Genomic DNA, 56,405 nt, shown 5'->3' with positions numbered 1-56,405 from the left:
GCGCGCCAAGCGCGATCGGTGCGCCGCCGTCCTTGGCGAGCGTCAACTTGGCCCCAGTGAGTTCGACGGCTTCACTGAGCTCGATCGTGATCTTCTCGGGCGAGCCCACGAGCACCGTATCGGCGGCCGGGAATGAGCGCACCAGCTTGAGATGACGCATCACCGCACCCGAGGCGAGTACGGGAGCGCTGAGCGCGAGCGCGGCAAACAGGACGGTCGATCGAACGAGTGCGCGAGACATCACGATGGCGGCTCCGGAGGCAGGAAGGGCGGGAAGGGCGGGAAGGGCGGAATGGATAAATCTGCTACACCACAGCACGCGAAGAAATGCCCTTGGCATGCCATCGACTGCGGCGTCCATGTCGGCTACGTCAGCGCCGCGATTCGCGACTCGAGATCGTCGAGTGACATACCCACGCCGATGAATAGCGCGGTCGCCTCGGCGTCGGCGTGCGGCGACGACTCATCGAGCTGCACCTTCTTCCGCCCCGGCACCCGGTTCCAGACGAACATGTCTGCGGGTTGATCGGCGAAGCGCACGAGCCCCTTGGCCCGCACGACCGCTGCCGGCAGGGCCTGCACGAAGGCCAGAAAGCGCGCCCGCTCCACCAATCGGGGAAGCGGCAAGGCGACACTGCCAAAGGGATGCGTGTGCCCTTGGCGATGGCGGTGCGCCGTGGCGACACCCTGCGGATCACGTCGCACCGTCCCACGCACCGACTCCGCCAGCGACTGCAGCGTGGCGGCGAACTCCTGCGGCGTGGTGAACGCGGCGCGGGCATTCACGGCGGCCACGCCCGCGTGGACTGCGTCGCGTCGCGTCGTCGAGAGTTTGTCGGTCCAGTTGAGATGCACGTGCGTGGCGGTCGTCGTCTGCGCCGCTTCGAGGCCGTTGTTCCACCACCGCTTCTGCCAGCGCGCCGCATCGATCACGGTGAGCTGCAACGGCAGCGTGAAGTGCGTGAGCGTGGTGTCGGTGGTGAGATAGCCCAGCAGCTCGTCGGTTTCGGTGGCACCGTTGGCCTCGATCAGCATCACACTGCCGGGATCGTGCGGCACCGCCTGCAGCGTATCGAGCAACTCACGCAGCGATCCACAGCACACGCATTCGCCATTCAACGGCGTGACCAGCGCCTCGAGCGCTCCGAGCCGCGCGGCGTCGATCGTTGCATTCTCGAAATCGTTCAGCACGATACGCACACGCACGCCGCGCTCGAGCAGCTGTGGAATGAGCGTGGTGAGAAAGCGCGTCTTGCCGGCGCCGAGGAAGCCGGCCATCAGCACGAGTGGAATCATGCGTGCGCCATGCGCAGCTCGCCCAGGAATCCGCGCGCGCCGCGTCGCAGCACCGACGCAGCGTAGAGCGCGGCGAGGGCGAGCACCGAGAACAGCTCGAGTGACGTGGTCGTTTCCAGCGAGGCCTGAGACAGTGTTGGCAGCGAAGCGGCGGGCAGCACGACGTTCACCAGCAAACCGATCGCGACGGCGGCGACAATCATTGCGGCGGCAAACACGTAGGCAAACCGCTGGCCATGCAGACGAGAGAGAATCCCGACCGTGGCCATGTTGGTGGCCGGTCCGGTGATCAACAGCGCGAGTCCGGCACCAGGTGAGACGCCGGCTGCGACGAGCACCGCCACCAGTGGCGTCGAGGCCGATGCGCACACGTACAACGGCAACCCGATCGCCGCGAAGAGCAACACATCGACACCGCTCGGCAGTCGCGTCATCCACGAGCCCTGCATCAGCGGCCCGAGCAACGCCGCAATGATGAGACCCACGAGAATCCACGGCGCCGTGTGATCGACCATATCGGAGAAGCCCGTGCGCATCGCCGTCTGCACGCGGCGGCGCATCGAGGGCGACACGACTGCCTCGACCAGCGGCAGCGAGCGTACCGCTGCGCGAGGCGCCGCGAGGCGCGCCATCACGAGCGCGACCACCAACGCCACGGTTGCGGCGGCGGCCACACGAACGACGGTGAACGGCGCCCCCAACAGTGGTACCGACATCAGTACTGCGTCGATGCCGAGTTCCGGCGTGGCGATGAGAAACGCCACGGCAGCCGCGGTGGAGACACCCTGCTTTACCAGCCCTTCATACAGGGGCACCACGCCACAGGAGCAGATCGGCAACGGTAAGCCCAGGGCCATGCCGGACAGCCCCTGTCGCAGCGTCGAGCCGCGATTCAGCCACGCGAGTTTCCCCGGTGCGACGAAGGCGTGCACGAGTCCAGCCATCAGGTACGCCACCAGCAACGCCGGCGCGCTTTCCATCGCCAGCCCTTGAAAGGTCGTCCACACCGTGCGCAACGACGCATCACCGTGACCATTCTGGCTGATGTGCAGCACCACCAACAGAGCGACACCGAGCAACGCGCCGATACCGTTGGGCACGCGCGTCTGAGCGTCGAGTTGGATCTCGTCGTGCGCCGCATCCACCGGGTCCGGGGTGCGGTGCGCGTGACGGTGATCGTGGTCGTGATGGTGCTCGTGATCGTGATCGTGGTCGTGACCATGATCGTGCGCCGGCGCAGTCGCCGGCGCATGGGCGTGGCCATGTTCGTCATCGTGCGCGTGCGAATGCGCCGGGTGCGCGATCACGTGCAGCAACGAACCACCGACGACCGCCTCAAACCACACGCCGGCCCGATCGGGCAGCACCGCGAAGATCGTGGGCTCGGCGAAGTAGCCCAGCACCGTAGTGAGCGCCATCAGCGAGAGCACGAACCAGGTGACCGACCGCGGGCGGTCGCTGAGCACCCACCACACCATGAGACTTACAGGGAGCTGGTGCAGCACGACGCCGTAGCCGATCAGGCTGGACGGATTGGCGTCCGACTGGGCCAGCGCACTGCCGTCGAGTGCTGAATGAATCGCCACGCCGACCAGCGCCAGCAGCAGCACGGCGGTATGCGTTTGCTGCACACCGAAGCGGAACAACCGCTCGGCCAGATTCGGCAGCGTGAAGCCAACCAGCATGAACAGCCCGGCCCACAGATCGCGGTGCTCAAGCGCATGCGGGATCACATCGAGCAGCACCAAGCCACCGATGGTGACCAGCACGAAGCCGTCGATGAAGGCCAGCATCTGCGGGCGGGCCTTGGCGGCCCGGGCCACGAGCGGTCCGGTGGCCAGCCCCGCCATACTGGCGAACAGTAGGGCGTGATTCATGACGGGTGCGCGTAGCACGAGTGCGCGTAGCGGCCGTGCGACCCGACCATCGACCGTGAAAGCGACATCCCGAATGATAGCCTTATTGCGAAGCCACTATCAAGTGGAAGGGACGGATGCCGTGGGGAGCGCCCGATTCGCCCTGCCCCAGACCCACCCACCAACCCCGACGCCCAAAATCGCGGCAGCCACCGTATCGCTCAGAAAGTGCCCCATCGCCAGCACACGAGTCGCGGCACATCCCACGGCTAACGAATACCACAGCCATCGGGCGCGCGGATACAGATGCGACAGCACCGCCGCACCCGTGAACGCCACCAGCACATGACTGCTCGGCATGCCCATCCCGCGATTTGACAGCGGCCCCTCGGCGAACGGGCGGAACACGTACTCGAAGATGTCAGGGTTGGGGCGCAACCGGCGTATCGAAAGCTTCAGGAGTTCCGCGATCCCACCGCCGAGTGCCGGACCGAGAATCAGTGCCCATGCGTACGCGGCGCGACGCGGATGGTCACGCTGCTGCAACCAGAATCCCAGCGCGATCGCGCCCCATGTGGGGAGATATCCCATCGATCGGAGCAGTCGCCCCCAGTCCTTGTCGTTCACCGTCAGCAATCGGGCGGATCGCCACGCCGAGGCGTCGAGAGCATGGGCCACGGCGATGGCGACCACGGCAAGGATCAGCAGCCGAATCCATCGGGATCGTTCGGAAGTGGCGGACGTCATGAACGCGAAATCAACGCGGCGCCAGCCCTACACGCCACTCGGTCGCCAGGCATATTTGACAGATGGAACGCAACACAAAACAGCGCGATGCGATCCGGCAGGTTTTCGAGGTGACGCCCCGACCGCTGGGACCCACCGAGGTGCTCGAAGCCGGTCGGGAGCAGATGGCGACCCTTGGCATCGCCACCGTGTATCGCACGATCAACGCGCTGGTGGGCAGCGGATGGCTAGTGCCGGTGGAACTCCCCGGCGAGGCGCCGCGCTACGAGCGCGCGGGCATCGAACATCATCACCACTTCCGTTGCCGCACTTGCTCGCGCGTCTTCGAGATTCACGGCTGCCCGGGCGATTTGCGCGAGTTGACACCGGCGGGATTCCGGCTGGAATCGCACGACGTCACGTTGTACGGCCAGTGTGCGCGATGCGCCGTCGCGTGAGTCTTGCGACCGTGCGTCTCACGGGCGTGGTGCGTCAACGCGTGCTGCTGGCGAGCACCGTGCTGTTCACCGCGTGCGATCTTGCCGGCGGCTTCAAGGGCATGGCCGTCGATCCACCGCGCGACATGCCCTCGTTCGCGTTTACGCGCGCCGATGGCACGCGCTTCACCACGTCGCCGGAACCAGGCCGGCCGTTGGTGCTGTTCTTCGGGTACACGCACTGTCCCGACGTGTGCCCCACCACGCTCGCCGACTGGAAGCGCGTGCGCGCCAAGCTGGGCGACGAGGCAAAGGCGGTGCGCTTCGTGTTTGTCACGGTCGATCCCGAGCGGGACACGCCGGCGGTCGCCGAGCGTTACGCACGGATGTATGACAGCGCGTTCGAGGGAGTCTCCGGCGACGCGATCACGACCTCTCGCATGATGGAGGCGTTCGGCGTCGCGGCGGCGCGCGAGGCCGGCACCGACGCCACCGGCTATCTGGTCAGTCATTCGTCACAGGTCTTTCTCGTGGATTCGCACGGCAAGCTGGTGGCGCTGTACCCTTTCGGAACGGGGTGGGACGCCTTGGCGGCCGACCTCGCGCGGTTGCTCTGATGTCGCCTGCTGTCCCCATGCGGCACTCCCTGCTCGTTGCCGTCGCCAGCCTGGCGGCTGCGGTGCTGAGCGCTTGCACGACCCGCTCCTTGCCACCAGTCCCGCGCGTGGAGGTGCGACAGAGCTGGGCGCGCATCGCCGACTCCGGCGCGACGAGCGGCGCGTACATGGAGATCGGCAACAACGACACGGTGTCGATTACCTTGGTCGGCGCCTCAACGCCTGACGCCGAGGCCGCCGAGGTGCACGAAACGATGCAGCAGGACGGCACGGCGCACATGATGCCGCGTCCCGAGCTCCGTATTCCGGCCGGCGATGTCGTAAAAATGGCGCCGGGGGGCTTGCATGTGATGTTGGTCGACGTGCGCCGCGCGCTGGCGGTGGGCGACAGCGTGCGGCTCACCCTGCGTTTCAGCGACAGCACCGATGTAGTGGTGGCCGTGCCGGTCAGAACGCCATGACGGGGACGTTCACCGCCCCGCGCCTCGCGATGCTGCTCGCCGTTGTCACGCTGAGCGTCGTGCTGGCATGGTTCAGCTGGCCGCGTCCGGATACAGTCATCCGGGTGACGCGTGGCGGCGTGGCGATGGTCACCGACGCATATGGTCGGTCGGCGCCGCTGGGCGACACGGTCTATGTGGGCGGCGGTGGCTCGCGCCGTACGATTCGTGTGGTCAATGAAGACACGGTCAAACATCAGCTGGCGATGTTCAACATCCCAGCTGGTGAGCAGACCGAATACACCGTGCCACCCGGTACTTTTGGTGGCGCCTGCTCGGCGCATCCCAGCGGCAAGCACCTCACGTTCGTTATCCGGTGAGCAGCCTCATGGTCGACCCCACGGCATCGTTTGACGCGGCCGAAACGCGCGGGATTGATGCTGCACTCGATGAGGAGCTGCAGGCGCTGCAGAGCGCCGGCCTGCGCCGTACGCTGCGCCAGGTGCACCAGCGCCGTGCCGGCACCGTGCTCCTCAACGGCGAGCGCATCGCCGACTTCGCGTCGAATGACTATCTCGGACTCGCCGCCGATGCGCGCCTCGCGCGCGCAGCAACTGCCGTGTTGCAGGCGGAAGGCGTGGGCGCCGGCGCGGCGCGGCTGATCTCGGGGAATCATCCGATTCACGAGGCGCTCGAGCGTTCGCTCGCACGCTTCAAGGGCTGTGAGCACGCGCTGCTGTTTCCGTCGGGCTATATGGCGAACATCGGTGCCATCCCGGCGCTCGTCGGCGCAGGTGACGTGATCTATTCCGACGCGTTGAGTCACGCCTCGCTGATCGACGGATGCCGGTTGTCGAAGGCGACCATCCGCGTGTTTCCGCACGCCGACGTCGACGCACTGGCCGCGATGCTGGAGGCCGATCGTCATGAGTTCCGGCGGGCATTGATCGTGGTGGAAGGGATCTTCTCGATGGACGGCGATCTCTTTCCGCTCGATCAGCTTGTGCCGTTGGCGCGACGATACGATGCGTGGACGTACGTGGACGATGCGCACGGCACCGGCGTGCTGGGCGCGACCGGGGCGGGGTCGGTTGAGCATTTTGGCGTGACCGGACAGATCGACGTGGTGGTGGGCACACTCGGCAAGGCCATGGGCACGTCGGGTGCGTACGTGGCCGGCTCGCAGGTGCTGGTGGATTACCTCACGAGTCGCGCGCGGTCATTCATCTTTACCACGGGAGCTCCGGCGGCGATCTCCGCGGCAACGTTGGAATCGCTGCGGATCGTGCAGGTGGAGTCGTGGCGCCGTGACGCGGTGCGCCAGCGGGCCACACACCTGCGCGGCCGACTGCGCGCGGCCGGCCGCGAGGCTCCCGGCATGCCCGACGGCCACATCGTTCCCATCATGATCGGTGATCCCATGCTCACGATGCGCTTCGTGGCCGACCTGCGTCGTCGTGGATTTCTGGTCGGTGGCGTGCGTCCGCCCACGGTGCCGGCCGGCACGTCGCGCTTGCGCATCTCGGTCTCGGCCGTGCACCCGATGGAACTCGTGGACAACCTGGCCGCCAACCTGATCGACGCCATGCGCGGGATGCCCGTATGAGTTCGCAGTATGACGACGACGGTTTCGACCTCGAGGAGAATTCGGTCGACGATCTCGAAGGGTTCAGCGACGGCATCGATCGCGATGACGACGAGGCGACCGTACAGACGGCGGCCGATCTCGTGCTGTTGCACGATGCGGCGCATGTGTGGCATCCGTACACGCAGCATCATCAGGCGCCGCTGCCGGTCGCGATCGTGCGCGCCAAGGGAGCCTGGCTGTACGACGCCACTGATCGTCCGATTCTCGACGCCATTTCGTCGTGGTGGGTCACCACGCACGGGCATTGCCACGACGACATCGTCGACGCGATCACCGACCAGGCGAAGCGGCTGGATCAGGTCATCTTCGCGGGATTCACACACGAGCCGGCGGCGGCGCTCGCCGCGGAACTCGTCCAGCGGTTGCCGCGCGGGTTGTCGAAGATCTTCTTCTCCGACGATGGGTCGACAGCGGTGGAAGTTGCCATCAAGTTGTCGCTGCAGTCATTCGCCAATCGCGGCGCGCCGCGACGTCTGATCGCCGCGCTCGACAACGCGTATCACGGCGACACCTTCGGCGCGATGGCGGCAAGCGGACGCGGCGTGTTCACGCAGATGTACGAGCCACTGCTGTTCGAAGTCGCGCGCCTTCCCGATCCGTCGGTTGGCGATACCATCGCGGCACTCGACGTACTCATCGCGGAACGGGGCACGGAGTTGGCGGCGGTCATCGTGGAGCCGCTGGTGCTTGGGGCGAGCGGCATGCGCGTGTGGGATGAGCTGGTGCTGCAGGAGATCCGGGAGCGCACCGCGGCGGCCGGTGTGCATCTCATTGCCGACGAAGTCCTGACTGGCTTCGGGCGTACCGGCCCGCTGTTCGCGTGCGAACGCGCCGACGTGCGTCCCGATCTGCTGTGCATGTCGAAAGGACTGACCGGCGGTGTGCTGCCGCTTGGCGCGACCGCCTCGACCGAGGACATCTTCGACGCGTTCCGCAGTGCCGACCGAGCCAAGACGTTCTTTCACGGGCACTCGTACACGGCCAATCCCATCGCTTGCGCCGCGGCGCTGGCGTCGCTCGAGCTGTTCGACGAGGAATGCGAGGATGACCGGGTGCGCATCGAAGTCGCACACGCGCGTCATCTCGAGGCGCTGCGCGGCGCAGATGGCGTACGCGCCGTGCGACAGATCGGTACTATTGCCGCTGTGGAGCTGGACGCGCCCGCCGGCTATCTCAGCGACATCGGCCGGGAGCTCGCGGCCTACGCGCTGCAGGAAGGCGTGTTGCTGCGCCCGCTGGGCAACGTGGCGTACTGCCTGCCGCCGTATTGCATCACCGACGACGAGCTCGACCTCGTGTATGGGGTGATCCATCGCTTTCTTGGCGGCGCGCGTGCCGATGCGCTCACCACAGGCGGACCGGTCGATGACTAGGCCAATGGCGACGTCGACGTCGCGTCCGATACGGCTCGGGGTGACCGGTACCGATACCGGCATCGGCAAGACGGTCGTGTCGTGTGCGCTGGCCGCCCGCGCTCGTGTGCTTGGCCTTCGCGTGGCGGCGATGAAGCCGATTGAAAGCGGTATTGTGGAACGCCCGGTGTCGGAGAGTGGGCTCGCCTCCGACGCCGACCGTTTGCGCGCGGCGTGCGGGTCGTTGTTGCCGCTGTCGGTCGTGCGTCCGTACCTGCTCGAAGAGCCGCTGGCACCGATGATTGCGGCGGCGCGCGCCAACGTGGAGATCGACTTCGACGTACTCGACGCGGCACTGGCGCAGGTCGAGCAGCACGTCGAGATCGTGCTGGTCGAGGGCGCCGGAGGTCTGCTGGTACCGATCGACCTCCGCGTGTCATATCTCGATCTGTTCGCGCGCTGGCAGACGCCGCTGCTGCTGGTGGCGGGCAACAAGCTCGGTGTGCTGAACCATGTCCTGCTCACGGTGCGCGCGGCGGAAGTAGCGGGCGTTCCGATACGGGCCATCGTGCTCACGGCTTTGTCCGACCGTGACGCCTCGGTGGCGGAAGCCACGAATTTCGATGCGCTCGTGACGCTGCTGCCGCATTACACGATTCTGCGTTTTCCGTGGGTCGATCGTCCCGATGATCTCGATGCACTCGCGACCGCAGCCGAAGTCGGCGGTCTCGACGTGCTGCTTGCCCCTCTTTCTCCATGATCACCATGTCGTCCGGATTCTCTGACTGGCAACTTCTCGCCGACCGTGCGCTGGCCGGTGAGGTCATCACGCGTGAACAGGCCCATGCCGTGCTGTCCGCTCCTGATGATCAGCTGCTCGACCAGCTGGCGGCGGCGTACCGCGTGCGGCGCGCCACATGGGGCAATCGCGTGCGGTTGCACTTCCTGCTCAACGCGCAAAGCGGCCTCTGCCCGGAAGACTGCGGCTACTGCTCGCAGTCGAAGATCTCGACCGCCGAAATCGAGAAGTATCCGATGATGGCGCAGGAGAAGATCATGGAAGCGGCCGACCGCGCGGCGCAACTCAAGGCGGGCACGCTGTGCATGGTGATCTCGGGTCGTGCGCCCGGTGAGACCGTATTCAACAAGGTGCTCGACGCGGTGCGCGCGGTGCGCGCGAAGCACGATCTCAAGGTGTGTGCCTGTCTCGGACTGCTGAACGAGGAGCAGGTGCTGCGCCTGAAGGAAGCCGGCGTGGAAACGGTGAACCACAACCTCAACACCTCGGCCAACTTCACGCCGGAAGTGGTCGGCACGCACACGTTCGAAGACCGCGTGAACACGGTGGAAGCGGTGAAGGCCGCCGGCATGAAGACGTGCAGTGGCGGCATTCTGGGCATGGGCGAGAGCGACGACGATGTGATCGATCTCGCGCTGTCGCTCCGCGAGCTCGATGTGAAGAGCGTGCCGGTGAATTTCCTGATCCCGGTGCCCGGCACGTCGTTCGCCGGCATTCGCGAACTCGATCCGCGCCGTTGCCTGCGCATTTTGTCGCTGTATCGCTTCCTGCTGCCGACGCAGGAAATTCGCGTGTCGGGCGGCCGCGAAGTACATCTGCGCAGCATGCAGGTGATGGGCCTGTATCCCGCCAACTCGATTTTTGTGGGTGACTATCTCACCACGCAGGGGCAGACGGCGCGCGACGATCTGCGCATGATCGAAGACGCCGGCTTCGTGCTCGAGACGCCGGATGGTGCGCCGCTGGTGGGTGATCCGTTCGAGGGCGTACCGGACTCGTATCCGCGGGCGGCGCTGCCGATGGTGGAAGTCTGATATCATGACCATCGCCGATATCCGCACCGAATACCGCCGCGCGTCACTCTCGGAGGACGACGTCGCGGCCGATCCCATGGCGCAGTTCTCACGCTGGTTCGAGGAAGCGGTGAAGGCCGCCGTGATCGAGCCGAACGCGATGTGCCTCGCGACGGCGACGCCCGATGCGTATCCGTCGGCCCGTATGGTGCTCTTGAAGGGCTGTGATGCGCGGGGCTTCGTGTTCTACACCGACTACCGCAGCCGGAAGGGACAGGAGCTGGCCGACAACCCGCATGCATCACTGTGCTTTTTCTGGGCGGAACTCGAGCGGCAGGTGCGCATCAACGGCGCGGTGCAGCGGGTCAGCCGCGCCGAGTCGGATGAGTACTTCCAATCGCGACCGCTCCCCAGCCGGGTGGGCGCCTGGACGTCGCATCAGAGCATGGTGCTCGCCGATCGCTCGGTCCTCGAGCAGCAGCTCGCGACGAACGAAGAACGCTTCGCGAGCGGACAGGTGCCCTTACCGGAGCACTGGGGCGGATTCCGGATCATTCCCGAAGAGATCGAGTTCTGGCAAGGCCGCGAGAGTCGCCTGCACGATCGTATCCAGTTTCGTCGCGTGGCGGGGGCGTGGGTGAAACGCCGTCTGTCGCCGTAGCGGCGCGATCGACGCATGCGTTTCCTGCTACGCGCGGTGCTGTTCGCGGCCGTGACACTCTCCAGCGCCGCAGGGACGCGTGCGGCGATGGCCCAGGGCACGCCGCTCCATGCGGTATCGGCGATGACGTGCAGCGCTGGTCAGGTGGCCAAGGCTCCCGTGCTGCGATGGCAGGGCGATGCAGCACTCAAGTGGGCGACGTGGAACGTAGTGCTCGGCCCGCGACGCGTGTCGGCCCGCATCGTGGTGGTCGATGTCGACCCGGCGCGCGTGGCGCTGAGCCTCGACCTGGCGCGAGACGGCAGCGTCCTCGCGCCATGGAGGCTGGACGCCGCGCCCGACACGGCACTGCTGGCGATGAACGCCGGCCAATTCACCGACGAGGGCCCGTGGGGATGGGTCGTGCATCGCGGGCGAGAGTGGCAACGACCCGGGATCGGCCCGCTGTCGGGTGCATTCATGGTGGACAGCGCGGGTCGCGTACGGATCGTGGCGGCGCGCGCCATCGATAGCGTGCAGGCCGCGGGCCGTATCCGGGAGGCCCTGCAGTCGTTCCCGATGCTGCTCGAGCAGGGACGAGCGTCACGCGTGTTGTGCGACCCCACGGCGACCCTCGACCGCAACCATCGCGATATTCGACTAGCACTCGGGCTTCGGGACGACGGCCACGTGCTCGTCGCGCTCTCGCGCTACGATGGAGCGGGTCGGTTCGCCGAACGATTACCGATCGGACCGACCACGATGGAAATGGCGGAAGTCATGCGCCAGCTTGGCGCCGTCGACGCGCTCATGCTGGACGGCGGATTATCCGCGCAGCTGCTGCTCCGCGACGGTGCGGTCACGCACCGCTGGGACGGGTTGCGCAGCGTTCCGCTCGCACTGGTGGGGCACCGCATTCCGTAGCGAGGGTTCGCGCTCGACTCACTGTGGCGGACACAGCCGAGCGCCGAACTTGCGTTGGCTAGCGGAACCGATTGATTCAAGTAGTGGGACCACATTTTCATTGCATATCAGGAGTCTCTCATGCCTGCCTTTCCCGTTGGTCGTCGCCTGGTGCTGTCGCGTGTGGTGCGCGCGTCCGGGATCGCCGTGCTGCTCGCGATGCCTGCCTCGGATGCGCACGCGCAGTTTGGCAAACTCAAGAAGATGGGTGCCGATGCGATCAAGGACAAAGCGAAGGAAAAAGTCGCTGGCAAAGAGACGCCCGAGGCGGCGAAGTCCGGCACGGCGAGCGAGGGCGTCAAGTCTACTGCGGCCGACTCCAAGCCGGTGAACATGGCCATCAATTCCTCCCAGCTCGATCTCATGCTGGCGGCGCTCGCGCCGATGGCCGCCGACGCCGAGAAGGCCACGCAGGCCAGGAAGTTGAAGACGGATCACCTGGCAAAAAACAAAGCCGCCGAGAAGTGCATGCAGGACGGACAGGTGGCCATGAGCGCTGGCCGCATGCCGGCCCCCACCGCTGCCGGCCAAGCACGGTCGGTGCAACTGAGCAAGGAAGCCGAACGACTGCAACTCGTGGCGAACGCGGCGCTTGCCGACGGGAACAGGCGCACGTGGGCCTTTGCGCAGGACAGTGCCTCCGCCATGCAGATGCAGGCCGCAGTGCTCGGAATCGGTTTCAAGTGCGACTTCGCGATCACGCCGCCTGCGGTGATGGAACGGGAATACGGAACGTACGGTATGTCAGGCGACCTGCCTGTTGGACAGTCGTCGGTGCCCGCGAGCGCCCGCGCCACGTTCACGAAGTATCAGTTCTCGCTTTTGCGTGAACGTATTGCGCTTTTTGCGTTACTCAGCGTCGACCCCACGCTCAAGGCTGGTAAGCAAGGCGTCTTTGATGACGAGGAGCGCGCGGCGCTGACCGCGCGCATGGCCGACATTCAAAAGCTGCTCCCGTTTTTCAAGAACGGCACCTTGCGTTGGAAAACCGAGGAAGACCTGTCGACCTGGTAATCGTCTGTCTGCCCACCGGTTGACGGGAACTGTTCGCGTGATTCGTGGGTTCCGCGTGCATGTCACAGACATCGCACGCGGTTCTCATTTTCGGGGCAACCGGCGGCATTGGCGCCGCCCTCGCCCGTCGTCTTGCCCATACGGGCACGCCCCTGTTTCTCACCGCTCGTCGTGAGGAGCCGCTCGCTGCGCTCGCCGCCGAACTGGGGGCGGCGTACGCCACCAGCGATGCGACGGACTGGAGCGAGATCGATCGCGTGGCCGACCTCGCGCGCGAGCGCTTCGGCAGCGTCGGCGGCATGGCCAACTGCGTGGGCTCGTTGATCCTCAAGCCCGCGCATCTCACCAAGTTCGAAGAGTTTCAGCAGACAATCGCGCAGAATCTCACGAGTGCGTTCGGGGTCGTGCGCGCCGCGGTCCGCGTGATGCCTGAGGGCGGTGCCGTCGTGTTGTGCAGCACGGCCGCGTCGCGCATCGGGCTCTCGAATCACGAGGCGATCGCGGCCGCGAAAGGCGGCGTGAACGGACTCGTGCTCTCTGCGGCCGCCACCTACGCGTCGCGCGGACTCCGGGTCAACGCGGTCGCGCCAGGGCTGGTGGACACACCGCTCACGGCTCGTATCACGGGCTCGGCACCGGCGGTGCAGGCCTCGCAAGCGATGCATGCTCTTGGTCGCATCGGTCAGCCAGACGATGTGGCCAGCCTGATGGCCTGGCTACTCGGACCCGACGCCACGTGGGTGACGGGACAGCTGTACGGGGTTGACGGCGGACTCGGCACGCTGCGCTCCAAGTAGCGGAACGCGAGGACGCTCGCCGTCGGGCGCCACGTGGTTACTGCGTGGCGCCCTTCGTTGGCACTTCGCCCACGAGGAACGGTGTCATCGTGGGCGCGACCGCTCCCGCTGATGATTCTTCCGTCACGGCCAGCAGCGTGATGCCGCTGGTCGTAGTCGGCAATTCGACCGACGCCACGATGGCACGACCGTCATCGCCGGGTGTGAACAGCTTGAGCGGTACCGGCTTGCCGTCGCGGATCATCCACAGCATGTAGGCGCGATCGCTGGCCACCGGCGCGAGGCCGTACGCATTCACGACCGCCTTGCCTTCGCGCACGTTCCAGAAGACCTGCATGCCGGGACCGGCCGGCTGCGCCGGATTGAGATTCACCAGTACCACATTGCCGCGTCCTGCCAGCAACGTTTGTAGCGTCTTCTCTCGCTCGGCCAGCTTGGCCTCGGTACGGACGATCAGCGCATTGTCCTGCGACGCCCGATCCTCGAGCACCTTGGCCTGATTGCGGAAATCGACCGCGATCACGACCGACGCCGCGAGGGCCGTGCCGAGTACCCCTGCGGTCCACCATGCCGTGCGTGCGGTGCGCCGCGCCGAGAGCTCGGTGATCGCCGTTGGCGTGGGAGGCGTGACCGCACGCGTGGCCTGGCTCTTCGGCGATTGCCGAACGGCCTCAGCCCGCTTGGGAGTGGCGGGCACCGCCTCGGCACGTCGCGCCATCGCCAGTTCACGCACGTTATCGGTGACCGATTCGCGTGGCGTCTCGATGGCCGCCACCACCGGCTCGACCACCGGCTCGACCACACGCTCGATGACCGACGCGACCACCGGCACGCTCGGCTCGGACACGTTGAGCAACGCCGCCCGCTTCTCGGCAGCGATACGCTCCATCATGCGCACCTTGAGTCCCGGCGGTGGCACCACCGGTTGCGCGGTCGCCATCAATTCGGCGGCTGCACGATGCGTGACCAGATCGCGCTCGAGCGTTGCCCGATACTCGGGAAGCTGCAGCCCACGCTCGAACGCCGCGCGCTCGTCGGCATCGAGCATACCGAGCGCGAACGACGGCGCGAGGTCGCGCAACTGTTCGAGGGTGAGTGGCGTCATATCGTTCATGATACGCTCTCCGGTGCCAGTCCGGACAACGCATCGCGCAGCTTCTGCATCCCGAGTCGAATTCGAGTTTTGACCGTGCCCAGCGGTTCACTGAGACGATCCGCCACTTCGTGGTGTGTCAATCCTTCGAAGAAGGCGAGTTCGATGGCCTGCCGTTGCGGTATCGGCAGCTGGTCCAGCGCCGACTTCACCGCCACGGCCCGTTCCGTCTCCTGTACCTGTACATCAGGTGCCGCGAAGCCGCTGCCCATCGCGGCCGGCTCGTCGAGCGTGGCCGTGGCCGTGTCGGTCATCTTCGCGCGACGTCCGCGCGCCCGGATCAGATCGAGCGCCCGCGTCCGCGTGATCGTGGTGAGCCAGCCAGCCACCGAACCGCGCGACGTGTCGTAGCGGGCGGCATCGCGCCACGCCTGGGCAAACGCGTCGAGCACCACTTCCTCGGCATCCGCCGGTTCGCCAACGACGCGCAACGACAGACCGTACATCACGGCCCCGTGGCGATCGTACAGCATGGACGCCGCACGTTCATCCCCCTGCGCCATTTCGGCGATCAGTTGGACGTCCAGCGGCTCGGCAGCGTCAGCGAGAGGCACGTAAGAGTTAGAGAAACTGGTGTTGAACGAGCGCCCGTGTCGGGCGACCCGGTGATGGCCGCGGGCAACGAACCCTCGTGCAAAGTATTCGGTATCCAGATGACTGGATAGACCGGGAGAATAGGTCGAAAAGGCGAGCGTTCTCTGGACGGCGTGTGTCATGTCACCAGTACTACGCGCCTCACCTGCCGCCGGATTGCTGCGCCCGTCGTTCCGGGCGATTAGCTCTGCTCGGCCAGCTCCTCGCGTAGTTTGACGTAACTCTCGTAGCGTCCCCTGCCCACCGTGCCGTCGCGAATGGCCGCCTTGATCGCGCACTCCGGCTCGACGGTATGCGTGCAGTCGGCGAACCGGCAGTCGTGGATCAAGGGACGGAACTCCGGGAAACACTGGGCGATCTCGCGGGCGTCGATGCCCCAGAGGCCCACCTCGCGCAATCCCGGGGTATCGGCCACGAACCCGCCACCCGGCAGCGGATGCAAGACCGCGCCGACGGTGGTGTGTCGCCCCTTGTTCACGCTATCACTGATCTCGGCCGTTCGCAGATCGAGCCCCGGGAACAGCCGGTTCATCAATGACGACTTGCCGACGCCCGACGGGCCAGTCAGCGCCGAGTCCTTTCCTGCGACCTCGTCGTGCAGTTCCTCGAGCCCTTCGCCCGTAACGACGCTGACGAGGTGCAGCGGATAGCCCGCCTTCACGAACTCGTCGAACCGCTCGCGGATCGTGCTCGCATCAACCAGGTCGATCTTGTTGATGATGATCCGCGCGGCGAGTCCGTTCGCCTCGGCGATCACCAGAAAGCGATCGAGCATGCGCGGGTGCGGCTCCGGACGCGCGGCGGCGAACACCACCAGCACCTGATCGAGATTGGCGACGATGATACGTTCGCCGCGTGCGCCGGCGGGGGCGCGCCGCGCGAGCTTGCTGCGCCGCGGATGGATGCGGTCGATGGCCCACGAATCACTGTCGGCGACGCGGCCGATCGTGACACGATCCCCGACGGCGAGTTTGAGGGAGCCGTGTGCTTCGTGTTTCAGCCGTCCGCGCAGGGACACGTCAAACAAGGCCCCGTCGTCGGTGCGCACCTGCCAGATGCCGCCGGTGCCCTGCATGACCACGCCGTCGAAGGTGCCGTCGAAGGTATCGTCAGTCACGGCGTCTGCCCCCGGATCAGCCCATCGAGCGTCGCCTTCACCGTGCCGAGCGCCATGCCGCCCAGCTGATGGCGAATGACCGCCTCACTGGCCCCGGTGATCAAAAAGCCGGTCTCGAGATGTCCCTGCACTTCCGGTTCACCGAATCCCCATTTGACGAACATCAGGTACGCACCCCAGGGCGCCGAGCGGTCGCCGGTGGTATCGGTAAGGATGTCCGCGGAGTACGCGTGCCCATCCACCCCTTCGAAGGCGGCAGGACGCTTATGGACGGCCATGTAGCCGCCCAGCGTGCGCTCGTCTCCCGCGTCATGATCGGCGGGAAGGTGGTGTCCGTGATGTTCGGTCAGCGGGAGAATGACTCTTTCACGATGTTTCCCGCCATGAACGCAATGTTGGCCGGACGCTCGGCCAGACGCCGCATGAGATACGGGTACCACTGGCTACCGAACGGCACGTACACGCGCATGCGGTAGCCTTCCTTCACGATCTGTTCCTGCAAATCGCGGCGGACGCCGAAGAGCATCTGGAACTCGAAGCGCTCGGCGGCAATGCCGCGTTCCTTTGCGAAGCGCTTGGCTTCGTTGATGATCAGTTCGTCGTGCGTCGCAATTCCGGGATAGTTGCCGTGCTCCATCAGTCGATGCATGGCCTCGACGTAGTTGCGATCGACATCGGCCTTATCGGGAAACGCGACGGTGGCCGGCTCCAGGTACGCGCCCTTGCAGATGCGCACTCGGCACTTGAGTCGGTTGGCGCGTTCCACATCGTCGAGCGTGCGACGCAACGAGCTTTGCAGCACCACGCCGACATTCTCGGGATAGTCCGGGTAGAGCTTTTGCTCGAAGGTGTCGAGCGTGCGATCGGTATACGCGCTCGACTCCATGTCGAGCCGCACGAAGCTCTTGTACTGCTTCGCGCGATCGAGCACCTGGCGAACCACGTCCAGGCCAAGTTCGTCCGAGATGTCCTGTCCGAGCGCGGTCAGCTTCACTGACACATTCGCCTGCAGCTTCTTCTGTTCGATGCGATCGAGAATCTCGAGATACTGCCGTCCCGTCTCACGGGCTTCGGTTTCGCTCGAGACCGACTCGCCAAGCAAATCGAGTGAGGCGGAGATGCCCTTGGCGTTCAGCTGCTCGACGGCAGTGAGCGCGGTCGCGATGGTTTCGCCCGCGACGAATCGCGACGCCATCTTGCGCGCGAAGCCGACGTTCTTGACGAAATCGAAAATGCGCTGTTGGCGCGAGAGGTACAGCAGGGACGAACGAAGCATGCGGCGCGGAGACGCGGAGTTCAGCAGAAGGGGAATCGCGCGTCGCCAAGTCTTTAGACCGGACGGCGCGGAACGGCTACCACCAGAATATACCCACGTGCCCGACGCCAGTGTGCGGAAAGGCGGCCGTCAGGGATGGAATCGTGCGCCGGAAGCCGCCATGACGCGCAGCAGCGCGGCCGGTTCGAATCGGCCGGGAAAGCGCGCGTCGAGCTCTTCCAGTTGCCGCACCACCGTCGCCGCGCCGAGCGCGTCGAGGAAACGGAACGGACCGCCACGGAACGGCGGGAACCCAATGCCGAACACCGCGCCGATATCGCCATCTCGCGGTGATCGGATAATGCCGTCCTCCAGGCAGCGCACGGCCTCATTCAGCATGGGCAGTACCGTGCGGCGCTGCATCGCTTCGGCCGCCACCGTGATGCGTGATCCGGACGCCGGCGTCAGGGCATAGACCCCCTGGTCCACGCCCTGCCGCTTGCCCTGCTCGTCGTACCGATAGAAGCCGCGCTTCGCCTTGCGCCCGAGTCGCCCACTCTCGATCACGCGCTGCAGTGTAACCGATGGACGCATGCGATCGCCGAACGCCGCCGCCATGATGGGTCCGGACTTGCCGGCGATATCGAGGCCGACTTCATCAAGCAACGTGATCGGTCCCACCGGAAAGCCGAACGCCACCAGAGCCTCGTCGACGGCGTCGATGGAGGCGCCTTCGTCGAGCAGCTTGCCACTTTCATTGATGTACGGCGCGAGAATACGGTTCACGTAGAACCCCGGGCCGTCGCGCACCACGATCACCGTCTTGCCGATCTGTTTGCCATACGCGACCACCGTGGCCGTGGCCTGCGCGCTCGTCTCGGGCGTCACGATGACCTCGAGCAGCGGCATCTTGTGGACCGGCGAGAAGAAGTGCATGCCGACCACCTGATCCGGATGCACCGCCGCCGTCGCGATGTCGCGAATCGGGATCGTACTCGTGTTCGACGCGAAGATGGCTCTCGGTGCGACGGCCTGCACTTCGCGCAGCACGGCATGCTTCACGGCGAGATCCTCGAATACCGCTTCGATCACGAGGTCCGCGTTTGCGAAGCCGCTGTAGTCGACTGTGCCGCCCACCAGAGACAGCGTGTCATCCATTTGCAGGCGCGTGAGTTGTCGGCGCTTCACCCGCTCGCGCAGCACCTCACGCACCGCGCGCGATCCCGCGGCCACGCGATCAAGCGACGCATCCTTCATGCGGACCATCGTGCCCGCCTGCACCGCGACCGTGGCGATGCCGGCGCCCATGAATCCGGCGCCGAGCACACCGATCTTGCGCACGCGCAGGGGATCGGCGTTCTCGCCCTCGCGCAGCCCGTTGTCCTTTTTTAGCGCGGTCGTGGCAAAGAAGATCGACACCAACTCCCGACTCACCTCGCTCACGGCCAGGTCGCCGAAGCTGCGCGCTTCCTCGAGAAGCCCCGCCTCCTGTCCGTGCTGATAGCCGGCTTGGATCGCCTCGATCGCCGCCAATGGCGCAGGATACTGTCCGCGCGTCTTCTTCAGCACCGTCTCGCGCGCCTGGCGAAACACGATCTTGCGACCGATCGCGTTGTCTTCCAGCAACACGTCGCTGGCACCCTGCGCGCGCGCGCGCACCGGTGTGGCGTCACCACGCGCCAAGGCATGCACACGTTTCGCCGCCACGTCGTGCAGAATGCTCGGATGCACCAGTTCGTGCACGAGCCCCATCTGCCAGGCCTTCTTCGCGCGGATGTTCTTGCCGGTGAGAATCATGTCGAGCGCCGCCTGCAACCCGACCGTGCGCGGTAAGCGCTGCGTCCCACCGGCACCGGGAAGCAGCCCAAGCTGCACTTCGGGCAGGGCCAACACGGTTTTGGGATGATCGGTCGCGATGCGATAACGACAGGCCAACGCGATCTCGAGACCGCCGCCCAACGCCGCGCCGTGAATCGCCGCGATGAACGGCTTGGGCATGGCCGCGAGTCGATTCAACAGCTGCTGTCCACCGCGCGACAGCGCTTCGCCCTCCGTCGGCGTGGTCACCCGCCGCAGTTCGTCGATGTCGGCGCCGGCAATCCATGTGTCAACTTTCCCACTGACCAGTACGGCGCCGACAATCGTCGCATCCTGCTCGATACGCGCAAAGATCTGTTCGAACACCGGCCCCACGCGCGTGTTCAACGTGTTCACCGGCGAGTTCGGCTGGTCGTAGCGCACCGTCGCCACGCCGTCCTGCACCGACAGTGACACGCCGGTGGTGGCGTCTTCCATGAGCAGCGTGCTCTTGACCGTACTCATGCGCGCTCCACGATCATGGCGTGACCCATCCCGCCGGCGGCACACACGGTCAGCATGCCGAATTGTTGGCCACGTCGCGCCAGCTCGTTGCACAGCGTGGTGAGCACGCGGGCTCCGGTGGCCCCGAACGGATGACCGATGGACAGCGATCCGCCCATCACGTTCAGCTTTTCGAAATCGACGTCACCGACCGGCGTGCTCAGCCCGGCGCGCGCCGCCCATGTGGTCGACGCCATTCCCTGAATGTTGCTCAGCACCTGCGCGGCGAACGCCTCGTGCATTTCAATCAGATCGATATCGCCGAGCGTGAGTCCGGCTCGCGCCAGCGCGAGTGGTGCCGCCAGCACCGGCGCCTGTAACAATTGCTCGGCGGGATCCACGGCCGCATACGCGTACGACCGGATGTAGGCGAGCGGCGTGTAGCCCAGCGACTTCGCCCGTTCCTCCGACATGAGGAGTACCGCCGCTCCACCGTCGGTGAGCGGCGACGCGTTCCCCGCCGTGACCGTGCCGTACAGACGATCGAACACCGGCTTGAGCGCTGAAAGCTGCTCATACGTAGAATCGCGTCGTACGCCGTTGTCGGTGTCGATCATGCGCTCGAACGTCGGCGGCGCTGGAACCGGCACGATCTCGGCCGTGAGACGTCCGTCGTCGGTTCCGGCTGCCGCGTTCAGGTGCGATCGCAACGCAAAGCGGTCCTGCGCCTCGCGCGAAATGCCGTTCAGCTTGGCCATCTTGTCGGCCGACTGTCCCATCGACTCGCCCGTACTCGGCTCGGCGATGGCCGGCGTAATGGGGATGAAATCCTTCGGGCGGAGTTGCGCGAGGATGCCGAGGCGCTGCGGCAACGACTTGGCTTTCGACGCTGCCACCAGTACATCACTCATGCCGCGCGAGTGCAGGATCGGCACCTGCGTGAGCGACTCGGCACCGCCGGCGATCGCCACGTGCGCATGACCTAGCGTGATTTGATCGGCGGCGTCGGTGATGGCCTGATTCGCCGACGCGCAGGCGCGCGACACGGTGTAGGCCTGCAGCGTTTTCGGAAAGTGCGGCAGGAGCGACACTTCCCGGGCGATGTTCGGCGCCGTGACGGCTTGCACGACGGTGCCGAACACCAACAGGTCGACCAGCGCGCCGTCGAGGGCGGTGCGCTGCACGAGTTCGGCGACGGCCAGCTTGCCGAGGTCGATGGCGGTGTAGTCCTTGAGGAGTGTTCCCGAGCGCGCGAACGGCGTACGAACGCCGGCGACGATGGCCACACGACGGCCAGTTCCAAAGGTGGGCATACGCCGAAGGTAACGGTCGATCCCCTAGCGCGGCGAGGGTTCTCGCGGCATCTCTGGAGGAATGCATGAACCGAAGGGAACTCCCCATTCCGTACGGCCGGCCCTGAGCTCAGCCGCCGTGGCAACGCGACAGGTGGCGCTGGCGGCGCTGGCGGCTGAACCCTTCGACATGCTCATCGTAGGCGGGGGCATCACGGGGGCGGGGGTGGCGCGCGAGGCAGCGCTGGCGGGCTTTCGCACGGCGCTCCTGGAGCGCGACGACTTCGCGAGTGGCACCTCCAGCAGGTCGTCCCGCCTCGTGCACGGCGGCGTTCGCTATCTCGAGCACGGCCATATCGGCCTCGTGTTCGAGTCGAGCCGCGAACGACGCCTACTGCTGGAGCTGGCGCCGCATCTCGTGCGTCCGCTGGCGTTCACGTGGCCGGTTTATCGAGGGGCCCGTGTCCCGCTCTGGAAGATGCGCGCGGGCTTGACGCTGTACGATGCGCTGTCGTTGTTCCGGAACACGCCACACCACGCGCTGGATCGCAGCGGCGTGCTGGCCGCCGAACCGGCGCTGGCGCCCGATGGCATGGTGGGTGGCGCGCGCTACTGGGATGCCGCGACCGACGATTCCCGTCTCACCTTGGCCAGTGCGCTGGCGGCGCGCGAGGCCGGGGCGGCGGTCGCCAACCATGTGGCCGTGGTGTCCGGGCTTCATTCCAACGACACCGGGCGCAGGCTCACGGGCGTGGTGGTCGAGGATCGACTCACGGGCATGGCGTTTTCCGTTCAGGCGCGGGTGATCGTCAACGCCACCGGCCCGTGGAGCGATGCCACCGCCGCTCTCACTGGCTCGCCGCAGGGCGCTCAGGTCTTCGGGTCAGCCGGCGCGCACATCGCGGTGCCTCGCAACCGGGTGGGGAACAACGACGCGGTCACCATCGTGTCACCGCTCGACGGCCGCGTGATGTTCGTACTCCCGGCCGGTGTGCACACGATCATCGGCACGACCGAGCGCCCCGCGCACGCCGGGCCCGACGACATCCGCGCCGCGCGCGCCGAGGTCACGTACCTACTGCAATCGGTGAATCGGTGTTTTCCGTTCGCGCAGCTCACGATGGACGACGTGGTATCGGCGTGGTGCGGCATCCGTCCGCTGGCCGCTGTGCGCGCCGGTGAACAGAGCGCCAATGCCGCGTCGCGCGAACACGCCATCACCCATCGCGCTGACGGTCTCGTGAGCATCACCGGCGGCAAACTCACCACCTATCGCGCCATGGCGGCCGATGTGTTGGCGCACGCGCGCCACGAACTGCCGAAGTCAGGTGCCGCACCGGTGCTCACGCACGCACCACAGCCAAGTGAGTCTACACCGCTGCCCGGTGGCGATATCGTGTCACGAGAGGCAACGATGGCCGACGCGCGCAATACGGTGCACGACGCGGCGGTGGGCGAGCGATTGGCGTTGGCGTACGGCAGTCGATGGCGGAATGTGTGGAGCTACGTGCAGCGCGATGCCTCGCTCGGACATCGGCTCTCCGACGACTTGCCGTACTTGCTGGCCGAAGTGGCGCATGCGGTGGAACGCGAAATGGCGAGTACGTTGTCCGACGTGCTGGTGCGGCGCACACATGTCGCCTTCGAAACACGCGACAACGGCCGTGCGGCGGCTCGCCGCATCGCGCCGCTGATGGCCGCGTTGCTGCAGTGGTCGGAGCAGGACGTGGCGCAACAGCTCGATGCGTACGACCGCGATGTCGCGCGCGTGTTCACGATCGACGACGTGTGAACGGTGCTGCTTCACCCTCTACCCGTTTAGCCGATGTCTGAATTCACCGATCGAGTTGTCTTCATCACCGGCGGCGCCTCCGGTATCGGCGCGGCCTCAGCACGTGCCTTCGCCGCGCAGGGCGCGCACGTGGTGGTGGGCGATGTGCAACTCGAACGCGCCGAGCTCATAGTACGTGAGGTCGGTGGACTTGCCGTGCCCTGCGACGTGCGCGATGATGCCATGATCGCGGCCGCCATCGCGCGTACCGTCGCGAAGTTCGGTGCGCTCGACATCGCGATCAACGCCGCTGGTGTCGGCGGCGCCGAGGTGCGCACGGCCGAGTATCCGCCGGATGTGTGGGACGCCGTGATCGACATCAACCTCACGGGCGTATGGCGATCCATGCGTCACGAGATTCCCGTGATGCTCGCGGCGGGACGCGGCACCATCGTGAACGTCGCGTCGGTGGCCGGCCTGGGCGGCTTTCCTCGGCACTCGGCCTACTCGGCCAGCAAGCACGGTGTCGTTGGGCTCACGCGCACGGCCGCCCTGGAGTACGGACGCAAGGGGATTCGTATCAACGCGCTGTGCCCCGGTTTCACCCTCACGCCAATGGTGCAAAGCATGCTCGACGCCGGGCTCCCCGAAAGCGAACTCACGGCGCGTGTGCCACTCGGCCGACTTGGCACCGCCGAGGAGATGGCCGACACCGTGCTCTACCTGTGCAGCTCAGCCAGCGCGTTCATGGTCGGACACGCGTTGGCGGTCGACGGCGGATTAACGGCCGGGTAGCGCACGCGCGCGAGACAGTACCGCGGAGAGGCCGTTGGTCGGCGTTTCAAACAAACAGCCTTACCGCGGATTTCCGCGATAAGCACACGGAGTCGGCGTCGCGCAACCCACATAGTCAATATCGTCGCTATTGATCAGCGACGATTCGTGTCGATTCGCGGTCAGGCAGTTCGTTTGTGGTGGCGCCGAAACCGCGGTCGATCGCCCCGAGCCTACGGGACCAACAGAATTTTGCCGCGCCGACCGCCGCTCGCCGCAGCCGCCACGGCGTCCTTGATACGCGCCAACGGAAACGCTTCCTGAACGGTCGCAGCCAACGCTCCCGTGGCGATCAGCGTCGCGATCTCGCCGAAAAGTGCACGCTGCTGCTCGACCGTGGCATTGCGAAACCAGAAGGCGAGCCAGAAGCCGCGCAGTGTGACATCGCGAAACACGAAAGACCCCGGCGCGATCTTGCACGCCTCGCCGCTGAGCGCACCGTAGTTCACCACGGTGCCACCGATGGCCAGACTCCGCGCGATCCGATCGGTGGCGCTACCGCCCACGCAGTCGAAGCCGAGGCGGATCTTCGCATTGTCGGTGGCTTCGGCCACGCGCGTAGCGAGGTCGGGACCGTCCACCAACACCACGTCGCCACCGAGCGCCTGCAACGGAGCGATCGCATCCTGGCGCCGCACCACGTTCACCGTGCGAAAGCCGCGACGTTTGGCGAGCTGAATGACATACTCGCCCACGCCGCTGTTCGCCGCGTTCTGAATGACCCAGTCGCCGGCGGAGAGCGACACGAACTCGGAGAGCAGCAGCGACGCCGTGGGCGGATTCACCGTCATCATGGCCAGCTGCAGCGGGTCGCCGATCGGCGGCAACGGCATGAGCTTAGCCGCCGGCGCGATAAGATGCGACGCCCACGAGCCAGCACCGACGGGCAACAGCACGCGCTGTCCCACCGCGACCGAAGTGACGCCGTCGCCGAGGGCCGCCACTTGGCCAATCCCTTCGTTGCCGCCAATCGCCGGCAGCGGCGGCAGCAGCCCGTATTGGCCCGTCAGCGTGAGCACATCCGACGGATTGATCGGCGCCGCCAGCATCTCGATCAGGACTTCACCCGCCTTCGGCGTCGGCGTCTCGCGGTCGACGCATTCGATGACGTCCTGCGGCACGGAGCCGCGAGCGGTGTATTCGGCACGCTTCATCACATGGCTCCAGCGACGGGGGGAATCGGGTTCAGGCGAATCAGGCGAGTTCGTCGGCGCTGCGATCGTGGATCGTCTTCAGTTCCATGATCACCAGGCGACGGATCTTCTTGGGCAGCTTGAAGATCGCCTGCTCGCCGACGGCCTTGCCCTGCAGCGCCAGCCCGATCGGCGACGCCATCGTGACATGACCATCCTGCAGCTCGCCGGCATCGCCGAACACGAGTTCGTACGTCTCCCGGGACTTGGTCTCTTCGTCTTCGACGATGACTTGGCTGCCCAGGCCCACACGATCGGCCGAGATCTGCGCAATATCGATATTCGCGAGCTTGGTCACGCGCTGCGTGAGTTGCCCAAGGCGCGCCTGCACGAACTGCTGACGCTCCAGTGCCGCCTTGTACTCGCTGTTCTCCTTCAGGTCGCCGAGTTCGACGGCCTTCCGGATTTCAAAGGGGAGCGTGACGTTGAGCTCGTAGGAGAGCTTCTCGACTTCACGCGCCATCTTGGCGATGAGTTCCTGAAACATGCGCGGGTCCACTGAAGCGGGACAAAAAAGGCGCGCGCCCGGCCGTTTCGGGCCGGGCGCGTGTGCAATCCGGAAATATGGCATGGTTTGGTGGGGGTTCAAGACGTGCGCGACGAATCACGCCCTCGGCGGCACGGCGGTGCCCTCACCTCACGGCAGAACGGACAAGGACAGCCGAACGGTGCGCGGTGCCCCCGGCATGATGTTGTTGTTGCCGTGCGACGTGGCCGCATAGCGCCTGCCGAGCACGTTTTCGACGTTGGCCTGCATCGTGAGCGAGCGCGGGAGTGACACGAAGAGTCCGCCATCGAGGCGCGTGAAGGCCGGGAGTCGCACGCTGTTGTCGACGGCCGCGAAGCGATCGCCTTGGTGCACCACGCCAGCGCCCAGCGAGGCGTGTGAGAAGACCCGCACCTTGTTCCAGAGCGACAGGGTGGTGCGCGGTACCAGCGGTACCGAGGCACCGGCGCGCGCGGCCGTGGTGCGATTCAGGATCCGCGCGTGTTGCACCGCCAATCCACCCACCACATTCCATCGCGACGTCACCGCACCCGTGACTCCGACCTCGACGCCGCTGGTGCGCTGCGAACCGGTCTGCACCAACAAGGCCGCATTGCTCGGGTCCGGCGCCGCGCTGTTGGTCCGGTCGAGACGATACCAAGCGCTGTTGAGCTCCAGCGCTTCAGTTGGCGTCCACTTGAGGCCCACTTCGCGGTTGCGGAACTGCTCAGGCTTGAGCGTGGACGAGCTCGCCGAGAGTGACGAGAACTGATCGCCCGCACTTGGCAGCGACGAAATTCCGACCGAGCCGTACAGCGACAGCGTGCGACTTGGCGTGAACACGACCCCACCGCGCGGTGAGAGCAGATAGTCCGTGCGCTGCGTGACGGCATCGGTGCGATGATCACGCACGCGCACGGCGAAGCGATCATATCGCGCGCCGAGCACGAACTGCAGATGCTCACCGACGTGCAACTGCTCCTGCGCGAACACGGCCGCCACGTTGACCACGGCGTCGTTGTCGGCGTCGGTCGCGCTGGCGCGGAAGGTCACGGGTGATGCCACCGTCGTCGCGGCCAACGGCACCGTGCGTGAGGTCGACGTGTTGTCGAAGTAGCCGGTGAGTCGCACGTTGTCGGTGGCCTGGCGACTGAACTCGGTGCCCGTCACGAGTGTCTGCCGCACGATGCCGTGGCGCGACGTGTACACGAGATCGCTCTGATTGAACAGACTGCGGCGGTCGGTGCCCGTGCTGTACGCGCCGAGGGAGACTTGCGTGCCGCCGGCATTCACCGCGCTCGACGCAAATACGTTTTGATAGAATTTGTCGTATTTCATGGCGCGCGAGTGCGTGCGCAGCGTAAGGCCGTGGCTGTTGTCATACTCGGCCACCAGGTGCGCGCCGTCCACGGTCATGGTCGATCGACTGCGATCCGGGTCGCCCACGAACGTGCGCCAGTCGAGTGCAGACGGACGGCCGTTCGCCGAAGGAATGCCGCGGTCAACCGTGCGACGATCGACGAAGTGCTCGACACCCGCGCGGATCATTATCTTGCCGGCGAGCAGGGCCACCGTGGGGTTGAATCCGCTCTTTTCGTACTCAACGAAGTCACGGTACGAGCCACTCTTCTCGTGCAGCGCGTTGAGCCGCGCCGCGAGCTGCGTCGTGACGGCCTGTCCGACATCGAGCGTGAAGCGACGCTCGTCGTACGAGCCCGCTTCCAGGCCACCGCTGCGCGTCGGCGTCCACTCGGCCTGCTTCATGACGCGGTTGATCACGCCACCACCGCCGCCCCGACCGAACGCGAGCGCATTGGCGCCTTTGAGCGCTTCGATTTGCGACACGTTGTAGCTGTCGCGGAAGTACTGCGCGTCATCGCGGACGCCATCCACGAAGAAATCGGCGGTGGTGCTTTGGCCGCGGATGGTGGGGGCATCGCGATGCCCTTCACCCTGCCCCATCGTGACGCCCGGCACGTACTCCATGGCACGAGCTATCGTCTGCAGGCCGAGATCGCGCAGGACCTGAGGACCGAGCACGGTGATCGACTGCGGCACCTCCCGGAGCGGGGTCAGGGTGCGGGTGGATGAGCGGGTTCGGGTCACGCGGTATTGCGTGCGCGAGGCACGTTCGGCCGACACCCGGACCGCCGACAGCGCCTGAGCTGCTGCCGAGTCCGCCGCCGTGCGAGGCGTGCGGATTGAGTCCTGGAGGAGAGGCGCGGTGGCCACGACGGCGGCTAGCACAAAAAGGGTCGGCATGATATCTTAGTTGAGAACGCTTCTCAATACGCGTGAACTCAGCCTAACACATCAATCCAAACAAAGTCAATCGGCTTTAATTCTCCGCGTTTTTGGCAGCCGTCTGCGCCTCGTGGGCGTCAATCACGGCCTGCGCGGCTTCCGCCGGATCATCAGTGAGGAGCAGCAGATCGAGGTCCCCGGGCGAGATCTTCCCTTCGCCGACCAAGCGTGACGTGATCCATCGAACCAGTCCGGCCCAATAGTGCCGACCGAATAGAATGACCGGGAACTGATAGATCTTGCCGGTCTGAATGAGCGTCAACGCTTCGAACAGTTCGTCGAGCGTGCCGAAGCCACCGGGAAAGATGATGAACGCATTCGAATACTTGATGAACATCGTCTTTCGCACGAAGAAGTAGCGAAAGTTCACCAACGTGTCGACATAGGGATTGGCGCCCTGTTCGAAGGGCAATTCGATGTTGCAGCCTACCGAGTGACCGCCGCCCTGCTTGGCGCCTTTGTTGGCGGCCTCCATAATGCCAGGCCCGGCGCCGGTGATAATCGAAAATCCCTGCACCGCGAGCAACCGTGCCGTTTCCTGCGCCGCGACATACTGCGGATCGTCCGGCCCGGTGCGCGCCGACCCGAAGATCGTCACGCCCTTGTGGACCTCGGACAGCGCATCGAAGCCTTCCACGAACTCCGACGTAATCCGCATGACCCGCCACGGATCGGAGCGCGTGAACGCGCCCATGTCGTCTTTCGGACTCTGCAGCAACTTCTCGTCTTCCGTAAGCATTGGTCGATCACGGATATCCTGATCGATCAGGCGCTGTTCTGGGCGACGAACGGCGCGCGCACCGCTGGATACCAGGGGCGCTTCGGCGCTCGGCTCACGGCCCGCCTTTCGATGTCCTTCCTCGGTACGTTCCACGAGGCCGTCGCGCGATTCCTGCTCGGCTTGCGCGCGGGTGACGGCGGAGGCCTTCTTGCCGGTTGCTGTTCGAGGCTGTGATTGACGCGATTTTGCCATGAGGAGCACGTGGAAGTTGGCAGGACTGATGTCTGATGATACCACCGTGACCACGCGACTGCTGTTGGTCGTGGCCGACGGCGTGCGCCCGGACGTCCTCGCCGACGAAATGGATCGTGGCAATCTCCCGGCGATGTCGCGTTTACGCGAGCGGGGAGCGCTGCATACAGTCAGCACGTCCTTCCCGTCCGTCACCGGTCCCGCGTATGCCCCGTTCGTCATGGGCCGGCATCCGGCGTCGGTGGGTATGCCGGGCCTGCGCTGGTTCGACCGGGCACGTTCGTTGCCCTGGTCGCATGCGCAGGCGCGCAGCTATTCGGGTATCGACATCTGGCATGTGGACGGCGATCTCGATCCACGCAGTCCGACGCTGTATGATCTGGTGCAACCGTCGCTGGCCGGGCTGATGATGATCGCGCGCGGCGCCACACACGGTCGCGTCGGCCGCGGCATAGGCTGGTCGCTACGCGCTGGCTGGGCGCACTTCCGCGGTGATGCACACGCGTGGCGTCGCGTAGAGCAAGCCGCCGTGCGCGAATTCTTTCGCCGTTTCACGCGGACGCGCCCGCTCCTGTCCATGCTCGGCATCCTGAGCCCCGACAAGCTCTCGCATGCGTTCGGCAGTGACTCTGCCGTGGTGCGTACGGCCATCGGTGATGTCGACGCGGCGATCACGCGTGCTCAGGTCATCGCGACGGCCGGCGGATGGGCCGATGGGCTACGCATCTGGGTCGTGGGCGACCACGGCCATGCGCCCGTCTCCGAGCATGACGACCTGCACGGTTGGTTGTCAGGACGCGGACATCAGGTGCTCGCCCATCCGAAGCTTGGTACGCGCGGAGCGGATGTCGCACTCATGGTCGGCGGTAACGCGATGGGGCACGTGTATCTCGAGCCGGCGCGCCGGTTACGCGCGTGGTGGCCTTCGCTGACGACACGTTGGCAGACAACCCTCGACGCAATGCTCGATCGGCCGTCCACTGGCTTGCTGGCGGTGGCGATGGGTGCGGATACCGTTCGCGTGTTTCATCAGCGCGATGGCGTGGCCGACATTGTGCGCTCGCATGCGGGGCACGACGCGCGCTGGAGCTATGCACCGATCGACGGTGATCCGTTGCAGCTTGGCGGCTCGCTACCAGAGCTCGACGCGAATGATGCATGGTTGGCTGGCGCCGCGTCGCCCTACGCCGATGCCCTCGTGCAACTTTCCACACTGGTCCCGTCGCCAAGGGCGGGTGACATCGTCGTGTCCGCCGCCAGTGGCTGGGACCTGCGCTCCCGCTACGAGCCGACGCCGCATGTGTCCACGCATGGCGCCCTGCTGCGCGAGCAGATGCTGGTGCCGCTGCTGCTTGATGGGCCGGTGACGCGCCTGCCGCAGCGTACCACCGACGTGGTGCCGAGTGCATTGGATCTGCTGGGGGTGACGACCGATGTTATGTTTGATGGGCGCTCCTTTTTTCGCTAGCGCCCTCCTGCCGTGCACTCGCACGTGCGAGCGAACGCGACCACGCTGTTCCTCAAACACCGGCGCCACGTTCACATAACCCGCGCCCTGGCCCCTAATGCCACACCCTGATATTCGTCGCCGCAACAACGTCCAGGTCGTTGGACACGGATCGGTGCCTCTTCTGCTGGCGCACGGCTTCGGCTGCGATCAGGCAATGTGGCGCCGCATCGTCCCCGCATTTACGGACGACTACAAGGTTGTTCTGTTCGATCACATCGGCGCTGGCAGGTCTGACCTCAGCGCCTACTCGGCCGAGCGACACGCGTCGCTCGACGGCTATGCAAGCGATGTGCTCGAGATCTGTGCCGCGCTGGACCTTCAGGATGTCGTGTTCGTTGGACATTCGGTGAGCGCAACCGTGGGAATGTTGGCGGCCATTCGCGAGCCCGCCCGCTTCTCCCGCCTGGTCCTGATCGGACCGACGCCGTGCTATCTGAACGACGGACCATACCAGGGAGGATTCGAGCGAGCCGATCTTCTTGGTCTGCTCGACATGATGGAGAAGAACTATTTCAGTTGGGCCGGAACGCTCGCCCCCATGATCGGCGGCGCTGACAATCCGGCCGAGGACGTCGCTGAATTGCAGGAGAGTTTCTGTGCCACGGACCCCGTCATCGCGCGACAATTTGCCAAAGCGACGTTCCTCTCGGACTATCGCGGGGTCGTTCCGTCGGTGGCGGTGCCGACGTTGATCATGCAGTGTGCCAGCGATGCGATCGCTCCGGAGCGCGTCGGACGCTACCTCGCGGAACGTCTGCCGACGGCAACGCTGCACTTGATGGAGGCGACCGGACACTGTCCACACCTCACGCACCCTGCGGAGACGATTGCCGTGATCCGACGCTATCTCGCGGAGCCGGCGGCGACATGGCCCGTGCCGATGCCTTCCAGAGCCCGGTGACGGCTTCTTCGGGGACCGAAGTGCAGGTCAACATTCCGGCGGCGCCAACGGATCTGTACCACCGTGCCCCCTGCGGTCTCTTGCGCTGTGCCACCGACGGCACGGTGCGATCCAGCAATCTGACGTTGCGCCGCTGGCTCGGTTACCCGCACGACCATCGCTTCATCGCGTTGTCCGACATCCTTTCGCCGCCGAGCCAGCTGTTTTTCGAGATGCAGCTTCGTCCGCTGCTGGTGCTAGGCAAAACCATCGACGGTGCGTTTGTACTGCTCCGCCGACTGGACGGTGATTTGCTACCCGTCGTGATGAACGCCGTTCAGCATCCCGACGATCAGTCGATCGAAGTCGCGGTGCTGATCGTGCGAGAGCGCGAGCAGTACGAGGCCAGTCTGAAAAAGGCGCATTCGGATGCCGAACAGGCGATGCACGCGATGGCCGCCAGCGCCCATGCGCAGAAGATGCAGGCCGTGGGTCAGATGGCCGCAGGCATGGCGCACGAGTTCAACAACCTGCTCACGGTAGTCCAAGGCCACATCGAGTTTGCGGTGGCCGATGCCCTCGAGACGGTTCCGGCTTCTCGCGGCATTCTCGAGGATCTCGGGCGCGCAGCGGGCGCGGCCACGCGCATGGCAGGCATTGTCCGTCAACTGCTCGCGTTCACCGGCCAGCGTCACGTTCGCATCGGTCTCCTCGACCTGAACACCGTCGTCGAGTCCTCGGCGCAGCTCGTCACGCATGCGCTCGCACCGGACACCATATGGGAAACGCAGCTCGAGCCAGCGCTCTGGCCCGTAGCAGCCTCGCGTGATCAGATGGAACAGCTGTTTACGAGTCTCGTGCTGAACGCCAGTGAAGCAGTGGCCGCGTCGGGACGCGCTGGGCGGATCACCATCTCAACGCAGAATGTCCCGGCCGGCACGCTCGACGCGAGGGACCATGTTCGGCTCATCGTCAGTGACACCGGCATCGGCATGACCGAGGACGTGCGCGAGCGCGCTATTGATCCCTTCTTCAGCACGAAGGGCATGGCGACGGGACTTGGGCTCGGCCTGTCCATGGCGTACGGAAGCATCCGCGCCTTGCAGGGCAATCTGGAGATCAGCAGCACCCCGCACGTCGGCACGATTGTCACCGTCATCCTGCCTCGCGCCCAGGGCTGAGACCACCCGGGTCTGAGCCCACTAGTCCGTGCGGTTGCGACTACGCTCGGTGTCGAACCCTTCGGGGTAGCGCTTACGCAGCTTGTCGATGTTGCGCTGCGCGATGTCGTCCATGCTGAGTCCAAGCACGATGGCGAACGCGCCGATGTACCAGAGGCAGTCGCCGAGCTCTTTGGCCAGCGCATCCTGGTCGAGCGGCGTGGCGTGGAAGAGATGTTTCTTGATTACTTCGGCGACTTCGCCGGCTTCACCGGTGAGGCCGAGGGCTGCGTTGGCGAGTTGCTGTTCGTGCGTGCGGTCGCGCCCGAGCGTGCGGGCGGCGAGTTCCTGATACTCGTCGAGGGTCATCGCGATCGTGGGTTGAGGACCCGCGAAAGCTAATGACCCTCGACGATCCCGCCGGAAGGGGTTAGAAGCCGGCGACGTTCAGGCGGCCGTTGGTGACGACCTTGCCGCTCAGCGACGGCGTGAGAATAGCCGCACCGAGGATGGCGGTTTTGATGTCGCTGGCAGATGAACCGGGATGACGAAACGCGTAGTATGCCACGGCACCACTCACGTGCGGCGTCGCCATCGACGTCCCGCTGTAGCTCGCGTAACCTGCCGTAACTGTCTTGCCGCGAGACGCTACCGGAACAGTGGACCAAATACCGCTGCCCGGCGCGCCGATGTCGACCGTGGTCGCGCCGTAGTTCGAGAAGGAGCTGATCGCGCCCGTGCTGGTGATCGACGCCACGGTGAGCACGTTGGCACTCGTGTACTCGGCCGGATAGCAGGCGGTGGAGGTATCACAATTGTACGTGCTGTTTCCGGCGGCGGCCACGAACAAAATGTTCGCCGTGTTTGCGCGACTGATTGCGTCGGCGAGCGTCTGCGAGAAGCCACCACCGCCCCACGAGTTGCTGGTGGCGGGGAGGTTGAGGTTATGTCGCACTTTCATATCGGTGAAATAATCCACCGCCTTGACCGCGTTCGCCGTCGTGCCCCCTTGGCTGCCAAGAAACTTGCCGCTCATCAACTTTACTGAGCTACACACGCCGACGACCCCGGTGCCGTTTCCGGCCGCTCCGATCGTGCCCGCGACGTGCGTGCCGTGATCGTCTCCGGCGCCGTCGAACACCGAGTTGTTGTTGCCGGCGAAGTCCCAGCCGTACACGTCATCCACGTAGCCGTTGCCGTCATCATCGACGCCATTTGCCGCGATCTCACCCGGATTCTTGAACGCGTTGCCGGCGAGCTCCGGGTGCGTGTACATGTAGCCTTCGTCGATGATGCCGATCACCACATCACCGCAGTTGGCACCCGCGGCCCACGCTGAGTTGCCGCCAATGCCGAACTGATTCGAGGGCGTGGTTCCCGAGCCATACATGCCCCACAGCGATCCGTTGGCATAGTACGTGTCGGTCACGGCGTCCGTCGTGTAAATCCAATTTGGCTCGGCATACTCGACATCGGCGCGTCCGCGCATCGCCGCGATCGCATCCGGCACGTTCATCGACGTGCGCATCACCGTGATCCCCTCGTTGTCGCCACGGCCACGCATTGCCGCCGTCACGATCTTCTCGCCGACCCGTGCATTCGCCGACCGCATGATCTCGCCGCGCGATGCCGTCGACGCACCGGGCTTGAATCGCACGATCACTTCGCCCGGCACGAACTCCGGCGCGCGCGCAATCGAGGCCTGCGGCGCGGCCGCCAGCGAGGCCTCAGCGGGCGACGTCAGCGAGGACTGTTCGGGGGAACAGGCGGCCAACGCCATCGCTGCAGCCGCCAACGAAGACTTCACCGCAAATGAACGGTTCTTCATGCTTGTGTACTCCATGACACGAGGGGATCAAATGACCCTGCGATGGTGCGACTCGTTCAGAGAACTGTCAAGCCGAATTTTCGCTCACGCGGCGAGTAGTCCCAATGTCTTTTCTACATCACTGCTGAGTTGTGCTTCGATGTCTGCCAGATCGGCCGTGCCGAGCCCGAGCAGCTCACACACCCCATCAGCCGGCGCGTCGCGCCCCACGCTGCGCGTGTACCCACCGCCCACCCGGCCGGCAATCACATCCGCCACGTGAATGATGGCCGGCAGTCGCTGGTCGGCCGGCGCGAGCGTCATCGGATCGTGGTGATGCCCGCACGCTTTCGCGAGCGCGTCGGGAAAGCGCCATTGTTCGCACAGCGCCTTGCCAAACGCCTCGTGGGTGGCACCCAACCACTGTGACTCCGCCTCGGCGAAGGACAACGCCGGGTCCCGCGACGTCGCCGCGATCAGCAAGGCGAATTCCGTGGGCGACGCCTGAATCGCCACCAGTATGCCGATGTCGTGCAGCAGGCCCGCCAGCATCGCCTCCTCTTGCGGGATGCCACGACAGCGTTCGGCAATCCGTCGCGCCGCGGTTCCAACCGCGACCGCGTGCGTCCACAATTCATCGGCCTCGAAACCCGGCACGGTGCGACCACCTCGAAAGAGCCGGTTGAGGCTGGCGGCCAGGGCAACGTTGCGGATCGCGTTCACGCCGAGCAATCGCATGGCGGCCGCTGTGGACCCCACCTGACGCGGACGTCCGTAGAACGCCGAGTTCACGACCTTCAGCACGCGCGCGGCGAGCGGCGGGTCGCCTTCGAGGACCTCGAGTAAGGCGTCTTCGGTTGACGTCGGGTCCTCGGCAATCTTCATGATGCGCATTGCGCTCACCGGCAGCGTAGCCACCGTGGTCACCCGCTTCAGCGCACTGTGTACGATCTGGTCGTTGATACTCACCGTGGTCATGCGGCCTCGAATGCTTCGCCTACGAATGTTGACCACCATCCTGCAAGCTGCGCGGGTTCCATGGGTCGGGCGAGGAAGTAGCCCTGCCCCGCCGGACAGCCGAGTGCCTGCAGCAACGCCAGCTGCTCGATGGTTTCGATCCCTTCGGCCACGACATGCAAACCGAGATTTTCGGCCAGTGTGATCACGGCGTGCAAGAGCGCCGAGTAGCCACGACCGCGGCTCACATTCTCCGTGAGCGCGCGATCAACCTTGAGCACGTCGAACGGATACTCCTGCAGGCAAGAGAGCGACGAGTAGCCCGACCCGAAGTCATCCATCGCCAATCGAATCCCTTCGGCTTTGAAGGCCGCAAGCAACTCGCCCGCCATGACGCGATGCTGCATGAGCTGGGACTCGGTGACTTCCAGCTGCACTTGGTTCGGGGCGATTCCCGTTTCCCGGAGAATCGCCATGGTCCGCGGCACGAGGTCCGGATCGGCCAACTGCACGCGTGAGAGATTGACACTGATATACGACGGCGCAAAGTCCGGCGCCTCGCGCTGCCACACCATGAATTGCCGGCACGACTCACGCAGCACTTGGTCGGACAGCGGTAGAATCAGCCGTGTTTCTTCCGCAACCGGGATAAACTCGGACGGGGCAATCATCCCGTGCACCGGATGACGCCAGCGGACCAGCGCCTCCACGCTCTCGATCGACCGGTCTTCCAAGGAGATGATCGGCTGATACACCACGTAGAGCTCATGGCGTGCGATCGCATCGCGCAGCGAGTTCTCGATGTCGAGACGGTGGCGCACGGCGTCGCGCATGCTCGTCGTGAACAGCGCATGACACGCCTTGCCGCGGCTCTTCGCCTCATACATGGCAATGTCGGCGTCCCGCAGCATGTCATCGGCCTGCGTGTAGCCCTCGCAGCTGTGCACAATACCGATGCTCGCGCTTGACCGTACCGTGTGCGACTTGAGGAAGTACGGTTGTTCAAGCACGGTGAGCAGGCGATCGGCCACGCCGGCCGCCAGGTCCGCTGACGCTACGTCGTCGAGCACGATGACGAATTCGTCACCGCCCAGCCGTGCGACGGTCGATCCGATCGTGTCACGCGTGATGCAGTCGTTCACCCGCAAGTTCAGCCGCAGGCGCGACGCAATTTCACTAAGCAGCAGGTCGCCGATATCGTGCCCGAGACTGTCGTTGATGATCTTGAAGCGATCGAAGTCGATGAACATCACCGCGAATGCGTACGCCGGGTCGAGCGCTGTGTGTTCGATGGCGGCCTGCAGCCGGGCGTGCAGCAGGGCACGGTTCGGCAGCCCCGTGAGCGTATCGATGTGCGCGGCGCGGCCGAGTTGCGCCAGCATACGCTGGCGCTCAATCACCGAGCACACGCGCGCACGAAGCTCGGCGGCGAAGAAGGGCTTGCGGATATAGTCGGCAGCTCCCGCTGCGAAGCAGGCCGTGAGCACCTGTCGGCTCTCGCTCCCAGTGACCACGATGACCGGGATAGCCGCCAACGCCGGTTCGCTTCTGAGCTGGTGCAACACGTCGAGACCGGTGGCGTCCGGCAGCTCGTGGTCGAGCAAGATCAGATCGGGTAGTGTCGTGCGCGCTGCCGCGAGGCCATCCGCCGCCGTCGCCGCCCCGACGATGGTGGCTTGCAGCGGCCGGAGCATCGCGACCATCAACGCATGAATATCGGCGTCGTCATCGATGACGAGGATCCTCGCATCGGCGATGAACTCGCGCTCCTTTGCGACAGCTCGATCCGTTTCCAGGCTGGTCATGATACCCGCTCCATGGTGCGTACCGCCAAGTGACACTGATCGAGCAGCACCGACACGGCCTCGGCGAGATCGACCCCGGGATCGAAGGTCCCATCCGCTGTCACCCGAGCCTTCGAGTGCGCTTCCACGTCGCGGGCCGCGAGGCTGATGGACGGGTAGCCGTAGCCGCCCGCCGCCCCCTTCAGCTGGTGCGCGAACCTGGCGAGGTCATGCAGCGCGCCGTCGCGGTACGCCTGTTCGAGGCGCGCGATCTTCGCTGGTAATCCGGCGATGAAGGCGTCGACGAGCTCGGTGAAGTCGGGATCGTCACGCATCTCGCTGTAGAGCGTGGGTGGCGGGAAGATGTCGATCGTTGCCGCGGTGACAGGATGGTCTGCCGTCATCTGCATCCAGCGCGCGCAGGTGGCGATCAAGGCCCCACGGTCAATCGGCTTGGTCGCGTAGTCGTCGCAGCCCGCATCCAGACACTTCTGCCGATCCTCGGCCATGGCGTGCGCCGTGAGCGCAACAATAGGGATGCTGTTGTTTTGCGCGCGGAGCGTGCGCGCCAACGTGTAGCCGTCCATCTCCGGCATTTGCATGTCGGTGACGAGCAAACCGAAGGGGGACCCGGCGGCATTGGCCTCGAGGATGAGGTCGAGCGCCCGCTGTCCGTGCTCGGCCACCACCACCACGGCGCCGGCCTTGCGGAGATGGTGCGAGATCAGCAATTGATTGTCTTCACCGTCTTCGGCGAGCAGGATGCGCCCCTGCAGCGCAACCGCATACGCCCCTGTTTCCGTGAGCGTGGGCGACGCGCTGACGCAGGCGTGAAGATCCTCGACCTGTCGCGTACCGTCGACGGCCAGCAGCGGCAGCATGACGGCAAAGGTGGACCCTTCACCAAGCGTCGACTGCACCAGCTGCACATCACCGCCCATCAAACTGGCGAGGCGACGACTAATCGTCAGCCCCAAGCCCGTTCCGCCATGCTTCCGCGTGACAGAGGTGTCGGCCTGGACGAACGGCTGAAAGAGTGTCGCCGCCTGTTCCGGTGTCATGCCCGGTCCGGTATCCACGATCGCGATGCGCACGGCCGGCGCCCCGTCGAGCGTCGTCTGGTCGACTTGAATGTCGATGTGTCCGTGTGACGTGAACTTGGCCGCATTGCCGATCAGATTCATGAGGATCTGACGCACGCGCGTCGGATCCGACAACATGCGCTCGGGGATCGGCGTGAGCAGACGCGTGTGCAGTTGCACGCCCTTCTGCGCGGCGCGCGATCGCATCAGACTGTCGACGTCAAAGAGCACTCGCGGCAAATCCATTTCGACGTGCTCGATGGCCATCCGACCAGCCTCGATCTTGGACAGGTCGAGAATGTCATTGATCACCGAGAGCAGATGCTCACCGGCGCGACGAATCGTCCCCATCGACTGGAGCTGCTCGTCGGGTGCTCCCTGACGAATGGCTTCATCCCTCAGGAGATCGGTGTAACCGAGAATGGCGGTAAGCGGCGTGCGAATTTCGTGGCTCATGTTGGCCAGGAATTCGCTCTTGCTCCGGCTCGCCGCCTCCGCGCGTTCCTGCGCCAACTGCAGTGCTTCCTCGCGCTCGATGGCGGCCGTGACATCCATGACGGTGCCGAAGAGGCCCGTGACCTGCCCATCTCGGTCACGGCGCGCACGCCCCTCACCGCGCACGTAGCGGACATCGTTGGCGCCCCGCGCCGTGCGCATGATCAGCGAGTACGGCGTGCCGTCGGTCGCCGTCACCTGCACCGCCGCATTGAGCCGCACGGCGTCGGCGGGAATCAAGTCGGTGAGCATATCCTCATAGCCCGGCGGACCGTTCTGTGGATTGCGCCCGTAAAGCCGAAAGATTTCCCGTGACCACTCGATGTGATCTGTCGCGATGTCATACGACCAGCTCCCGAGACTCGCCACCGATTGTGCCTCCTCCAGCATGCTGGCGGTGCGCTGCAGTTCGCCGAACGACGTCTCGGCCAGGAAACGTTGAGCTTCCAACGCTTCTCGCGTGCGGACTTGATCGGTGATCTCGGTCTCGATGGCGATGAAGCCGGTGAGCTGACCGTTTTCATGCAGCGGCTCGATCGACAGGTCGAGCCAGTACTCTTGGCCGTCTTTGCTCCGATTCAGAATTTCGCAGCGCACTGGCGCACCCTCATTCAACGCCGCGTGGAGTGCCCGCACGGTCGCCTGGTCCGTGTTTTCACTTTGCAGCAATTCTCCCGGACTCCGGCCGAGCGCCTCGTCGAACGAGTAGCCGGTAAGCCGTGTGAACCCATCGTTCACCCAGGTGATATAACGCGCCGCATCGGTGATGACGACCGCGTTGCTGGTGCGTTCGGCCACCATCGCGAGCCGTCGGAACTCGACGCTACGCGCCGACGCGTTCTCGTGCTGTCGTTTCAGCAAGCGGATGACCGGCTCAATCACGAGGATTGCCATGATGCCGATCACGAGTTGCATGAGCAGGGCAATGGTCCATGAGGAGCGCACGCTGCGTTGAATGCGTTCCTCGGAATACTTTTGCAACATTCTTACCGTCCGCTCAGCATCGGCGGTCACGACGTCGGCGCGCTTCACGAGCACGCTGGCTTCAGCGCGGCGTTCTGCACTCGCGAGTGGTTCGGCCAACATCCGGAGGGTCGACGCCGCCAGCGCTTCGCGCGGCCCGGCGGACACGACGATGGCATCACGGGCGTTCTTCGCGGCGGCAAAGGCCGCGACTTCGAAGGCCGCCGTCATGGTGTCGAGTCGCGCCGCGCCGGCGCCCATGCGTTCGGTGAGTAATCGTATCTCGTCCGCATCGGCCGACGTCTCAATCGCGCCACTCGCGAAGCGGGCGATGCGCTGGGCGAACATGCGCTGATGACCAGCGAGATTCACCAGCTCAGCGGTCTGCGCAAGGCGCGCCGTAGCCGAGACCTGACCCCAAAGCGTGGCAGCCAACAAGGCAGCGATGACGCCCATCGACCCCAGCACCGCCACGCGCACTCGCGTGTGCGGGCTGTTTGGAACGCGTCCCGAACGGCTGAAGCGATCGAGGGCCATGCGGGCATCGACGTGGCGCCGGTACATCATCCACGCGAACAACGGGCCGATCAGCAGCGCCAGACCGGACGCCCCGATCAGGCTTCTCGTCCACTCGCTCACCTCGAGATCCGCCAGCTCGATCGCGTGATGCAAACAGAGCTCGGCGACGGCGATGCATCCGATCAGCATCAGCGTGTCGACCCACCACGGGCGCTGACGCGACGACGTGTTCTCGGCGGACGGGCTGGGTTCGGGGTGCGGCATTCCGGTGCGATGCAGAGGGAGGAGAAGCCATCGAGGGTGGCACCGGTGTCGGCGTCCAATCGAAGTGTCGACCGCGGGGACGATCCGCTTTACCACCGGTGCGACATTTGTGAGCGCGCGCCATTTCGGAGGGGCGCATCCCGTAGTCGCAACGCTCTATATTTCACGGATGGACTGGTTCCGACTTTCCCTGACGCTGACGCTGCGCGCGATCTCTAACCCGTTTCTGGCCATAGACTTGCTCCGTGTTGCCTGGCGGTTTCGGCACCGGCATTGGTTTCGGCGGTTTCCGTTCCTGCCACTCCCGGCCACCAGCTACGTGAAATGGCGCATGTACACGGCCTATGGGGACGAAGCCGCGATTCCGCCGGCGGACGACGTGATTGCCTTCGCCCGCTGGGTGGGACGCCAGCCGTAATGGGCACGAACGGCGCAGCGGATTTCACGCGGCGTCTCAAAGCGCAGGCCTTCGGCCTCGGCTTTGACCTGGTCGGGATTACCACGCTCGGGACGCCGGCCACGCGGGCCCGGTTCGACACCTGGCTCGAGGCCGGGCATCAGGGGGAGATGGGCTATCTCGCTGGTGAGGGCGCCGAGCTACGACGCGATACCCGCCGGCCGCACGCGGGGGCGACGCACGCGATCGTGCTGGCCACCCAATACGGTGGCCGTGCGCCCAGCGGGCCGGTGGCGCGGTACGCGCGTGGCGACGACTACCATGAACTGCTGCGCGAACGGACACGAGCGTTGCACCATTGGCTGGAAGCGGAACTCGGCCATCCGGTGAACGCGCGGCCGTACGTGGACAGTGGGCCGGTGCTGGAGCGCGACCTCGCGCAGCGCGCGGGACTCGGGTGGTTCGGCAAGAACACGATGCTGATCAACCCGACGGCGGGTTCGTTCTTCTTCTTGTCGTCGCTGTTTTTCGCGCTGGGGTCGGACGTTGCCCTCGTCGTTGATGAGCCCTTCGAGGCCGACCGCTGCGGGAGTTGCACGCGTTGCCTCGACGCGTGTCCCACGCAGGCGTTCACCGGCCCCCGCGTGCTCGATGCCACGCAGTGTATCAGTTATCTCACGATCGAGCTGCGCGGGGCGATTCCGGAAAGCCTTCGCGAGGCGATCGGTGGCTTGCTGTACGGGTGCGACGTGTGTCAGGAGGTGTGTCCGTGGAACGTGTCGTTCACGACCGCGTTGCGTGAAGCGGCGTTCCGTCCGCGCGAGATGTTTCTCGATGCGGGATCACGTGAGGGCACGCGGGCGTTGGCGCGGGAGATACTCATGATGGACGCGGCGGATTACGCGGCGGCGTTCAAGGGCAGCGCGATCAAGCGGGCGAAGTTGTGGATGCTCAAGCGGAATGCGTGTGTGGTGCTGGGGAATGTTGGTACGGCAGAGGATCTTGCGGTGCTCGAGGCGATGCTCACGCATCAGCACGAGGTCGTGCGGGAACATGCGGCGTGGGCAACGGCGCAGTTGCAGCCGAACCGCGTACTCTAGTCTGCTCGCCTCTGTCTCGTCGCGACGACTTCTGCCGCGAGGCAATAGCGTAGCACTCGGAATCAGCTCGGCAGTCGAGGGCTTCCGAGTCAAGATCGATCCGGAGTGCTCAATCGTCATTCCCGTGATCGCGTTTCGACGGAGCAAGCTTACTGCCAAACACCTTTCACCTCTATCGTTTTTCACTTGACATAACTAGCGCATTTCACTCATACTTATCAACGCAATCGCCTTCGTCCCTTAGCCAGCAACCCCGAAAATGCCCCCTCGCCCCCGTACCACGCCGCGCGAAAGGGCCTTGGCATGGTGGAAGGAACGCGTCGATGCCGATCGGTACGTCGTCCCCAGTTCTGAATCGCCCGCGCCTGCCGTCGCGCGCCTGCTCCGCGCCGACCGCCTCATCCTCGAGGTAGCAAACCGGCGCGTCTGGATCCTGACCGAACCCGACCGAACGGACGACCGGGGCATCTTCCTCCGAAACTACTGGCTCGTCGTCGCGGAGCTTCTGCGCCGATGGGCCCCCGCCGCCGCCGTGGGTATTCCGGCGGTCCAGTTGCACCTTGGCGAGACCGCGCCGCCGAAAGTGCTCCCGGCCATCCATAGCGCGAACGCCAGTCGCTACGCCATCGAGCTGTTCGACGAGTTTCGTTTGCATCTCCGACCCGGATCGATCACGACGGCCCAGATCGTCGACGTGGCGGCCCAAGGTGCCGCCGTCAGCGTCCTGAAGGCGGCCAGCCTTCTGACGACCCTCGACCTCGCGGAGCTCGAGCTCGGAATGGAACCCACGAGCGCGTGGCTCCGACACCTCGTGCTTCGGACGCCGGATCTCGACGCAGCACTGACCGAGCGGCCGCGACCCCTGGTCCTCGCGCGCCTTGGCGAACTCGCGAAGGGACTCGGCAACGTCGGGCTTTCGAAACAGATCGATGCAGCCGTCGGAGCAATTTCCACGTTTCCGCCGTCCGCCGCCGCGACAGGCGTCGGCACAAGGCTCGTCGTGCCCGCTACGCTGACCGGACTCCCCCGGGGCACAGGTCAGCCGTGGCTGGACCGGCAGCTCATGGCGCTTGAGCGATTCCGGGGCGTGCTCGACAGCCTCTTGGAGCTCCGGGTGGGCCCACCCCCGGGGCTGTCACTCGCGCGACTCATCGGCAATGCGCGCCAGGCGAAGCAATACGACGCCTACCACAACACCACGATGGAAGGGTACCGCATCACGAAGGACGTGTCGGACGCCGTGGTGAACGGCACCCCACTCCCGGAGACCTCCAGTCACGAGGAACTGCGGGCCATCATGGCCGTGCAGGGGTACAGTCGGGCCTTCGACATGGTCATCGACCTCGTGCGCACTCGGCCGGCGCCGACGATCGACGAGGCGCTCATCCTCGACTTGTACGTGGCACTCTTTCGGCCGTCGGTGGACGCCGGCATCGTGACTGAAGACGAGTTGCGCGGCTGGCGCTCCATCAACGTCGGTCTCGCGGGCGGCTGGCGCCACGCGCCGCCCGCGCACGCCAAGGTCCCAAGTCTGATAGGCGGTTTGAGCGCGTTCGTGGCGCAGTCTGATCTCCGTCCGCTCACGCGCGCGGTACTCACACAGTTGGAGTTCGTCACCATTCATCCGTTCCTCGACGGCAACGGTCGCCTCGGGCGCCTGCTCATGAACTACGCGCTCCTCGACGCCGGCTACCCGTGGGTGACCATCCGATCAGACGAAAAGCGCCCCTACTTTCAGGCGCTCGAGCGCGCGCAGGTGGAGAGTGAGATCGAGACGCTCGGCGAGTTCCTCGCCGTGCACATCAGGCACGCGGCGGACACGGCGAAGGGCAGTGCGCCCGCAGCGAATCGTCGCCGCCGATAGCTAACCCGTTGTATTTATAAGGCTTAGAGAGCCTGTCCGGAGTTCGACCAGAAAACGGTTTTGCCGACAGATGTCCCAGGAGGTGTGCCCTTGGAACGTGTCGTTCACGAGCGAGTTGCGTGAACCGGCGTTCGCCTCACGCGAACTGTTTCTCGATGCGGGGTCACGTGAGCGCACGCGTGCGTTGGCGCGCGAGATTCTCATGATGGACGCCGCGGATTACGCCGCGGCGTTCAAGGGCAGCTCGATCAAGCGGGCGAAGTTGTGGATGCTCAAGCGCAACGCGTGTGTGGTGCTGGGGAATGTCGGCACTCACGAGGATCTCGCGGTGCTCGAGGCGATGCTGGTGCATGAGCATGAGGTCGTGCGGGAATGTGCGTCGTGGGCGATGGCGCAGCTTGGCTCCTAACGCGAACCGACGCGGCGTAGATCTGTCATCGACGTCGAGCGAAGGCGAAAGCCACGTCGTGACCACCGCGCGAGGTGGATGCCGAGCATGGCGTCGGCCGTGCCGCGCACGATGAACACGGGCTTGTCGCGCAGCGCGTGCTGCGCTGTCTTCCGCCGGCGGAGTTTGAGTCGCGGTACCTCAACACTCACCAGACCCAAAAGGCCGTGGGTCAACTCAACCACACCAGTCCTCCTCAAATCCCGGGGCGGTTCAGTGATTTCATGGTCTCTCCATTGAGACAGCCTGGATTGTGGGTTGAACTGAGAGCAGCGCTACGAGATGCGGCACCCGTTCGCATCACCTCCAGTCCCGTACTCGAATAGTCTCACCGGTACGCCGTCACCATCCGGTACTCCACGCGCGCATCGAGGTCCTTCAGTTTGCCGCCAACCTTCTGCATCGGCGGCACACGTCCTTCGTACCGGACGAGGCTGCGGTCAGAGTTCACGAATGTGACATTCAGCGGCTTGATCACCAGCCGCACCAGCGCACTGCTCTCCGTGGAACTGAACGTCGTCTGACCATCCGCCTGGCTCTTCATGCGTAGATCGAAGCCGTAGCTCGTCTTTCGGTTGAGCACGACCATGCGCACCCGGATCTTGCTGCCGGTTGCCAGTTCGTTCCAGTGCTGGCGAATGAAGCCATGCACCGATGGCCCGGTGACTACGGGATCCTGTACATCCTCGGTGGCTGTCGACACGCGGCCATTATCATTGAGCGTGTACTCGAGATGACGCCCGCCCCGACTCGAGACCACCGAGCCGCTGATACCAGCCTGAGCGTTCGCCGCGTCGAAGCGCTGGAAGTCATACGAAGCGGACAGCTGCGCGGACTCGTCGATGATCAGGGTTCCGGCCGGATCACGCGTGGCGTGCGTGACCGAGATACCGGACGCAGTGGTGTGAACGCGGCGTTCATACCGGAACAGCGTGTCTGCCCCGGGGCCGCGCAGTGCAAACACCGTTCCTTGATAGATCAGTGTGCCGGCCATCTCAGGTGTTTGGCGCAGCGAGTCGAGTCGCGCGCGACCGGCGGCGGAGAGTTGCGCGTTACCGGCGCTGCTGATGACGCAGAGCGCGAGCACCGAGGCGAACAGTCGCGCATGGAATGACTTGGTGCTCATGAGGCTTTGCCACGAAGTAGGGAGATACCGAAGACAATCAGGAAGAGCGGCAGCAGCACGTTCGTCACATCGGCCGCGAGTTGCACACTGGGCGTGATGTTGCGGAACATGCCGATCCAGCCAGCCAGCGCAGTGACAGCGCCCAGCGCGGCAACCTTCTTCGCACCGTTGTGATGGAGCGCGATCGCAAACGCGAGGAATGAACCGTAGAGCGTGAGCTCCCCCACGAACTCACCGATGCCGTTGCCGAGGAACACGTTGAGGACATCAAACATCGCGGCCAGGCCGACCCGCTGTGCCGCATCGGCCAGCTGCCAACTGGTGGCGAGCGACCACTGCGCGGTGCTCCAGCGCGCTAGACCGAGCGTCATGCAGAGTGCGGCGAACACTTGCAGCAGCAGACCGATGCGCACGGCGGCGTCGCTGCGACCGTCGACACGCTTCAGTGCACCAACCGCACCGGCCGCCGCGGGAATCAGCAGCAACGGCAGCAGGGCGTACACCGCCCAGACGGCACGACCAGCACCACCGAGTGACAGCAGGCGCGGAAGCACTTCGGCGGCGGGGAGGTCGAGCACGTCGGGATAGCCGAAGCGACTGGCCAGCCACGAGAAGACGATAAGGAAGCCGACGCTGGCGGCCACGTACGTCGCTCCGGCCAGGCGAGCGGCTCGAGGTGGTACGCGAGGCGACAACGGCGTATTGCCGCTGCACCTTCGTCGAAGGGACCGACAATTACCTGTTGCGGCGACCGCGCGAAGCGATGGACACCATGTGGGGCGGACTCGCGCGCGAACTCGGCCGCCTCACGGCCAAGCCGCTCACGGCGTCGGCCGTCTGGTTCCGGCAACCGGCGCCACAACCCGAGGAGTTGGCGGAGTACGAGCGCTTGCTAGGCGCGCCGGTGCACTTCGGCATGAGCGAGTACCGATTCATGATCCCGCTGGCACATGTCGGCGAACCGCTCCTCTCGGCGAACCCGGCGCTGCTCGCCGTCTTCGAACGACACGCCGACGAAGTGCTCGCACGCCTCGAGCACCACGGAACCCCATCCCGCCGCGTGATGGAGGTGGTGGCCGCGCGAATGAAGGGCGTGGTGCCGACGCTCTCCGAAGTCGCGCGCGAACTGGCGATGAGCGAGCGCAACCTGCAGCGCGTGCTGCGCAGCGACGGCACGTCGTTCCAGCAGCTCGTCGATGCACTGCGCCGTGACCTCGCCATCAGTCATCTCGCGAACTCCCATACCTCGGCCGGGCAGGTGGGATTCCTGCTCGGGTTCTCGGAGCCGAGTGCGTTTCATCGCGCGTTCCGGCGGTGGACGGGGAAGGCGCCGCATGCGTTCCGACGTGAGGCGCAGCTTCGTCAGTCGATGAGCCAGTGACCTGAGTCGGTGGCTGTGCTTCTACACGTCCAACGCGACAGGTGTACTTCGCGAAAGAGTCGCGTTGAGGTGCGCCGTAATCGCTCGTCACGAGGACGAGTTCCCTGTGTGACTGCGGATCGCGTTCACCAGGAACTGCGCGCAGCGGCGCAAGTTCACGAACCTCAGTGTGCCCCAGCATTCCATCGGGTAGATCCGTCCACGTGATTCCTGTGACTTCTCTGCCCGGAGTGAAATGGGCGGACCGCTTTGCGTGGGCTGATCGCCCAAGCGGATGCTCGACATCCGGGAGACCGCATCGGCTAACCCTCTGTATTCTTGAGGGATAGAGAGCCTGTCCGGAGTTCGACCAGAAAACGGTTTTGCCGACAGATGTCCCAGGAGGTGTGTCCGTGGAACGTGACGTTCGCGACGGCGCTGCGTGAAGCGGCGTTCCGTCCGCGCGAGCTGTTTTTCGATGCGGGGTCACGCGAAGGCACGCGGGCGCTGGCGCGCGAGATCTTTCTGATGGACGCGGCGGATTACGCGGCGGCGTTCAAGGGCAGCGCGATCACGCGCGCGAAGCTGTGGATGCTCAAGCGGAACGCGTGCGTGGTGCTGGGGAATGTCGGAACGGACGAAAATCTCGCGGTGCTCGAGGCGATGCTGGTGCATGATCACGAGATCGTGCGCGAGCATGCGGCGTGGTCGATGGCGCGACTACGCAGTTCCGAGGCGCGGTAGTCCGCACACGCCGATGTCGTCATGGTCAGCGCGCCCCAGGGAGGCGAGGATGCGGCTCTCTTCGATGGCTTCCGAGCTGAGGTTGGCCATCGGCTGCTCGTCGTAGGTGTCCCCGTCGCCAAGCCTGATGTGCCGCACTACGCCGTGACGCGCGCGATCAGCGGAAAGTCGTCCGGGTTGCGAATGGAGGCGACCGACAGATCCACGTCGAGTTGCGGCCAGTACAAGTGATCCGCCGATGGCCACTGTACGTCCACGAGTTGGTCGATCGTGGCCTGTCGAAACCACGGAAAGGACGTGAACGGAACGAGCAGCTCTTCGGCATCCAGCAGTAGCCAGAAGCCGTGTCGTGAGACGTGTGTAACCTCAGCGACCGAAGTGCCTGGTCCAAGCATGACGAACCTCCTCTATATGCCGCTCGACGACGTGCTGCGCACTGCGAATCGGCGCCGATGAGAGGCCGGTCTGCGTTGCGAGCTCAACTCGGGGTTCAAGCCAGAACTTCGCTTCACCGTCTGGATGGGCGACGTGGACATGCGTGCGCTCCTCCTCGCGACAGAAGAAGAACAGCCAGAAGGGGCCGTCGCGCAGCACGGTCGCTGACATCGGAGAAATCTAGCCCGAGTGCGCCAGCGTACTATGCCAGTTTGGCGCTAACTCCCTCCCGTGCTTCGTGTTCCGCGGCCGGTCGACAACGGAAGCGCGAAACGGTTGTCCCGGCGCACACCCCGGCGTGTGTGTCCGTGGAATGCGAAGTTCTCGGTGGAGCTGGCGGACGATTCGCCGTTCCGAGCGCGAATCACCAGAAACGACTGTGGCGTTTGCGGGTGAAACGGTAATTCGGGCGACCTGCGCGGCGAGTGCGGAGGTCGCGAGGAAAAGAGCAACGAGCGAGACAGTGATGCGCGTTGAAACCTCGGGAGGGGTGAGGCTGAGAGCTGACAACCTAAGCTAGCGCCGCCCGCCGAATGGCGTGGCGAAGCTGAGTCCGAGATCGAATGTCGCATAGTTGATCGCGTCCGACTTCGCTGACGGCGCCGAGACACCGGGAATCTTTGCCTTGAGATTCTGACCCACATACCGCAGCTGTGGGGTAAGGAAGATCAGTCCCCCCAACGACACGTTGGCTCCTACACCGACCTCATAGCCTGGTGCACGATCAGTCGTCAGTGACGTTGACGCTCCACTGCCGTATGCGCCTTCCAGGCCGTTGAAAGTGACGCCGCCTTTGACATACGGATGGAACCTCCCTTGGCTTGCGGGACTGAGCTTCAACCCAGCAGCGACGCCCTGCAGCTTGTACTTGCCCTGGCTGCTGCAGCTAACGGTCTCGCAATCAAAGTTGATGTGGTCGAATCCGACGTACACGCCAAACACTCCCATCGAAACGCCAAGATCGAGTCCATATCCAAACCCGCTCTTCGCGCCATCTACCACCGCCGTGTTGCTGGCGCCAGCCGATTCCGCGAAGGCGCCGACGGGCATTCCGCCAGTCCCGCGCAGTCCTATCGAGATTGACTGCGCAGCGAGTGTGAGCGGAGCGCAGAGCGTGAGGATGACGACGGCTGAAAATCGCGTACGTGTCATAGGAGTATCCCTCATAGATCGTGGGAATCTCACTCGCTGGCCGAACGGCCATCGAGCCTCGCAAATTCGACCTCGTCCAAAAAACCTGATGCGGGCCGGACGATTGCGCCAATTTTTGCCGGGAGCTCCTTTCGTGGGGGTGGCCGCGACGTCGATGATTGCTTCGCCTCCTTTACGGCAGCGCCCTGAGATGGGCCTAGCGCTCACGTTGCCGCGAACAACTCCTGCGGCGACAACGCGAAGTCGGGGAGGAGTTCCTCGCCGCTGAGCACATCTCCCATGGCCAAGACCGACACCGTGCCGTCGGCGCGATATACCACGACCTGCTCGCGCGGGGGATCGATTACCCAGACCAGTGTAGTTCCCCCCGACAACCAATCGCTGACCTTCGCCACGACTGCGCCGGTGCGATCACTCGGCGAACGCACCTCCACCGCGAGGTCGGGTGCGAACTCCGGAAAGCCGTCGGGCATCGGTGCGGCGTGACGCGCACTGATCGGACGCCGGCACGCGCACACGCCGCTTTCTACGCATCCCACACGTTCGGATCGCCCGCGATCGGCCCACAGAGGCAAGTCCGTCGGTTTCGACCCCTCGTGGATCTCTCGCCGGAGCTGGATACGCGAACACTGGCCGCAATTCGATCGTGAGGAGGCCGTTCTGGGACTTGGTTCCGTCAACGACCACCCGCTTGCCGGCCTAGTCGACGCTCATGACCCGCTGAATGGTCAGGCGTGTTCGCTGAGGTCGTGCAGTTGGAGCGGGATGTCCTCCTGCGCGCGACCGCCGCTGCTAACTCTGTGCCTTTTTGAGAGTTAGCCTAGCCGTCGACAGGTCAATCCGAAAACGGTTTTGCCGGCACACCTGCCAGGAGGTGTGTCCGTGGAACGTATCGTTTACCACGGCGTTACGCGAGCCGGCATTCGCCGCGCGCGACGGGTTGGCATCGCGCGATGCACGAGCGCTCGCGCGCGATTTTCTCACGATGTCACAAAGCGAGTTCAGTGCACGCTTCAAGGGCAGTGCGATGAAGCGCGCGAAGCGGCGCGGGCTCGCGCGCAACGCGGCCGTGGTACTCGGCAACGTCGGGACAATGGAAGACGTACCGGTGCTCGAGGCCGCATTACAGCACGATGAGTTGCTCGTGCGTGACCACGCGACGTTTGCGCTCCGCCAGATCATGGCGAGGTCCATCGCCTAACAACGACACTGCGTCACGTGCTACCTCGGAGCCTGCTCAGCGCGCCGTCGGCGCGGCCTGCGCTCGCCGCAGCTCCGCGAGCCAGTTGGTGATGACGACGAGCTTCGCGTCGAGATTGACGTGCGACAGCCCAACGAATCGCTTCCCGTCGGGGGAGAGAGTATATGCTGGGCGATTGCTTGCTCCGGGCGTGAGGAACGGCGACCACGTCGCGATGCGTCGCCGGGTCACACCCATTCTGGCCCCGGGTAATAGCGTTGCTTCCATCAGGTTACGCAGGTTCGCCACGTAGAAGAGCGACCGGCCATCCGGCGCTTCGCCGTCTGGGAGCACGAGTGGCCATCGCAGCATGTCACCGGGACGAGTCATTCCTTCCGCCTTGGTGAGCTCGCGGACGCCACCGTTGAGGCTGACGTGGGAACGCGTTGGACGCCATACGAGTGAGGCACGGAGTCAAGGCGTCCGACGCGATGGAACCAGATGGTCACGCGCTCACACGGCAATCGTTTCGGAAGGCATCAGGGGTTGCTTCGGATCGGCGCGTGCGCCAAGCAGTTCCCCGAACGGCGCCAGAGAATCGATGTGATCGCAGCAGATCTTGAACACGGACATCAGTGGCACGCCAATGAATGCGCCGGGAAGTCCCCAGATCCAGAACCAGAAGGCGAGTCCCACGAAGAGTGCGACAGAGTTGAGCGCCAGTCGTTTCCCCAAGACCATCGTGGACACGACATTGCCCTGAACGAAATTCGCGATCAGGTATGCACCGGGCACCATCAGGATGTGCGGCAAGTCGGTGAATGAGGCGAGCGACGCCAGCGAGAGCAAACCCACCATGATAATCGCGCCGACGAACGGAATGAATTCCATCGCGACCACGATGAGTGACCAGAGCAACGCGTTCGGGAGTCCGATCGCCCAGAGCGCGACGCCGACGATCGCTCCCTCGACGATGTTGAGGCCGAGATTCGCGATGAGATAGGTGGACACGGACGATTCGATGTCGCGCGCGATGCGGACCGCTTTCTTCTTGTCGGTCAACAACGGTAAAAGGCTGATGGTTTTCTCGAGGAAGAGATCACCGCCCGCGAGCAGAAAGAATAGCAGCATGAGGATCTGCAGCAACGCTCCGAGGAATCGCTGGGTCGTGCCGGCCAGGCGCGTGGCCATGGACGGACCAACCACGACGACTTGCGCTGGTTGCTTGCCGGGCGCTGGCGCGCCAGCCACCGCTGCTACCTTCTCCGCGTTCGCCGACACGCGGGCCAGCGGTCGCAGCAACTTCCCGATCTGCGCCTGTGCTCTGGCGATGCCCTGCGGCGCTTCGTCGAGAAAGCGTTGCGCAGTCCCGCCGAGCTGATAGGCACCAAACCCGATCGAACCCACGAGCGTCAACACGACGATCGCCGCACCAGCAGGCGTTGGAATGCGCGCCTTGCCCAACAGACGCACGAGCGGGCTCAGGAGAAAATCCAGCAGCAACGCGAACGCGATGGGCACGAGAAACGCCCGGGCGAAGTACAGGCTGTACAGCACGGCGAGTACCGCCACCACGATGAGCGCGGTCGTGGCGTTCGCGAGTTGCCTTCCCCGGTGTGCGCGCATTCGTTTCCTGTAGGAGTCGTGGTACTCGTAGCAGGAATATAGATCGGAAGACGCTCGGTCGAGTCGGATCACGGGCTTCAGATCAGCGCTCGATCTTCACTCCCGCCATGACCCAGGGCTTGTAGAACTGGTACGACGGGCGTGGCGTTCTCCACGGCGTACGCGCACCAGCGGTTGCTGAAGCCAAGAATCTCCTCGCCTTCAAACCTCGACTACAGGAGCCCCGTCACGGGTGCTGGCCGTCGCGAACTGCGGTATCCTCGGGCTCTCACCGGCGCGCCGACGGAACCCGAACCACGCCGTTCGACGTCGGCGGAGTCGCGTTGGTCGACCCGCTCGCGGCCCTCCTCCGCTTACTTCCCCTTGCGGCTCGGCCGCCGCGCGGTACAGCCGGATCAGGTCGTCGTACCAGGTGCCGACGTCGTGCATCGTGCACGGCCACCCGAGGTGCTCTTTCGAGTCGATGCCGGCTCACTCCACACCGCGATTGAAATTCCTATCCCGATGACTTCGCCCTACTTTCAAGATGCGCATGGTGCGGAATCCGGGACCGCATTCGTCGCTGCAGGCCGCGTTGCTGAAAAAATCTCCACCCGTCAAGCCGTACGGTCGGGTCCAAATATTTTTTACCGGGAAAGCTCAGTCATGGATTCCGCAGTACCTGCCTCGTCTGCTGTGCCGCTGACCACTGATTTGCTGTTCGAAAGCAGCCCTGACTGTGCGAAGGTACTCGATCTTCAGGGCAATCTCGTGTCCATGAACCGGAACGGCCAGTGCTTGATGGAGGTCGATGACCTGAACCAGATGTGTGGACTTCCATGGACGACCTTGTGGCCAGGGGAGTCGCGCCAACAGATCGAATCGGCGCTGGAGCAGGCGCGCCAAGGCAAGCTGGGACAGTTCACTGCCTTCTGCCCGACAGCGAAAGGCGTGCCGAAATTCTGGGACGTTCGTGTGTCGCCGATCCATGGGGCTCATGGGCAACTACAGGGCTTCTTGTCTGTGTCGCGCGACATTACCGCGCTGCAAGAGCTACTGCGTGCCCGGGAGCGGACCGGAATCCTTGCCGACGCCCAAAAGCTCGCCATGGAGCAGGCGGTGTCCGGAGCACCACTGGAGCAAGTGCTCGGTACCCTTGTGCGGGCTGCGGAGGCCTACTCTGAGGAGGCCATATTGGTCTCCGTGCTGCTTGCGCAGGATGGTCATCTGCGGCATGGCGCAGCTCCATCGCTTCCGCAGGCATATTGCGCAGCCATCGACGGGATGGCGACCGGCCCGAACGCCGGCTCGTGCGGGACGGCGGCACACTTCAACAAGGAAGTCATTGTCTCTGACATCGCCACTGACCCCTTGTGGCGGGACGTCAAAGAATTGGCTCTTCCGCACGGGTTGCGCTCATGCTGGTCGCAGCCCATCCGCTCGCCGGGCGGTGCCGTGCTCGGCACACTGGCCTGCTACCGCCGCGACGTGCATGTCCCCGCCCCAGCAGAGAAAGAAGCGATGGCGCTGCTGGTTAACACCGCAGCCTTGATCCTGGACCACCGGCGCGAGATCGAGGCACGCCAGACCACTCAAGAAGCATTGCGCCGAAGCGAAGAACGTTACCGGACTTCGTTTGAAGCGTCCGGCAACATTGGCACCTGGGTAGTAGATCCGAAAACGAACATCGTTGTCATGGACGCCCGATTTGCCGAACTCTTTGGAGTCGATTCTTCCGTAGCGAACGAGGGTACCGAGATTCGCTACCTCACTGACAGGATTCACTCTGAAGACCGCCCGCTCGTTTTAGAGGCGGTAGCACGTGCGATAGAGACCGAAGGCAATTACGAAATAGATTATCGAGTCGTTCATCCATTAGGAAACATTGTTTGGGTTACCGCCAAAGGCCGGATGATCACAGACGAGGAAACCGGCAATAAGCAGTTTGCCGGAGTCGCCGTTGACATCACGGAGCGAAAGCAGGTGGAGGAAAACCTGCGCCAGCTTTCAGCGCGCCTGAGCGAGGCCGATCACCGCAAGACGGAGTTCTTGGCGACTTTGGCGCATGAGTTGCGCAACCCGCTTGCACCCATACGAAACGGACTGGAAGTGCTCCAACTGGCCGGGAACAACCCGGAGACCGCAGCCAAGGTCCGGGACATGATGAAGCGGCAGATCGGCCACATGGTGCATCTGATTGACGATCTTCTCGACGTTGCCAGGATCAGCAGCGGCAAAGTTGAGCTTCGCAAGGAAAAGGTGGTGCTCAGAGCAATCGTGACCGACGCTGTGGAGTCGAGCCTGGCAGCCATGGAATCCGGGCATCATGCGCTGGAACTGCGCATGGCTGATGATTCACTGGTGGTCGACGGCGACCCGGTGCGGCTGGTGCAAGTGCTTGGCAACCTGCTGACAAACGCCGCGAAGTACACGCCGGAGCACGGGCGAATCGAGTTGTCGGTAGGCCACGAGGGACAGCACGCAGTGATCGCCGTGACCGACAACGGCATCGGGATCCCGCAGCAGGCTTTGCCAACCTTGTTCGACATGTTTTTCCAGGTGCCCACCGCCGCAGCCCGCTCGCAGGGCGGGCTGGGCATCGGTTTGTCGCTGGTTCGGAGCCTTGTCGAGATGCACGGCGGCACCGTCACGGCTGCCAGCCCAGGAGAAGGCAAAGGCAGCACCTTCACAGTGCGTCTTCCAGTCGTCCAACCGCAGCAAGTCGATGCCCCTGCAAGCCAGGATCAGGTGGCGCCGATAGGCAAGACCAGTGCAGTGCTGAAGATACTGGTCGCCGATGACAACGTCGACGCAGCGGAGAGCTTGGCAACTCTGCTGGAGTTGGGTAGGCATCATGTATCCGTCGCTCATGACGGCCACGATGCCCTGCGCCTGGTGTTAGAGCGCCGGCCGGACTTGGCGTTCCTCGATATCGGCATGCCTGGGCTGAACGGCTGTGAAGTGGCCCGGATGGTCCGGCAGACGTCAGGGACGAATCAGACTGTTTTAGTAGCGCTGACCGGGTGGGGAGCGCATGACGACCAAGGCCAGGCACGCGAGGCAGGGTTCGACCACCACCTGACCAAGCCAGCCGGCATCGAAGCCATTAATGCGCTACTAGAAGCCGCACACTCCGCACGCGCCGCAACCTAGCAACACGCTGCAGCTGAAAAGCGCATGGCGCTGCTGGCGCTTTCATGGAAAGCTTGTCAGGGTGGGGTGCCTGAGGCGTAACACGGGAACGAGACGGCAATTCCGCAGCGAGTTGAAGCCTGAGGGAGTGAGCTGCTGAAGGCGCGAGGCGTTTCTGCGGTGCAGGCGGAACCTGTCAACAGGTATGAGACGCTGAGTGGTGGAGTGTACTGAGCCGCGACGACGGCGGCGTGCTCCTCCGCGATGGGGTTGAGCGAGACCGCAGCCGGCAGCGCGCATGGGGTGGGCGCGCCGCGCACGAAGCGGGCGGGATGCTGCGCGGACGCGGTGCGCATGGTGTCGTGCCGCTTCGTGAGGATCGCGGGCGCCGTCCCGCCGTGGACCATCGCGGGAGTGCAGTACGCGAGGCTCGAGTGCCGATGCGCCGTGTTGTCGTGGGTGCAGAACGCGTGGCACCACTGGTCGGCGTGGGCAAGATCAGGGAAGCGGTCCGGGTGCCCCGCGGCGCACGTGGTCGCTTTAACAGCGCCTCCAGCAGGAGGCGCGTTCACCGATACTCGCGGCGCCGTGCACCGATGAGAGTAGGTGCGTGTACCACGGCATCCCATCAGGCAGGCCTACCACGTGATTCCTGTGAATCTGTGCCTGAAGTGAAATGGGTGGACAACTTTGTGCGGGCTGATCGCCCACGCGGATGCTCGACATCCAGGATACCGCAGCGGCTAACCCTCTGTCTTTTTAATGGTTAGAGAGCCTGTCCGAAGTTCGACCAGAAAACGGTTTTGCCGACAGAGCTCCCAGGAGGTGTGTCCGTGGAACGTGTCGTTCACGACCGCGTTGCGTGAAGCGGCGTACCGACCGCGCGAGATGTTTCTCGATGCGGGATCACGTAAGGGCACGCGTGCCTTGGCGCGTGAGATCCTCATGATGGACGCCGCGGACTACGCGGCCGCGTTCCGCGGGAGTGCGATCAAGCGGGCCACGCTATGGATGCTACAGCGGAACGCGTGTGTGGTGCTGGGCAACATCGGCACTCACAAGGATCTCGCGCTGCTCGAGGCGATGCTGGTGCATGAGCACGAGGTCGTGCGGGAGCATGCGGCGTGGGCGGTTGCCCGCCTTGGTCGACACCCGCCACAGTGATGCGTTCGAGGGGTTTTCAAGGGGTCAGCTTTCAAGGGGTCAGAGTCGTTGAACGCTGAAGCGCGCGATGGGCGTTCAACGACTCTGACCCCTTGAATCTCCTTGAACTACTGGCCGATCGTTTCCGCGCCTACCTAGACGTCAACTGTGCGCACTGCCACGCTGTATCGGCACTGGCGCGAGCCACCGGATTGCTGCTTGACTGCGAACGACCGATCGGCGATACGCGCATCAACAGCTGGCAAGATCAGATCATGAGTCGCTTTGGACCTGACCCGATTTGACGGACACATGGTTTACGCTGCTCGCGCCATTTGACGGAGCTGGTCCTCGTACTGTTGCGGACTCACGAAGCCTAACGTGGAGTGCTGCCGCTCCCTATTGTACCAGTGCTCGATGAAGTCC

General features: G+C 64.8%; 55 protein-coding genes (1 of these 55 running past the window's edge). 26 read left to right on the top strand and 29 right to left on the bottom strand.

Going from position 1 to position 56,405, the window contains the following annotated elements:
* The 4 genes from RMP10_RS16515 to RMP10_RS16500 form a co-directional block, all read right to left on the bottom strand.
* Nucleotides 1–241: the 5' portion of a copper resistance protein CopC gene (locus RMP10_RS16515; RefSeq protein ID WP_309672387.1), read on the bottom strand. The gene continues 152 nt to the left of window position 1, outside the view; the window shows 241 of its 393 coding nt (coding positions 1–241); its start codon is at nucleotides 239–241; its stop codon lies beyond the left edge, outside the window.
* 125 nt (nucleotides 242–366) lie between these two features.
* Entirely contained in the window at nucleotides 367–1,296 is a 930-nt protein-coding gene (locus RMP10_RS16510; RefSeq protein ID WP_310571277.1) for a GTP-binding protein, read from the bottom strand.
* The gene (locus RMP10_RS16505) at nucleotides 1,293–3,173 is read right to left on the bottom strand and encodes a permease (protein WP_310571276.1); all 1,881 of its coding nucleotides are present in this window, start codon (nucleotides 3,171–3,173) and stop codon (nucleotides 1,293–1,295) included. Before RMP10_RS16505 ends, RMP10_RS16510 begins: the two co-directional genes overlap by 4 nt.
* Before the next feature lie 99 nt (nucleotides 3,174–3,272).
* Complete coding sequence (locus RMP10_RS16500; protein ID WP_310571275.1) at nucleotides 3,273–3,899, bottom strand: phosphatase PAP2 family protein; 627 nt, start codon at nucleotides 3,897–3,899, stop codon at nucleotides 3,273–3,275.
* 62 nt (nucleotides 3,900–3,961) lie between these two features.
* Between RMP10_RS16500 and RMP10_RS16495 the strand changes: the two genes are divergently transcribed.
* The 12 genes from RMP10_RS16495 to RMP10_RS16440 all read left to right on the top strand — a co-directional run bounded on the left by RMP10_RS16495 (nucleotide 3,962) and on the right by RMP10_RS16440 (nucleotide 13,598).
* Nucleotides 3,962–4,336: a transcriptional repressor gene (locus RMP10_RS16495; RefSeq protein WP_310571273.1), complete on the top strand. Its 375-nt coding sequence runs from the start codon at nucleotides 3,962–3,964 to the stop codon at nucleotides 4,334–4,336.
* Nucleotides 4,321–4,932, top strand: coding sequence for an SCO family protein (locus RMP10_RS16490; RefSeq protein ID WP_310571272.1), 612 nt, complete (start codon nucleotides 4,321–4,323; stop codon nucleotides 4,930–4,932). Before RMP10_RS16495 ends, RMP10_RS16490 begins: the two co-directional genes overlap by 16 nt.
* Nucleotides 4,933–4,949: 17 nt before the next feature.
* Nucleotides 4,950–5,393 (top strand): copper chaperone PCu(A)C, encoded by a 444-nt coding sequence (locus RMP10_RS16485; protein WP_310571270.1) that lies wholly within the window; start codon nucleotides 4,950–4,952, stop codon nucleotides 5,391–5,393.
* Nucleotides 5,390–5,752, top strand: a complete 363-nt coding sequence (locus RMP10_RS16480; protein ID WP_310571269.1) for a hypothetical protein — start codon at nucleotides 5,390–5,392, stop codon at nucleotides 5,750–5,752. The genes RMP10_RS16485 and RMP10_RS16480 overlap by 4 nt, the downstream gene beginning before the upstream one ends.
* A gap of 8 nt (nucleotides 5,753–5,760) precedes the next feature.
* Nucleotides 5,761–6,978, top strand: a complete 1,218-nt coding sequence (gene bioF / locus RMP10_RS16475) for an 8-amino-7-oxononanoate synthase (RefSeq protein WP_309672378.1) — start codon at nucleotides 5,761–5,763, stop codon at nucleotides 6,976–6,978.
* Nucleotides 6,975–8,393, top strand: a complete 1,419-nt coding sequence (locus tag RMP10_RS16470; RefSeq protein WP_310571268.1) for an adenosylmethionine--8-amino-7-oxononanoate transaminase — start codon at nucleotides 6,975–6,977, stop codon at nucleotides 8,391–8,393. The genes bioF and RMP10_RS16470 overlap by 4 nt, the downstream gene beginning before the upstream one ends.
* Nucleotides 8,386–9,132: a dethiobiotin synthase gene (gene bioD / locus RMP10_RS16465; RefSeq protein ID WP_310571267.1), complete on the top strand. Its 747-nt coding sequence runs from the start codon at nucleotides 8,386–8,388 to the stop codon at nucleotides 9,130–9,132. Before RMP10_RS16470 ends, bioD begins: the two co-directional genes overlap by 8 nt.
* 5 nt (nucleotides 9,133–9,137) lie before the next feature.
* On the top strand, nucleotides 9,138–10,205 hold the full coding sequence (bioB, locus tag RMP10_RS16460; protein ID WP_345785814.1) for a biotin synthase BioB: 1,068 nt from the start codon (nucleotides 9,138–9,140) through the stop codon (nucleotides 10,203–10,205).
* Between the two features lie 4 nt (nucleotides 10,206–10,209).
* Nucleotides 10,210–10,845, top strand: a complete 636-nt coding sequence (pdxH, locus tag RMP10_RS16455) for a pyridoxamine 5'-phosphate oxidase (protein WP_310571266.1) — start codon at nucleotides 10,210–10,212, stop codon at nucleotides 10,843–10,845.
* 15 nt (nucleotides 10,846–10,860) lie between these two features.
* Nucleotides 10,861–11,748, top strand: a complete 888-nt coding sequence (locus RMP10_RS16450; RefSeq protein ID WP_310571265.1) for a phosphodiester glycosidase family protein — start codon at nucleotides 10,861–10,863, stop codon at nucleotides 11,746–11,748.
* 120 nt (nucleotides 11,749–11,868) lie between these two features.
* Complete coding sequence (locus RMP10_RS16445) at nucleotides 11,869–12,801, top strand: hypothetical protein (protein ID WP_310571264.1); 933 nt, start codon at nucleotides 11,869–11,871, stop codon at nucleotides 12,799–12,801.
* 59 nt (nucleotides 12,802–12,860) lie between these two features.
* Nucleotides 12,861–13,598 carry an SDR family oxidoreductase gene (locus tag RMP10_RS16440; RefSeq protein WP_310571263.1) on the top strand — a complete coding sequence of 246 codons (738 nt, stop codon included), beginning with the start codon at nucleotides 12,861–12,863 and terminating at the stop codon, nucleotides 13,596–13,598.
* A gap of 37 nt (nucleotides 13,599–13,635) precedes the next feature.
* Here the strand turns inward: RMP10_RS16440 and RMP10_RS16435 are convergent, their stop codons facing one another.
* The 7 genes from RMP10_RS16435 to fadI all read right to left on the bottom strand — a co-directional run bounded on the left by RMP10_RS16435 (nucleotide 13,636) and on the right by fadI (nucleotide 21,331).
* A complete protein-coding gene (locus tag RMP10_RS16435) occupies nucleotides 13,636–14,712 on the bottom strand; it encodes an anti-sigma factor (RefSeq protein WP_310571262.1) in 1,077 nt (358 codons plus the stop codon).
* Entirely contained in the window at nucleotides 14,709–15,305 is a 597-nt protein-coding gene (locus RMP10_RS16430; RefSeq protein ID WP_309672368.1) for a sigma-70 family RNA polymerase sigma factor, read from the bottom strand. Before RMP10_RS16430 ends, RMP10_RS16435 begins: the two co-directional genes overlap by 4 nt.
* Before the next feature lie 221 nt (nucleotides 15,306–15,526).
* Nucleotides 15,527–16,462, bottom strand: coding sequence for a ribosome small subunit-dependent GTPase A (gene rsgA, locus RMP10_RS16425; protein WP_310571261.1), 936 nt, complete (start codon nucleotides 16,460–16,462; stop codon nucleotides 15,527–15,529).
* Complete coding sequence (locus RMP10_RS16420) at nucleotides 16,459–16,740, bottom strand: hypothetical protein (protein ID WP_309672366.1); 282 nt, start codon at nucleotides 16,738–16,740, stop codon at nucleotides 16,459–16,461. Before RMP10_RS16420 ends, rsgA begins: the two co-directional genes overlap by 4 nt.
* A 68-nt stretch (nucleotides 16,741–16,808) precedes the next feature.
* The gene (locus RMP10_RS16415) at nucleotides 16,809–17,738 is read right to left on the bottom strand and encodes a proline dehydrogenase family protein (RefSeq protein WP_310571260.1); all 930 of its coding nucleotides are present in this window, start codon (nucleotides 17,736–17,738) and stop codon (nucleotides 16,809–16,811) included.
* Nucleotides 17,739–17,867: 129 nt separating this feature from the next.
* Complete coding sequence (gene fadJ / locus RMP10_RS16410; RefSeq protein WP_310571259.1) at nucleotides 17,868–20,039, bottom strand: fatty acid oxidation complex subunit alpha FadJ; 2,172 nt, start codon at nucleotides 20,037–20,039, stop codon at nucleotides 17,868–17,870.
* Complete coding sequence (fadI, locus tag RMP10_RS16405; protein WP_310571258.1) at nucleotides 20,036–21,331, bottom strand: acetyl-CoA C-acyltransferase FadI; 1,296 nt, start codon at nucleotides 21,329–21,331, stop codon at nucleotides 20,036–20,038. The genes fadJ and fadI overlap by 4 nt, the downstream gene beginning before the upstream one ends.
* Before the next feature lie 118 nt (nucleotides 21,332–21,449).
* Between fadI and RMP10_RS16400 the strand changes: the two genes are divergently transcribed.
* Entirely contained in the window at nucleotides 21,450–23,102 is a 1,653-nt protein-coding gene (locus tag RMP10_RS16400) for a glycerol-3-phosphate dehydrogenase/oxidase (RefSeq protein ID WP_310571257.1), read from the top strand.
* A 33-nt stretch (nucleotides 23,103–23,135) separates the two neighbouring features.
* The gene (locus tag RMP10_RS16395) at nucleotides 23,136–23,876 is read left to right on the top strand and encodes an SDR family oxidoreductase (protein ID WP_310571256.1); all 741 of its coding nucleotides are present in this window, start codon (nucleotides 23,136–23,138) and stop codon (nucleotides 23,874–23,876) included.
* A gap of 212 nt (nucleotides 23,877–24,088) precedes the next feature.
* Here RMP10_RS16395 and RMP10_RS16390 read toward each other — a convergent pair whose 3' ends face one another.
* The 4 genes from RMP10_RS16390 to RMP10_RS16375 form a co-directional block, all read right to left on the bottom strand.
* On the bottom strand, nucleotides 24,089–25,069 hold the full coding sequence (locus RMP10_RS16390; protein WP_310571255.1) for a zinc-dependent alcohol dehydrogenase family protein: 981 nt from the start codon (nucleotides 25,067–25,069) through the stop codon (nucleotides 24,089–24,091).
* A gap of 40 nt (nucleotides 25,070–25,109) precedes the next feature.
* Nucleotides 25,110–25,595, bottom strand: a complete 486-nt coding sequence (locus RMP10_RS16385) for a GreA/GreB family elongation factor (RefSeq protein ID WP_310571254.1) — start codon at nucleotides 25,593–25,595, stop codon at nucleotides 25,110–25,112.
* Between the two features lie 150 nt (nucleotides 25,596–25,745).
* Nucleotides 25,746–27,857, bottom strand: coding sequence for a TonB-dependent siderophore receptor (locus tag RMP10_RS16380; protein WP_310571253.1), 2,112 nt, complete (start codon nucleotides 27,855–27,857; stop codon nucleotides 25,746–25,748).
* A 76-nt stretch (nucleotides 27,858–27,933) separates the two neighbouring features.
* Nucleotides 27,934–28,593, bottom strand: coding sequence for a TIGR00730 family Rossman fold protein (locus RMP10_RS16375; RefSeq protein ID WP_345785813.1), 660 nt, complete (start codon nucleotides 28,591–28,593; stop codon nucleotides 27,934–27,936).
* Between the two features lie 307 nt (nucleotides 28,594–28,900).
* Here RMP10_RS16375 and RMP10_RS16370 point away from each other — a divergent pair, with 307 nt between their 5' ends.
* The 3 genes from RMP10_RS16370 (at nucleotide 28,901) to RMP10_RS16360 (ending at nucleotide 32,443) form a co-directional block, all read left to right on the top strand.
* Nucleotides 28,901–30,340, top strand: a complete 1,440-nt coding sequence (locus RMP10_RS16370; protein WP_310571252.1) for an alkaline phosphatase family protein — start codon at nucleotides 28,901–28,903, stop codon at nucleotides 30,338–30,340.
* A gap of 154 nt (nucleotides 30,341–30,494) precedes the next feature.
* Complete coding sequence (locus RMP10_RS16365) at nucleotides 30,495–31,283, top strand: alpha/beta hydrolase (RefSeq protein ID WP_310571251.1); 789 nt, start codon at nucleotides 30,495–30,497, stop codon at nucleotides 31,281–31,283.
* Nucleotides 31,250–32,443, top strand: a complete 1,194-nt coding sequence (locus RMP10_RS16360) for an ATP-binding protein (protein WP_310571250.1) — start codon at nucleotides 31,250–31,252, stop codon at nucleotides 32,441–32,443. Before RMP10_RS16365 ends, RMP10_RS16360 begins: the two co-directional genes overlap by 34 nt.
* Nucleotides 32,444–32,464: 21 nt before the next feature.
* Here the strand turns inward: RMP10_RS16360 and RMP10_RS16355 are convergent, their stop codons facing one another.
* The 5 genes from RMP10_RS16355 to RMP10_RS16335 all read right to left on the bottom strand — a co-directional run bounded on the left by RMP10_RS16355 (nucleotide 32,465) and on the right by RMP10_RS16335 (nucleotide 40,293).
* Nucleotides 32,465–32,791 carry a nucleoside triphosphate pyrophosphohydrolase family protein gene (locus tag RMP10_RS16355; protein WP_310571249.1) on the bottom strand — a complete coding sequence of 109 codons (327 nt, stop codon included), beginning with the start codon at nucleotides 32,789–32,791 and terminating at the stop codon, nucleotides 32,465–32,467.
* Nucleotides 32,792–32,852: 61 nt separating this feature from the next.
* Nucleotides 32,853–34,250, bottom strand: coding sequence for a S8 family peptidase (locus RMP10_RS16350; RefSeq protein ID WP_310571248.1), 1,398 nt, complete (start codon nucleotides 34,248–34,250; stop codon nucleotides 32,853–32,855).
* A gap of 84 nt (nucleotides 34,251–34,334) precedes the next feature.
* Nucleotides 34,335–35,207 carry an HDOD domain-containing protein gene (locus tag RMP10_RS16345; RefSeq protein ID WP_310571247.1) on the bottom strand — a complete coding sequence of 291 codons (873 nt, stop codon included), beginning with the start codon at nucleotides 35,205–35,207 and terminating at the stop codon, nucleotides 34,335–34,337.
* On the bottom strand, nucleotides 35,204–36,991 hold the full coding sequence (locus RMP10_RS16340; protein WP_310571246.1) for an EAL domain-containing protein: 1,788 nt from the start codon (nucleotides 36,989–36,991) through the stop codon (nucleotides 35,204–35,206). Before RMP10_RS16340 ends, RMP10_RS16345 begins: the two co-directional genes overlap by 4 nt.
* A complete protein-coding gene (locus RMP10_RS16335) occupies nucleotides 36,988–40,293 on the bottom strand; it encodes an ATP-binding protein (RefSeq protein ID WP_310571245.1) in 3,306 nt (1,101 codons plus the stop codon). Before RMP10_RS16335 ends, RMP10_RS16340 begins: the two co-directional genes overlap by 4 nt.
* Nucleotides 40,294–40,462: 169 nt before the next feature.
* Between RMP10_RS16335 and RMP10_RS16330 the strand changes: the two genes are divergently transcribed.
* From RMP10_RS16330 to RMP10_RS16315, 4 genes are all read left to right on the top strand, one after another.
* A complete protein-coding gene (locus RMP10_RS16330; RefSeq protein ID WP_310571244.1) occupies nucleotides 40,463–40,711 on the top strand; it encodes a hypothetical protein in 249 nt (82 codons plus the stop codon).
* Nucleotides 40,711–41,790 (top strand): tRNA epoxyqueuosine(34) reductase QueG, encoded by a 1,080-nt coding sequence (queG, locus tag RMP10_RS16325; protein WP_310571243.1) that lies wholly within the window; start codon nucleotides 40,711–40,713, stop codon nucleotides 41,788–41,790. Before RMP10_RS16330 ends, queG begins: the two co-directional genes overlap by 1 nt.
* Before the next feature lie 259 nt (nucleotides 41,791–42,049).
* On the top strand, nucleotides 42,050–43,654 hold the full coding sequence (locus tag RMP10_RS16320; RefSeq protein WP_310571242.1) for a Fic family protein: 1,605 nt from the start codon (nucleotides 42,050–42,052) through the stop codon (nucleotides 43,652–43,654).
* A 97-nt stretch (nucleotides 43,655–43,751) separates the two neighbouring features.
* On the top strand, nucleotides 43,752–44,063 hold the full coding sequence (locus RMP10_RS16315) for a hypothetical protein (RefSeq protein WP_310571241.1): 312 nt from the start codon (nucleotides 43,752–43,754) through the stop codon (nucleotides 44,061–44,063).
* Here RMP10_RS16315 and RMP10_RS16310 read toward each other — a convergent pair.
* The 3 genes from RMP10_RS16310 to RMP10_RS16300 form a co-directional block, all read right to left on the bottom strand.
* Complete coding sequence (locus RMP10_RS16310; protein ID WP_310571240.1) at nucleotides 44,060–44,287, bottom strand: hypothetical protein; 228 nt, start codon at nucleotides 44,285–44,287, stop codon at nucleotides 44,060–44,062. The genes RMP10_RS16315 and RMP10_RS16310 overlap by 4 nt on opposite strands.
* A 143-nt stretch (nucleotides 44,288–44,430) precedes the next feature.
* Nucleotides 44,431–45,228, bottom strand: coding sequence for a hypothetical protein (locus RMP10_RS16305; protein ID WP_310571239.1), 798 nt, complete (start codon nucleotides 45,226–45,228; stop codon nucleotides 44,431–44,433).
* The gene (locus RMP10_RS16300; protein ID WP_310571238.1) at nucleotides 45,225–45,872 is read right to left on the bottom strand and encodes a hypothetical protein; all 648 of its coding nucleotides are present in this window, start codon (nucleotides 45,870–45,872) and stop codon (nucleotides 45,225–45,227) included. The genes RMP10_RS16305 and RMP10_RS16300 overlap by 4 nt, the downstream gene beginning before the upstream one ends.
* Nucleotides 45,873–45,904: 32 nt before the next feature.
* On the opposite strand from RMP10_RS16300, the gene RMP10_RS16295 reads away from it, so the two are divergent.
* The gene (locus RMP10_RS16295) at nucleotides 45,905–46,609 is read left to right on the top strand and encodes a helix-turn-helix domain-containing protein (RefSeq protein WP_310571237.1); all 705 of its coding nucleotides are present in this window, start codon (nucleotides 45,905–45,907) and stop codon (nucleotides 46,607–46,609) included.
* A gap of 399 nt (nucleotides 46,610–47,008) precedes the next feature.
* The gene (locus tag RMP10_RS16290; RefSeq protein ID WP_310571236.1) at nucleotides 47,009–47,332 is read left to right on the top strand and encodes a HEAT repeat domain-containing protein; all 324 of its coding nucleotides are present in this window, start codon (nucleotides 47,009–47,011) and stop codon (nucleotides 47,330–47,332) included.
* A gap of 137 nt (nucleotides 47,333–47,469) precedes the next feature.
* On the opposite strand, the gene RMP10_RS16285 is transcribed toward RMP10_RS16290, so the two are convergent.
* The 4 genes from RMP10_RS16285 to RMP10_RS16270 all read right to left on the bottom strand — a co-directional run bounded on the left by RMP10_RS16285 (nucleotide 47,470) and on the right by RMP10_RS16270 (nucleotide 49,392).
* Complete coding sequence (locus tag RMP10_RS16285; RefSeq protein ID WP_310571235.1) at nucleotides 47,470–47,727, bottom strand: DUF2442 domain-containing protein; 258 nt, start codon at nucleotides 47,725–47,727, stop codon at nucleotides 47,470–47,472.
* Entirely contained in the window at nucleotides 47,699–47,938 is a 240-nt protein-coding gene (locus tag RMP10_RS16280; protein ID WP_310571234.1) for a DUF4160 domain-containing protein, read from the bottom strand. The genes RMP10_RS16285 and RMP10_RS16280 overlap by 29 nt, the downstream gene beginning before the upstream one ends.
* A gap of 345 nt (nucleotides 47,939–48,283) precedes the next feature.
* Nucleotides 48,284–48,919, bottom strand: a complete 636-nt coding sequence (locus RMP10_RS16275; protein ID WP_310571233.1) for an outer membrane beta-barrel protein — start codon at nucleotides 48,917–48,919, stop codon at nucleotides 48,284–48,286.
* A gap of 203 nt (nucleotides 48,920–49,122) precedes the next feature.
* Nucleotides 49,123–49,392, bottom strand: coding sequence for a Uma2 family endonuclease (locus RMP10_RS16270; protein WP_345785812.1), 270 nt, complete (start codon nucleotides 49,390–49,392; stop codon nucleotides 49,123–49,125).
* Nucleotides 49,393–49,793: 401 nt separating this feature from the next.
* Between RMP10_RS16270 and RMP10_RS16265 the strand changes: the two genes are divergently transcribed.
* Nucleotides 49,794–50,120, top strand: coding sequence for a hypothetical protein (locus RMP10_RS16265; protein ID WP_310571231.1), 327 nt, complete (start codon nucleotides 49,794–49,796; stop codon nucleotides 50,118–50,120).
* A gap of 36 nt (nucleotides 50,121–50,156) precedes the next feature.
* On the opposite strand, the gene RMP10_RS16260 is transcribed toward RMP10_RS16265, so the two are convergent.
* Together RMP10_RS16260 and RMP10_RS16255 are read right to left on the bottom strand one after the other, a co-directional pair.
* The gene (locus RMP10_RS16260) at nucleotides 50,157–50,489 is read right to left on the bottom strand and encodes a hypothetical protein (RefSeq protein ID WP_310571230.1); all 333 of its coding nucleotides are present in this window, start codon (nucleotides 50,487–50,489) and stop codon (nucleotides 50,157–50,159) included.
* 123 nt (nucleotides 50,490–50,612) lie between these two features.
* A complete protein-coding gene (locus RMP10_RS16255) occupies nucleotides 50,613–51,725 on the bottom strand; it encodes an AI-2E family transporter (protein WP_310571229.1) in 1,113 nt (370 codons plus the stop codon).
* 363 nt (nucleotides 51,726–52,088) lie between these two features.
* Between RMP10_RS16255 and RMP10_RS16250 the strand changes: the two genes are divergently transcribed.
* Together RMP10_RS16250 and RMP10_RS16245 are read left to right on the top strand one after the other, a co-directional pair.
* Nucleotides 52,089–54,857, top strand: coding sequence for an ATP-binding protein (locus tag RMP10_RS16250; protein WP_310571228.1), 2,769 nt, complete (start codon nucleotides 52,089–52,091; stop codon nucleotides 54,855–54,857).
* 819 nt (nucleotides 54,858–55,676) lie between these two features.
* Complete coding sequence (locus RMP10_RS16245) at nucleotides 55,677–56,000, top strand: hypothetical protein (protein ID WP_310571227.1); 324 nt, start codon at nucleotides 55,677–55,679, stop codon at nucleotides 55,998–56,000.
* The last annotated feature ends 405 nt before the right edge of the window (nucleotides 56,001–56,405 follow it).

The sequence above is a fragment of the Gemmatimonas sp. genome, from assembly GCF_031426495.1.
Classification (GTDB): Bacteria; Gemmatimonadota; Gemmatimonadetes; order Gemmatimonadales; family Gemmatimonadaceae; genus Gemmatimonas.
Note: the sequence above shows the minus strand (reverse complement) of the source record. Positions and strands in the feature narration are given on the sequence as shown.

Bases quoted from the DNA above. Each gene is read 5' to 3' on its own strand.
- RMP10_RS16510 (WP_310571277.1), bottom strand. From the start codon at position 1,296: ATGATTCCACTCGTGCTGATGGCCGGCTTCCTCGGCGCCGGCAAGACG.
- RMP10_RS16505 (WP_310571276.1), bottom strand. From the start codon at position 3,173: ATGAATCACGCCCTACTGTTCGCCAGTATGGCGGGGCTGGCCACCGGA.
- RMP10_RS16500 (WP_310571275.1), bottom strand. From the start codon at position 3,899: ATGACGTCCGCCACTTCCGAACGATCCCGATGGATTCGGCTGCTGATC.
- RMP10_RS16495 (WP_310571273.1), top strand. From the start codon at position 3,962: ATGGAACGCAACACAAAACAGCGCGATGCGATCCGGCAGGTTTTCGAG.
- RMP10_RS16490 (WP_310571272.1), top strand. From the start codon at position 4,321: ATGCGCCGTCGCGTGAGTCTTGCGACCGTGCGTCTCACGGGCGTGGTG.
- RMP10_RS16485 (WP_310571270.1), top strand. From the start codon at position 4,950: ATGCGGCACTCCCTGCTCGTTGCCGTCGCCAGCCTGGCGGCTGCGGTG.
- RMP10_RS16480 (WP_310571269.1), top strand. From the start codon at position 5,390: ATGACGGGGACGTTCACCGCCCCGCGCCTCGCGATGCTGCTCGCCGTT.
- bioF (WP_309672378.1), top strand. From the start codon at position 5,761: ATGGTCGACCCCACGGCATCGTTTGACGCGGCCGAAACGCGCGGGATT.
- RMP10_RS16470 (WP_310571268.1), top strand. From the start codon at position 6,975: ATGAGTTCGCAGTATGACGACGACGGTTTCGACCTCGAGGAGAATTCG.
- bioD (WP_310571267.1), top strand. From the start codon at position 8,386: ATGACTAGGCCAATGGCGACGTCGACGTCGCGTCCGATACGGCTCGGG.
- bioB (WP_345785814.1), top strand. From the start codon at position 9,138: ATGTCGTCCGGATTCTCTGACTGGCAACTTCTCGCCGACCGTGCGCTG.
- pdxH (WP_310571266.1), top strand. From the start codon at position 10,210: ATGACCATCGCCGATATCCGCACCGAATACCGCCGCGCGTCACTCTCG.
- RMP10_RS16450 (WP_310571265.1), top strand. From the start codon at position 10,861: ATGCGTTTCCTGCTACGCGCGGTGCTGTTCGCGGCCGTGACACTCTCC.
- RMP10_RS16445 (WP_310571264.1), top strand. From the start codon at position 11,869: ATGCCTGCCTTTCCCGTTGGTCGTCGCCTGGTGCTGTCGCGTGTGGTG.
- RMP10_RS16440 (WP_310571263.1), top strand. From the start codon at position 12,861: ATGTCACAGACATCGCACGCGGTTCTCATTTTCGGGGCAACCGGCGGC.
- RMP10_RS16435 (WP_310571262.1), bottom strand. From the start codon at position 14,712: ATGAACGATATGACGCCACTCACCCTCGAACAGTTGCGCGACCTCGCG.
- RMP10_RS16420 (WP_309672366.1), bottom strand. From the start codon at position 16,740: ATGGCCGTCCATAAGCGTCCTGCCGCCTTCGAAGGGGTGGATGGGCAC.
- RMP10_RS16415 (WP_310571260.1), bottom strand. From the start codon at position 17,738: ATGCTTCGTTCGTCCCTGCTGTACCTCTCGCGCCAACAGCGCATTTTC.
- fadJ (WP_310571259.1), bottom strand. From the start codon at position 20,039: ATGAGTACGGTCAAGAGCACGCTGCTCATGGAAGACGCCACCACCGGC.
- fadI (WP_310571258.1), bottom strand. From the start codon at position 21,331: ATGCCCACCTTTGGAACTGGCCGTCGTGTGGCCATCGTCGCCGGCGTT.
- RMP10_RS16395 (WP_310571256.1), top strand. From the start codon at position 23,136: ATGTCTGAATTCACCGATCGAGTTGTCTTCATCACCGGCGGCGCCTCC.
- RMP10_RS16390 (WP_310571255.1), bottom strand. From the start codon at position 25,069: ATGAAGCGTGCCGAATACACCGCTCGCGGCTCCGTGCCGCAGGACGTC.
- RMP10_RS16385 (WP_310571254.1), bottom strand. From the start codon at position 25,595: ATGTTTCAGGAACTCATCGCCAAGATGGCGCGTGAAGTCGAGAAGCTC.
- RMP10_RS16380 (WP_310571253.1), bottom strand. From the start codon at position 27,857: ATGCCGACCCTTTTTGTGCTAGCCGCCGTCGTGGCCACCGCGCCTCTC.
- RMP10_RS16375 (WP_345785813.1), bottom strand. From the start codon at position 28,593: ATGGGCGCGTTCACGCGCTCCGATCCGTGGCGGGTCATGCGGATTACG.
- RMP10_RS16370 (WP_310571252.1), top strand. From the start codon at position 28,901: ATGTCTGATGATACCACCGTGACCACGCGACTGCTGTTGGTCGTGGCC.
- RMP10_RS16360 (WP_310571250.1), top strand. From the start codon at position 31,250: ATGGCCCGTGCCGATGCCTTCCAGAGCCCGGTGACGGCTTCTTCGGGG.
- RMP10_RS16355 (WP_310571249.1), bottom strand. From the start codon at position 32,791: ATGACCCTCGACGAGTATCAGGAACTCGCCGCCCGCACGCTCGGGCGC.
- RMP10_RS16350 (WP_310571248.1), bottom strand. From the start codon at position 34,250: ATGAAGAACCGTTCATTTGCGGTGAAGTCTTCGTTGGCGGCTGCAGCG.
- RMP10_RS16345 (WP_310571247.1), bottom strand. From the start codon at position 35,207: ATGACCACGGTGAGTATCAACGACCAGATCGTACACAGTGCGCTGAAG.
- RMP10_RS16340 (WP_310571246.1), bottom strand. From the start codon at position 36,991: ATGACCAGCCTGGAAACGGATCGAGCTGTCGCAAAGGAGCGCGAGTTC.
- RMP10_RS16335 (WP_310571245.1), bottom strand. From the start codon at position 40,293: ATGCCGCACCCCGAACCCAGCCCGTCCGCCGAGAACACGTCGTCGCGT.
- RMP10_RS16330 (WP_310571244.1), top strand. From the start codon at position 40,463: ATGGACTGGTTCCGACTTTCCCTGACGCTGACGCTGCGCGCGATCTCT.
- queG (WP_310571243.1), top strand. From the start codon at position 40,711: ATGGGCACGAACGGCGCAGCGGATTTCACGCGGCGTCTCAAAGCGCAG.
- RMP10_RS16320 (WP_310571242.1), top strand. From the start codon at position 42,050: ATGCCCCCTCGCCCCCGTACCACGCCGCGCGAAAGGGCCTTGGCATGG.
- RMP10_RS16305 (WP_310571239.1), bottom strand. From the start codon at position 45,228: ATGAGCACCAAGTCATTCCATGCGCGACTGTTCGCCTCGGTGCTCGCG.
- RMP10_RS16285 (WP_310571235.1), bottom strand. From the start codon at position 47,727: ATGCTTGGACCAGGCACTTCGGTCGCTGAGGTTACACACGTCTCACGA.
- RMP10_RS16280 (WP_310571234.1), bottom strand. From the start codon at position 47,938: ATGTCAGCGACCGTGCTGCGCGACGGCCCCTTCTGGCTGTTCTTCTTC.
- RMP10_RS16275 (WP_310571233.1), bottom strand. From the start codon at position 48,919: ATGACACGTACGCGATTTTCAGCCGTCGTCATCCTCACGCTCTGCGCT.
- RMP10_RS16270 (WP_345785812.1), bottom strand. From the start codon at position 49,392: ATGCCCGACGGCTTTCCGGAGTTCGCACCCGACCTCGCGGTGGAGGTG.
- RMP10_RS16260 (WP_310571230.1), bottom strand. From the start codon at position 50,489: ATGACTCGTCCCGGTGACATGCTGCGATGGCCACTCGTGCTCCCAGAC.
- RMP10_RS16255 (WP_310571229.1), bottom strand. From the start codon at position 51,725: ATGCGCGCACACCGGGGAAGGCAACTCGCGAACGCCACGACCGCGCTC.